This window comes from Litchfieldia sinesaloumensis, assembly GCF_900156865.1.
GTDB lineage: Bacteria > Bacillota > Bacilli > Bacillales > Bacillaceae_L > Ferdinandcohnia > Ferdinandcohnia sinesaloumensis.
The window spans coordinates 805742-863412 of the sequence record NZ_LT732529.1; the positions used below are offsets into that span (position 1 = coordinate 805742).

Sequence of the window (57671 nt, forward strand, 5' to 3'; positions counted from 1 at the left end):
TTGAAAGTTGAGATGTTGAATCCAGTTTTCCTTGTGCCTTTCTTGTGCTACAATCAATGGTATCATCATATGGTGGGGGAATAGTAGTGAATAAAAAAGAATTTGCGGTAATTGGACTTGGGCGTTTCGGAGGAAGTATCTGCCGCGCTTTAAGCGAAGAAGGCATGGAAGTAATGGCAATGGACCTTGATGAAGATAAAGTAAATGAATTCTCGACGATTGCTTCTCATGCAGTTGTGGGTGACTCTACAGATGAATCTGTACTCAAAAGCCTTGGTATACGTAACTTTGACCTTGTTATTGTTGCAATTGGGGACAACCTTAAGGCAAGTATACTAACCACTATCATTCTAAAGGAACTAGGAGTTAAACAGATATGGGTTAAAGCACAAAACGATTATCACGAAAAAATATTGAGCAAAATTGGAGCCGATCGTATTGTCCACCCGGAACGGGATATGGGTAAGCGTATTGCCCATAATATTATTTCAAATAATGTGTTAGATTATCTTGAATTATCAGATGAGCATAGTATTATTGAGATCGTTGCTGGTCAGAAGATTGATGGTAAATCATTGATTGATTTAGATGTTCGTGCAAAATACGGGGTAACAATTGTAGCAATGAAGCGTGGAAAAGATATTATGGTATCTCCACTAGCAACCGAGCAAATTCATAAAGGGGATATCCTCATAATTATCGGTGCTGATACTGATATAAGTCGTTTCGAAAAGAACTTAATTGAGGAATAAATTCAAAAACGTCCTAGTCTGGGCGTTTTTTCTGATTTAAAAACCCACTGAGTAGTCTCAGTGGGAATAAAATAAGATAAGGTTTAAAAAAATTTATACTTCCATAATGATCGGTAAAATCATTGGGCGGCGTTTTGTTTTCTCGTATAGGAATGGTGCTAGCGTATCTGTAATTTCATTTTTTATTTCAGACCATTGTGTAGTACGGCGCTCCATTACTTTGCTTAGATGCTTTGTAATAAGGCTTTGTGCATCATTGATTAAATCCCCCGACTCTCTCATATAGACAAATCCACGAGAAATAAGATCTGGGCCTGCTGCAATCTTAAAGTCTTTCATATTAATACTAACAACAACAATGACTAATCCTTCTTCAGAAAGAATCCGGCGGTCACGTAATACAATATTTCCAATATCACCTACACCGCTACCATCAATATAGACGTTTCCAGAAGGTATTTTTCCAGCAACAGATGCTTCATTATCGCTAAGAGCTAGCACTTCACCATTATCCATAATAAAACAATTTTCTTCAAACACTCCACAATCTACAGCTGATTTCGCATGCATCTTTTGCATACGGTATTCACCGTGAATTGGCATAAAATACTTTGGCTGCATGAGACGAAGCATTAATTTTTGCTCTTCCTGGCCACCGTGACCTGAAGTATGGATATCACTAAGCGGTCCATGGATTACATCAGCTCCTGCACGATAGAGCATATTGATTATTCGGCTAACGCTCAGCGTATTCCCTGGAATAGGAGATGATGAAAATACAACTGTATCTCCAGGAATAATTTGAATTTGTCGGTGTGTGCCATTTGCAATTCTTGAAAGGGCTGCCATAGGTTCACCTTGGCTACCTGTACAAAGAATAACGACTTTATTTGCTGGTAAACGATTAATTTGGTTCGCATCAACAAATGTATCTTTTGGACAACGAATATAACCTAAATCATAGCCAATGTTTATTGCTGATTCCATGCTTCTACCGAAGACAGCAATTTTACGATCGTTCTGTACGGCAGCCTCAACTACTTGCTGTAAACGATGAATATTGGATGCAAAAGTAGCGAAAATGATTCGTCCATCAACTGTTCGGAATATATCATTAATGCTTTCTCCAACTCGTCTTTCGGACATCGTGAAGTGTGGAATCTCAGCATTTGTACTATCAGATAGTAAACAAAGAACCCCTTCCTTACCGATTTCCGCCATCTTTTGGAGGTTTGCTGGTTCCCCAACAGGTGTGAAGTCAAACTTGAAATCCCCTGTATGTACAACTTGTCCAGGTGGTGTCTTTACAACAATTCCATAGGAATCTGGAATACTATGTGTTGTTCTGAAAAATGTAACTGATGTTTTACGGAATTTTATGATGTCTTCTTCTTTAATTTCAATTAGCTTTGCTTGACGTAGTAGTCCGTGCTCTTCTAATTTGTTACGAATTAATCCTAAGGCAAGCTTTCCGCCATAAATCGGTACATTAATTTCACGAAGTAAATAAGGTATACCCCCAATGTGATCTTCGTGACCGTGCGTAATAAATAAACCCTTAATCTTGTCCTCGTTTTTTACTAAATAGCTGTAATCAGGAATAACATAGTCAATTCCTAACAGCTCGTCCTCTGGGAACTTAATCCCAGCATCAATTAGGATGATTTCATCCTGAAACTGTACGCCATACGTGTTTTTACCAATTTCTCCGAGTCCACCTAAGGCGAAAACAGCTGTTTGATCATTCTTAACAAATTTCATAATTCATCAAATCTCCAATACTTTATAATCTTCATTTAAAATTTCATATTCAAGATAGGCGCCATCCACCTTTTGAATAAATTCAATGTTAATCTTCCGTTCCGATAATTTTTTGCGTACCTCAACTTGAGATTCTGCTTCAATATACATTGTTTTTGTATTTTCTCTTACTGGAACTTCATTAGCATTTTCTTGATAGTACACTTTAAAAATCATTGCCAAATCTCTCCTTAATTTCCGAAAGTTAGAGTAACTTTTTCTATTATATAAAAATATAACATGATTTTCATGTTTTTTCTTTCTTTTCCTAAATAAATCTTATCTAAAGATATGACTAATAGGTAAAAAAGAGGAGGTTGCTTAGGGGCAGAGTTCGTGACGTTTTAATAAACTATCTCATGGCTGGAGAGCGATAACCGTACACCTAAAGGTTAATTATACCATTAATGATTATGATAGTACATAGAGCCCTTAAAAGCTAAGGGCTCTAGTTTTCTTTTTATTATTAAGCAATCGATTTCCTTTTCAACAGATCCTGCCATTGTTTAGCTAACTTTTCACGTAACTTTTTTAGCATGACTATCATCTCCTTTATTCTGAAGGTTTAAACTTATACGTCTGTAAAATTTGTCCTTATTATGTGGAGAAATGCGGTTCTTTATCATGGCAAATAATTGGAAGTGTAGGAGGAGTAAAGATGATAAATTTTATAAAAAAATAAAAAAGTATCGACGTGGAAGACACATCGATACTTTATATAGCAAGTTATCAAAGTTATTTAACGTTCAATAGCTACCGCATTTGCTGGTTCTTCAAATGGATTCTCTTGATTAATATGGTCATAAAACATAATCCCATTCAAATGATCAATCTCATGTTGAAAACAGATAGCTGGTAAACCTTTAAGCTTGATAATTATTTCCTCTCCATCAAGTGTAGTACCTTTGACTTTAATTTTTGCATGACGAGGAACAATTCCTGGTACTGCCCGATCTACAGATAAACAGCCCTCTCCACTAGTTAAATAACTCTTCTTTACTGAATGGCTAATGATTTTAGGATTAAATAATGCATAACTATAAAGTTCATCATTTTCATCTCTAAGGTGCACAGCTATCATGCGTTTTGACACATTGATTTGTGGCGCAGCAAGCCCAATCCCTGGTCTTAGACCAAATTTTTCAGCAATTTCGGGGTTCTGACTGTTTTTAACGTACTCTAGTAGTTCTTCAAGTATTTTTCGATCTTCAGCAGAAGCTGGTAAGGGTATTTCTTCGGCAACTCTGCGTAAAGTTGGATGTCCTTCACGAATTATATCTTCCATTGTAATCATATTATTCACTTCCTGCTCTTGATGCTTTTGTAGCTTTATTTTAACAAGCTTTTGATACTTTGAAAACATTAAAAGAAGGAGTTATGGCGTGTTCTAAAGAATAAATGTATTCATATATTTATATCGTCTAACCAAAAATATAATATGAAAACATATTAATATATAGTATATTGGATGTAACTAAGGGGGAGCAGATGGTGAAAAAAAATATAACGGTTAAATTTGTATTTATTTTAATTTGTATTAGTTTTCTCTTAACGGGGTGTATGGGAGGTCCTTCACCAGAAGAACAAATATATGAGACTTTAGAAAAAGTAGTAACAATTGAGAAAGACTTTGAAGAACAACAAAGTCCATTAGTTGAACTCGAGAGAAAAGAAAAGGAACTTTACGATGAAATTCTAACCTTAGGTATGAAAGAATTTGATCAAATCGTTACGTTAGCTAATGATGCATTAGCAATTGTGGCCGATCGGGAGACAAGAATCAATAAGGAACAAGAGAGTATTAAAGCGTCTAATGAAGAATTTCAAAAGGTTGAGTCTTTCATTTCTGAAATAGAAGAAGGTAGCTTGAAAACTGAAGCGAATGATTTAGTGGCTACAATGAATCAACGGTACGATAGCTATGAAGAACTTTATACTTCATATAAAGAAGCCATCCAACATGATAAAAAATTGTATGAAATGTTTCAAAATAAGGAACTAACTTTAGAAGAACTCGAACAACAAATTAATCTTATTAATGAGACGTATGAGAAAGTAGTTACTGCAAACGACACTTTTAATAAGCTTACAGACGAATATAATAAAGCAAAGATTAAATTTTATGAAAATGCAGGGCTAGAAGTAGTCTTTAAAGAAGAATAATAAAACAGAATCTTGAAAAGGACTATCAAAATGGTGATAGTCCTTTTCTGTTGTGTTTTTAAAGTGAATAGAAAAAATGGACGAGTCTATTTTTGTACTAGGTTTTTATAGTACAGAAGGTAAATGTGTACTGATACAGTTTTGTAAAATGGGAGAAATATACAATATATTAGTATTTATGTGTAACTTAAAAAACAGTAAACAAACAATTTGACGTGTAGTTAACCTTGTTGTAAACTGGGTAATGGAAATAGGGCAGTTGTATTAATTGTTTTTCTGAAATAATTAATACAGATTCATTTAGGAACCTTAATCTCTTTTTCGTATGAAACGAAAATTTGATTCACCAATAGAAGATTTCTATATGGATAAAAAATGTCTTTGAAAAGATATATTTTTGGGTAACCTAATCCTGTATGTTTTGTATTAATTTTTTGACTTTATCCATTGGTTCTCTCACCATAATAAAGTTGCGTTTCTCGGTGATAGTCACCGTAGAAGCATTTATTACAGAAAATAGGGTAAGAAAGGAAGCGAGAAAAAGATGGCTGTAAAAGCAAATGTCTTTGATTTACAAGGGCAACTAGAAAAGGTTGCAGAAAACTTTCCTATGTTTCAGATCTTAAATGAAGAAGGAGAAGTAGTAAATAAAGCTGCAGTTCCTGATTTAAGTGATGATCAATTAAAAGAATTAATGAGAAGAATGGTCTATACAAGAATACTTGACCAACGTTCTATTTCTTTAAACCGTCAAGGGCGTTTAGGTTTCTATGCACCTACTGCAGGGCAAGAAGCATCTCAACTTGCGTCACAATTTGCATTAGAAAAAGAAGATTTCATTTTACCAGGTTATCGTGATGTACCTCAAATTGTTTGGCACGGTTTACCTTTATATCAAGCATTTTTATTCTCACGTGGACATTTTCAAGGCAACCAGGTCCCAGAGGGAGTTAATGTTATCTCACCACAAATTATCATTGGGGCACAATACATACAATGTGCTGGTGTCGCACTTGGTATGAAAAAACGTGGCAAGAAATCAATTGCTATTACTTATACTGGTGACGGTGGTACTTCTCAAGGTGATTTCTATGAAGGAATTAACTTTGCGGGAGCTTTCAAAGCACCGGCAGTATTTATCGTTCAAAACAACCGTTTTGCAATTTCTACACCTGTTGAAAAACAATCAGCAGCACACACACTAGCTCAAAAAGCTGTAGCAGCTGGTATTCCAGGTATCCAAGTTGATGGTATGGATCCACTTGCGGTATATGTAGCAGTTAAAGAAGCTCGCGAGCGTGCAGTAAATGGTGAAGGTCCAACGTTAATTGAAACGATGACTTACCGTTACGGCCCACATACAATGGCTGGAGATGATCCAACTAGGTATCGTACTTCTGAGTTAGATAATGAGTGGGAAAAGAAAGATCCACTTGTTCGTTTCCGAAAGTATCTTGAAGGAAAAGGTATCTGGAACGAGGAACTAGAAAATCAGGTAATTGAAGAAGCAAAAGAAGATATTAAGAATGCAATTAAGAAAGCAGACGAAGCACCAAAACAAAAGGTAACTGACCTTATTTCACATATGTACGAAGAGCTTCCTTATAATTTAGAGGAGCAAATGGAAATCTATAAAGCGAAGGAGTCGAAGTAAGCCATGGCGCAAATGACAATGATTCAAGCAATCACTGATGCGTTACGCACAGAATTAAAAAATGACCCAAATGTCTTAGTTTTTGGAGAAGACGTTGGTGTTAACGGTGGTGTGTTCCGTGCTACTGAAGGTCTACAGGCTGAATTCGGTGAAGATCGTGTTTTTGATACGCCGCTTGCTGAATCAGGTATTGGTGGACTTGCAGTTGGTTTAAGCTTAGAAGGCTATCGTCCAGTTCCAGAAATTCAGTTCTTTGGGTTTGTATATGAGGTTATTGATTCCATTAGTGGTCAATTAGCTCGTATGCGTTATCGTTCAGGTGGTACTTATAGTGCTCCAGTAACAATTCGTTCACCATTTGGTGGTGGTGTACATACACCAGAACTTCACGCTGATAGCTTAGAAGGACTAATGGCACAACAGCCGGGCCTTAAGGTTGTTATTCCTTCAACACCATATGATGCAAAAGGTTTGCTAATTTCGGCTATTCGTGACAATGATCCAGTTATTTTCCTAGAACATATGAAACTGTATCGTTCTTTCCGTCAAGAGGTACCTGAAGGAGAATATACAATTGAACTAGGAAAAGCAGAAGTGAAACGTGAAGGTACAGATCTTACTATGATATCTTATGGTGCGATGGTACATGAATGTTTGAAAGCTGCAACAGAACTCGAAAAAGAGGGTATTTCTGCTGAGGTTATTGACTTACGCACAGTTAGCCCATTAGATATCCCAACAATTATTGCTTCTGTTGAAAAAACAGGACGAGCTATCGTTGTTCAAGAGGCTCAAAAACAAGCAGGAATTGCTGCAAACGTTGTTGCGGAAATTAATGACCGTGCGATTTTAAGCCTAGATGCACCTGTATTACGTGTGGCAGCACCTGATACAGTATTCCCATTCTCACAAGCAGAATCAGTTTGGTTACCAAACTTCAAAGATGTATTAGAGACTGCTAAGAAAGTATTGAACTTTTAATTAATAAAGTTTTTTTCACTAATTGATAAATATTAGCCTTTGGCGTATGAGCGATTAACTAGAAAAACAACATTGTAGAGCCGTACGTCAGGGCATATTCGACATGAAACTAACAATTTAGGAGGCGAATACCGTGGCATTTGAATTTAAGTTGCCAGATATCGGTGAAGGTATCCACGAAGGTGAAATCGTAAAATGGTTTGTTAAACCAGGCGATGAAGTAAATGAGGACGATGTTCTATGTGAAGTACAAAATGATAAGGCTGTAGTTGAAATTCCTTCTCCAGTTAAGGGGAAAGTATTAGAAGTACTAGTAGAAGAAGGAACAGTTGCTATTGTTGGTGACACACTTATTAAGTTTGATGCTCCTGGTTATGAGGACATTCAGTTTAAAGGTGATGAATCACAAGAAGCTCCTAAGGCTGAAGAAAAGAAACAAGAATCAGAACAACCTGCTGCAGCTAGTGCAGAAACAACTGCAACTGAAGTGGATGAAAGTCGCCGTATAATTGCAATGCCATCTGTTCGTAAGTATGCACGTGAAAAAGGAATTGACATTAAAAAGGTTGCAGGTAGTGGCGATAATGGTAGAATAATGAAGTCGGATATTGATGCGTTTCTTTCTGGCGGTGCATCAGTGGCTCAAGAAGCGCCAACTAATGAAGCTACACAAGCAGCTAAACAAGAGGATGCAAAAGCTCCTGCAAAACAACCAATTCCTGCAGGTCAGTATCCTGAGACTCGTGAAAAGATGAGTGGAATTCGTAAAGCAATCGCGAAGGCTATGGTAAATTCAAAACATACTGCTCCGCACGTTACATTAATGGACGAGGTAGATGTAACAGAATTAGTTGCACACCGTAAGAAATTCAAAGCTGTTGCAGCGGATAAAGGTATTAAATTAACATACCTACCATATATAGTGAAGGCATTAACTGCTGCATTACGTGATTTCCCTGCATTAAATACATCTTTAGATGATGCAACAAACGAGATTGTTCATAAGCATTACTTCAATATTGGTATTGCTGCAGATACAGAAAAAGGTCTACTTGTTCCAGTCGTTAAAGATGCGGATCGTAAGTCTATTTTCTCTATCTCAAATGAAATCAATGAACTTGCAGGTAAGGCCCGTGACGGTAAGCTTGCTCCAGATGAAATGAAAGGTGCTTCATGCACAATTAGTAACATCGGTTCAGCTGGTGGACAATGGTTCACACCTGTAATTAATCATCCAGAGGTTGCTATCTTAGGAGTAGGACGTATTGCAGAAAAGCCAGTTGTTAAAAATGGTGAAATTGTTGTTGCTCCTGTTCTTGCTCTATCATTAAGCTTCGATCACCGAATGATTGATGGTGCTACTGCACAAAACGCACTCAACCAAATTAAACGTTTATTAAATGATCCACAATTATTATTAATGGAGGCGTAATTCAAAATGGTAGTAGGCGATTTTCCAATTGAAACAGATACTATAGTCATTGGCTCCGGCCCTGGTGGATATGTTGCAGCTATTCGTGCAGCACAACTTGGACAAAAGGTAACCATCGTTGAGAAAGCCACTGTTGGTGGTGTATGTCTTAACGTTGGGTGTATTCCTTCTAAGGCTCTTATTTCTGCAGGTCATCGTTACGAAACTGCGAAGAACTCTGAGTCAATGGGAATTAAAGCTGAGAATGTAACACTTGATTTTTCAAAAGTTCAAGCATTCAAAGATGGTGTTGTTAAGAAATTAACAGGTGGAGTAGCAGGACTATTAAAAGGAAACAAAGTTGATTACGTTCAAGGGGAAGCATATTTCGTTGATGCAAACTCATTACGTGTTATGAATGAAGATTCAGCACAAACGTATACTTTTAAAAATGCGATTATAGCTACTGGTTCTCGTCCAATTGAGATTCCATCATTTAAATATTCAAAACGTGTTCTTGATTCAACTGGTGCATTAGGGCTTCAGGAAGTACCTGAAAAGATCGTTGTCATCGGTGGCGGTGTTATCGGAATTGAACTTGGCGGTGCTTATGCAAACTTTGGAACTCAAGTAACAATTCTTGAAGGTGCAGATGACATTCTTCTTGGATTTGAAAAGCAAATGACTCAAATTGTTAAAAAGAACCTTAAGAAAAAAGGTGCTGAGATCATCACAAAAGCACTAGCGAAAGGCGTAGAAGAAACCGAAACTGGTGTAACTGTAAAATATGAAGTTAAAGGTGAAGAACAATCAATCGATGCAGATTATGTATTCGTTATGGTTGGTCGTCGTCCTAATACTGACGAACTTGGACTAGAGCTTGCAGGTGTTAAAATGAATGAAAGAGGCGTCATTGAAATTGACAAACAATGTCGTACAAGCGTAAGTAATATCTACGCAATTGGTGATATTGTTCCTGGACCTCAATTAGCACATAAAGCTTCATACGAAGGAAAAATTGCTGCAGAAGCGATTGCTGGACATTCTTCAGAAATCGATTATTTAGGTATTCCGGCTGTTGTTTTCTCTGAACCTGAACTTGCAACTGTTGGCTACACTGAGCAACAAGCAAAAGACGAAGGTATCGATTATATTGCAGCTAAATTCCCATATGCAGCAAATGGTCGTGCACTAGCTTTAGAAGCAACTGACGGTTTTGTAAAACTTATTACACGAAAAGAAGATGGACTTCTAATTGGTGCTCAGGTAGCAGGTGAAAGTGCATCTGATATTATCTCTGAACTTGGTCTTGCAGTTGAAGCTGGAATGACTGCTGAGGATGTTGCAATGACGATTCACGCACATCCAACTCTTGGTGAAATTACAATGGAAGCAGCAGAAGTTGCCTTAGGAACTCCAATCCACATTGTAAAATAATAAAAAAAATCGCTCCGATTGGGGCGATTTTTTTATTTCTTTGAACTTGTTGGCGTTGCTAAGACGTCCTCAAGTGGTGTAATAATTTCGTTTTTATCTACGTTTCCTTCGATTTTTTTAAGGACTTTATCATGTTGAACAATTAATAAGGAAGGATATTCCTCTACCTGATATTTCGTATATAGACGGCTTTCGTCGGAGGATACAACCTTCATGTTACCAATCTCAGTGGGATATTTATTTCTTAACTCCAGTAAGGCATCGTAGTAATTGCTTTCATTTCGTAGATTTTCCTCATCAGAAAAAAAAATAATCTGCTTTTCATCGGTTTCTGGCAGAACTGGTTGCTTGTCGTATGAAGAACACGAAGAAAGTATAAAAAAAGAAAGTATGATTAGAATGTAAGCTTTCATTTTTATAATCACTCTTCCATAAAATAGTCAAATGTATAGGTCTTTACTGCTATTAAAATAATACAAAACACCTATTTTTCATTTCCAATCTATTTTATCATGTATTCAAAACATTCTTTCCGATGTAATCGATTTGTTACAAAAATGAAAAATACTACCAAATTTAAGCGCATATAATTAATATCGTAAAAATATTTATATAAAAAGACAAGCATACTCAAAGCCTATTTGTAAAAGGAGAGCTTTGTAATGAAGATATATGTAATTGGATTAATTCAAATTTTAATATGGAGTGCATTTTCATTGGTTACATGGCTATCTCAATCGGACAGTATGTTTGCGAAGGTAATACTACTAATTATCTTTTGTTATGTAGCCTTTTTAATTGCCACTAAGATTGGTCTGACTAGGAAAGGATCCTTGCTCGTAACAGTCATTTCATTCTTATGTTTTTTCTCGTTTGAAAAAGTATTTTGGGCACTAACCTGATTTAAAAGACCTCGCTTTATTAGCAAGTCTTTAGTTTATGTCTAGGTGAATCATGGAATAGAAAAAAATAGCCTTGGCGGCTATTTTCGTTTGTAAAAGTGCATTATTCTTCCGTTGAATAGGTGTAATTCTGCTTCAAGCTTTTTAGCTAAAAACTTACTTAGTTCATTAGCCTTACCCTTGTCGCCTGCAGTTGAACTTTGGGGTAGGGTAATTTGGAGATATGGTTGTTCGGTCGTTTCGCCGTTTTCATCTGTAAGCAAATCATGGCCAACCCCAACAATGATTGCGTTATATTTTTGATGATCAGACTTTAAATAAAACCAATTATCTTGCTGGTTGCCCTCTTTAATTTGATATGGAAATGCAGCATTATCATAATCCCAATCAAGTTGTTTTCCAGTTTTACTTGTTATTTCTTTGTAATAAGTAAAAAGATTTTTAACATCATCAAGCGAAATGCTGTGTACATTTGATGCAGGAACAAGTTTTATGTATGCGTTTTCCAAACTCTTCACTCCTACTCCGATTGTATATCTATTATTCTAGCATTTTATGGGTGAGACTTACAACACTGATTAGCTGAAGGGACCTTGGTTTACATATTTACAATATGTGCAAAATTAAGAAAAAAAACTAATAATGTTATACAATTAACCATTGACTAACTTAATGTGACATACTACTATATAAGTAATATAACATAAAGCGTTTTCAAATCGAGTTTTGGATTATTATTATTTGGGAGGGGCTTGAATAATGGGAACTATCATCTGTCAAACTTGCAGCGAAACGATTGAGCACTTTGAATACGAGAAGGTAACAACACTTTATTCAACATGCGACCACTGTGATTGCCATCATGAAGAAAAGTGACTAATATTAACATATGAAAAAGCATGCAAATGAATTGCATGCTTCTTTTTTGTAGTTTAGGAAATTATAAAAATAAACCTTGTGGAAAAGTTTATATTTAGTTTGTCTACGTCTAGCTCCAGCGCCTAGCCCCTCTCTGGTCTAGCCAATCTGTCAAGAAGGTTAAAGGGCAACCTTCTCGCCATATCCTCTTATGCTTGTCGGACTTGCACAGGACAAGGAACGCTTCGACAGCATCATTATCGCACGAAGAAAATGCAAAGCATTTTCGAGGAAGTGCTGACATCGACGTTTGCCACAGGACGTGGCAGTTGTTAGTCGATGTTCAACCATCAAGGCGCTTGTGCTTTTGTTCTTTTATCTGATAGCTCGATGTTCTTTGATGACACGTAAAGATTTTAATTCGTAGTCTTCAGGACCTTGTACAGGTAAGCCTGCTTCAATATTCATTTGAATATAATTAAGGTTCTCCTCAGTGATAATTTCTCCAGGAATAAAAATAGGTATACCTGGTGGATATACCATTACAAATTCAGCAATTATTCGACCAGCTGATTCTGTAAATGGTACTACTTCTGTTTCAGAATAAAATGCATCCCGTGGTGTTAAAGCAAGTACAGGGATATCAGGTAAAAGTACTTTTGGAACAATTCTAGACTCTGAAAGATGTGACACTTCATTTGATAAATTAGCAAGGGCATTAATCAGTAAATCAGCCTCTTTTTGGGTATCACCTGGTGTAACAATACATAAAATGTTGTAAAGATCAGACATTTCAACTTCAATATTATACTTTTCCCGTAGCCACACTTCAGCATCTGAACCTGTAATCCCAAGATCTTTAACGGAAATAATCATTTTTGTAGGGTCAAAGTCGAATGTAGCTTTTGAACCTAAGATCTCTCGTCCAATACAATGAAGGTTTTCAATGGTATTGATTTTGTCCCGCATATAATTGGCCAATTGAATCGTTTTTTCAATCAGTTCAAAGCCTTCAGTAACTAAACGTTTCCTAGCAACGTCTAGTGATGCTAATAATAAATATGAAGTAGATGTAGTCGTAAGCATACTTAGGATAGATTGTACTCTGTTTGCTGACACTAGGCCTTCTCTTACGTTTAGAACAGAACTTTGCGTCATGGAACCTCCAAGCTTATGGACGCTCGTTGCTGCCATATCAGCACCCGCCTGCATGGCGGATAAAGGCAAACCGTCGTGGAAGTGAATATGAACACCATGCGCCTCATCAACTAGTACAGGAATGTCATAGGAATGGGCGATGTCAACAATTCTCTTAAGGTCCGCAGCAATTCCAAAGTAGGTTGGGTTAATGACTAGTAGTCCTTTTGCATCGGGATGCTGTTCGAGTGCTTTTTCGACAGAATCAGTCGTAATTCCGTGCGATATTCCTAAATCGCTATCAATTTCAGGATGAATAAAGATAGGAACGGCACCTGAGAAAACAACGGCAGACATTACAGACTTGTGTACGTTTCTTGGTACAATAATTTTGTCACCAGGTCCACAAACGGCCATAACCATTGTCATAATTGCTCCACTTGTACCTTGAACAGAAAAGAAAGTATGGTCGGCACCAAACGCTTCGGCAGCAAGGTCTTGGGCTTGCTTTATAATTCCTTTAGGTTGATGAAGGTCGTCTAAGGGACCAATGTTAATAAGATCGATTGATAAGGCGTTATCGCCAATAAAGTTTCGAAAATCAGGGTCAATTCCTGCACCTTTTTTATGTCCAGGAATATGAAATTGTGTTGGATTCTTCCTTGCATGTTCAATTAGACCAGTAAATAATGGTGTTTCATTTTGGGACAATTGATAACCACACCTCTTTATATGAATTTCAGATTTAATAATGTTATTTTTCTATATCGAGTTGCAATGTAAAGCCCCTCGGTTTTCCTAAATTTACACTTTCGTTACATAAAACAAATGAATTATAGCACTTATTAATTGGTTTGCATACAAAAAATATTTCTCTATTATAAATTGTCTCAACTTCGGATAATTAAACATCTTTCGGGCTGTTAAACTTTGCTGTAAACACCTACCTTTGAGACCAACTAGAATATGACTACATAAATTAGAGGATTTTCCAGTAGAGATATCGAAATGGATTTATTGAAAGGTGGGAGTTTAATGAATTGGGAAACAAGAGTTTCAACTTTATTAGGAATTAAGTATCCAATCATTCAAGGAGGGCTTGCGTATTTGGCCTACTCTGAACTTGCAGCTGCGGTTTCAAATGCAGGGGGTCTTGGTCAAATTACTGCTATGTCACTAGACACACCAGAAGAATTACGTAAAGAAATTAAAAAGGTAAAGCAACTTACAAATAAGCCGTATGGTGTAAACTATGCGATAGGGCAACACGGCAGACCATTTTCGGATATGCTCGAAGTGGCCATTGAGGAAGAAGCACCTGTAATCACGATGACAGGTGGAAATCCTGCTCCAATCTTTGAACAATTAAAGGGTGTAAATACAAAAAAACTTGTACTTGTTGCAGCAAGAAGACAAGCTGAAAAAGCGGAGGAGTTAGGTGCAGACGCTGTTATGGTGGTAGGACAAGAGGGGGGTGGGCACCTTGGTAGACAAGATATTGGAACAATGGTACTTATTCCGCAAGTTGTAGATGCTGTCTCTATTCCGGTTATTGCTTCTGGAGGTATTGGTGATGGACGAGGTTTAATGGCTGCGTTAAGTTTGGGTGCAGAAGGGATAGAAATGGGAACCCGATTTATTGCAACAAAAGAATGTGTTCATGCGCATCAAGGGTATAAAGATGCATTGATAAAAGGAACGGAAAATGATACAGTCGTGATTAAACGTACCATTGGCGCACCTGGACGCGCTATCTCAAATGAATGGACCTCAAAAATTCTCGAGCTGGAAGAAGCAAATAGTGGCTATCAAGGATTAAAAGAATATATTAGTGGTCAAGCTAATATGAGCTATATATATGATGGTAAACTAAATGGTGGATTTGCTTGGGCGGGTCAGGTGATGGGTTTAATAAAGGATGAACCTACCGTAGCTGAACTTTTTGAAAGGATCATTACAGAGGCAGAGCGAATTAGCAACAGATGGAGTAAATAGAGGTGAGTTTGTTGGATTATCAATATCCGATTTCATATGACTGGAATACAGATGAAGTCGTAGATGTGATTACCTTTTTTGAATGTGTTGAGAAAGCATATGAGAAGGGGATTTCAAGGGAAAAAATTATGCAGGCCTATAAACGTTTTAAAGAGATTGTGCCGAGCAAATCAGAGGAAAAACAGGTTTGCGGTGAATTCGAAGAAACAAGCGGATATTCTGCTTACCGTGTGATTCAAAAGGCAAAAAATAATACTGAAATCATCAAAATGTAGAGAAAGGATGTCTTAGGAGACATCCTTTTGGTGCATATTTAACATAACGATTATCAAAGTCTATTTTGAACTTTCTTGTGCCAACTGGTATAATGGAAGTAACTTTCTGAAAGTTTCATCAATTACTCGTACTAATTCTTCGGCTTCCATTTCTACCACTCTTTCTTGAGGAATGTTTATTCCGCAAAGTATTTCAGCCTTTTTGACAGACTGTAATCGTGTAAACATTGCTTCCAATTCTTGCTCGTTAAGTTCTTGGTGTGTAAGAGTGTCTGGTTTTGTGTGGTCAATTGACCATACAAAGTGGTTAGGGACACTTTCTCTTATGTTCTTTGAATGACCCAATAATGTTTTTCCGAATTCAGATTTAATTGGTGCCTCGTAAATGACAGCAAACCAAACAAAAAGATGTGTATTCCATAATCCAATTTGGAAATGAGGTAGCATTTTATATCCTCGTTTATTATTTGCAAAAGCTACCCACGTATCTTTAGGGGGATTGATTGTCCTTCTCGCATGCTTTGCCACATGAGCAAACATTTCATCACCTGTGAGGCTTGAAAGTGTAGGCGCAAAATGGTTACCTAGTTCCTCCAATTTAGGTCGTACATTAGTTATTAATGCATCCATCCGATTTTCAAGTCCATCTATTGTAAATACTGCAAAGTCTTCTTTGGTAAATCCAGTAAAAGCCATTAATGAATCCTCCTATTTATCTGTCTACTTGTATTTTACCAAAAAGACGGCGAAGCGAAAACTAGCCTGCTCAAGCTTCTCAATAGGGCATATCTAGGTATACGCACATATTTGTTACGAGCTCGGAGTTTTCTCATAATATAAAGTAACTAGCGGAAATGGTCATTTGGAGGAAGTGGAGAATGAAATAGTGAAAGGGGTGCGGAAATTGAAACAAGTGATGAATGATTTGAAGCGAATAGACGGCGAAAAGCGTATGGCTGTGTTACGTTTAGAAGTTGATTATGAGTTGGCAACCCTTTATGATGCGATGATAGACAATGACGAAGTGAAAAAAGCAGAGAGTAAAAAGAAACTTAAAAAATTGAGTCAAGAAATGAGTAAACTTGAAGCATAAACTTTATCAACTTACTTCAAACTCCAACAATTAATATGTGAAAACGTGAAGCGAACCAATATTGGTTCGCTTTTTCATATGGCTTGATTTACATAAAGTAGTACAGTAATCTTTAAAGAAGGATACTGAGAGTAAACTACTTTATTGTATAGAAGTGAGGTACATAAATATGGTTAATTGGGATGAAATAGAAAACTATGCAAAACACTGGATAAAAGAGGCAGGGGAGCGGATTCGTGATTCGTTTAAAATGGAACTTGTCATTGAAACTAAATCAAATCCTGATGATCTTGTAACCAATATGGACAAAGAAACAGAACAGTATTTTATTGAAAAAATTCATGAGACTTTTCCTACTCACAAGATTCTTGGGGAGGAAGGATTTGGGGATAAAATCCAGTCTTTAAGTGGGATTACATGGATTATTGATCCAATTGACGGTACCATGAACTTTATTCACCAACAACGGAATTTTGCTATATCAGTTGCAGTGTATGAGGATGGTGTGGGTCAAATAGGACTTATTTATGATGTAATACATGATGAACTTTATCATGCAAGAAAAGGAAAAGGGGCTTATTTTAATTCAACCAAAATCAAGCCTTTAGAAGATGTCCCACTTGAGAAAGCGATTGTTGCAATTAATGCAACATGGGTAACTGAAAATAAACGCATTGATCCTAAAATACTCATTCCAATTGTGAATGCTGTTCGAGGAACTCGTTCATATGGGTCGGCCGCATTAGAAATGGCATACTTAGTAACTGGGAGAATTGACGTGTATATTACAATGCGTTTGAGTCCTTGGGATTTTGCAGCTGGTGTTGTCCTTTTAAATGAAGTTGGCGGAGTCATTACCACTCTAGATGGCAAGCCCTTAAATTTATTAACAGAAAACAGTGTCTTCGTTGCAAGACCGAATTTACATCAAGAAATTTTTTCGAACTTCTTAAAAAGAAAATAAATCATTAAGAGCGTGGGAAGGCAAAAACAATGAGAGCCTCGGCGAATCAGCACCCAGATTTTTTTTCGAGCACTTAAAAATCTGAGGCATCGCCGGGGGTTAACTAACTTAACTCAGGTAAACTGAATTAAGTTAAAGTTTGCCATTCTCACGCATTTTTTTCTTTGTTGTAAATCCTAAACCTGTCACAATAATTACAGCAATAATAGACAGAATAATACCAAGGAGACTTCTTTCGCCAATCGCAACACCTATGAGCATAATACAAACCGCAGTTGCAATTGCAATGAGAAGCATTGGGATGTTTACATTTTTCATCTGGATGTGCCCCTTTCCATAATTATTTTACAGATAAATATGTATTATTTCTACTCTTTGGTATATAATGTTTGAGTCTTTCATTTTTCAACAGTAAAAAAATGTAAAAAGTAAGATGTGTCCTTAAATTGATAGTAGGAGATGTGAAATAGTGGAAATACGTAATGACTTACGAAATATAGCAATAATCGCTCACGTTGACCATGGTAAAACAACACTTGTTGATACAATGCTTCATCAATCAGGTACATTCCGTTCAAATGAACATGTAGAAGAACGTGCAATGGATTCCAATGATATTGAACGTGAACGCGGAATAACAATATTAGCAAAAAATACAGCCATTAATTACAAAGGTACTCGTATTAATATCATGGATACGCCAGGACATGCTGACTTTGGAGGCGAAGTTGAGCGTATCATGAAAATGGTAGACGGTGTATTACTAGTTGTAGATGCTTATGAAGGTTGTATGCCACAAACTCGTTTTGTTTTGAAAAAAGCTTTGGAACAAAATCTTACACCAATCGTTGTTGTAAATAAAATTGACCGTGATTTTGCACGTCCTGAAGAGGTTGTTGATGAGGTAATTGATTTATTCATCGAACTAGATGCTTCTGAGGAACAATTAGAATTTCCGGTTGTGTACGCTTCTGCCATTAATGGAACAGCTAGTACAGACCCAAGTAAACAAGACGAGAACATGGAATCACTGTTTGACTGTATTGTTGAGAACATTCCTGCTCCTGTTGATAACAGTGAAGAACCATTGCAATTCCAAGTTGCGCTTTTAGATTATAATGACTACGTTGGAAGAATAGGTATTGGTCGAGTTTTCAGAGGTACAATGCATGTTGGTCAACAGGTGGCCCTCATGAAACTAGATGGTAGTGTAAAACAATTCCGTGTGACGAAAATCTTTGGCTTCTCCGGGTTGAAACGGATTGAAGTTCAAGAAGCAAAAGCAGGAGATCTAGTAGCGGTGTCGGGGATGGAGGATATAAATGTTGGTGAAACGGTTTGTCCGGTTGAACACCAAGATGCTCTACCAATTCTTCATATCGACGAACCAACTTTACAAATGACGTTTTTAGTAAATAATAGCCCATTTGCTGGACGCGAAGGAAAATATATTACATCTCGTAAGATTGAAGAGCGCTTGCGTTCACAGCTTCAAACAGACGTAAGTTTGCGTGTAGATAACACGGATTCACCAGATGCATGGGTTGTATCCGGTCGCGGAGAACTACATTTATCAATATTAATCGAGAACATGCGCCGTGAAGGATATGAGCTTCAAGTTTCTAAGCCAGAGGTTATTGTAAAAGAAATCGATGGTGTTCGTTGTGAGCCAGTTGAGCGAGTACAAATCGATGTACCTGAAGAGCATACTGGTGCGATTATGGAATCACTTGGAGCTCGTAAAGGTGAGATGCTTGATATGATCAATAATGGGAATGGTCAAGTACGTCTAATTTTTATGGTACCTGCACGAGGTCTAATCGGATATACAACTGAATTTTTAACATTAACAAGAGGATTCGGTATATTAAACCATACATTTGATAGTTACAAACCAATGGCTTCAGGTAATGTAGGTGGAAGAAGACAAGGGGTTTTAGTATCAATGGAGTCTGGCAAAGCGTCTCAATATGGGATTATGGGTGTTGAGGACCGTGGTACGATTTTCGTTGAGCCAGGAACAGAGGTTTATGAGGGTATGATTGTTGGTGAACACACACGTGAGAATGACCTTACTGTTAATATAGTAAAAATGAAACAAATGACAAATATGCGTTCCGCAAACAAGGACCAAACAACAACAATGAAAAAGCCACGCATAATGTCACTAGAAGAATCGCTTGAGTATTTAAACGATGATGAATATTGTGAGGTAACACCCGAGTCAATTCGTTTACGTAAAAAGGTACTTGATAAAAATGAACGTGAAAAGGCAGCTAAGCGAAAAAAACTTGCTGAAGTTAATCAATAATGTTGTGAACCTTGTCCCTTTCTGATACTTTAACTTTATACAGCAAAAATGCATAAAACCTTATGTGGATTGTTATTGAAGTTTGCGCTTCACTCGGATTTCAAAACCTAGCTGTATAAAGTTAAGCCTTGGCAGATTACTCATTATTTTTCAAGGAATTCTTCGAGTAAACACGAAATGATTTGGGAGTAAATCACCAAGGCGCATTGGTTTTATGAGAAAGTGGAGAAGGAGGGGTATGATATTATGGATGTCTATGAACAGATGTGGCCAATTGCAAAAGTAATATATAGCTCAACATCACCTAATGTTGGTGCAAATATATTGTATTTTGTCTTGTTAATCCTATCAATCATCGTTTTTCGATTAGGGTTTGCGCAAAAACTGCCTCTGTTAAAAAATGTTTTAATCTATATTTTTCTTGCTATAGGCTGTACAATTTTAACCTTTTTGGGTGCATTTTTACCAATTGCAGAGGGATTAGCGATTACCGCTCTTATACTAATTATATATAAAATTCGACTTCATCAAAGAAAGAGAACAGAAGCGTAATAATATAAGGGGGTAATCTTATGAAATCATTACAGGATGCGATTTATAATTGGTTAACGATAAAAATTGTTGCCGAAGCAAGACCAGATGACAAAGCCGCATGGGAAACGTTTGAGCTGTTTGAGGATATTTTAATAAATGAGTTTAAACTCAAAGATATTGAAATTAAAAAAGACGAAGTCATGTACCTTGTTACTTATAATGTAGATAGTGAAGAGAAAAGGGTGAGATTCCCTACAGAGTTAATTGAAGTTATGCATGATCAAATTCAAGAACATCCTGAGAGATACGAGAATTACGAATGAAAAAAGCCGAGCATATTAGCTCGGCTTTTTTAATAATGTCGCGCTTTTTAGGAGCGAACGACATGTTAAGTTACCACCAATCATCATCGGTCTTCTTTTTGCGGTAAAGTTTAAATTTATTTGTTGCAATACGTTCGTTCGTTCTTTTTTCTATACGATCATGACATTCTTGGCACATATATGTATGTATAGGGCGATTTCTAAGTCTTTTTGCGAGGCTTGATTCGTCCTCGATTTCCTCAATTTTATCACAGATTACACATTTTACTTTCATTGTTTTGGACCCCTCAAATAATTGTCTATTATCTTTTTTTGGTGGCTAGTTCCAGACGCATTCGGCCTTTCATAAGGAAATCACTTCGGTAGGTAAAAGGACAACCTTCTTGAGAGCTTGTCTTATATTTGTCGCCGATATGCGGTCGCCATGCCCTTTTTTCTATTATACAACATTACATACTTTTCTGACAAAGTTTGTCTTTTCGGAGAATGAAAGTTAGCGTAAAAATGGGATTAAAAATCGTTTTACCACAAAAACAAATAAATAAGCAGTACGAGAAAAACTTCGTACTGCTTGTAGCACACTATTTATCCATATTTTTATTTGATTGATCCTGTTGTTCTTTATCGATTTTCTGTTCCTCTTTCTTGTTGAGTTGGCTGTCGTTTGATTTTGTTGGCTCTGTATTTTGATTATCAATTATATCATTCGGGATATCTGGGACTAATCTGCCAACAACCTGTGCTAATTCGTCTAAAATTCCTGTAACAGGTCGTCCGTCTTCAATTTCCTTCCTCATTTGTTTTAAACGCTCGAATGTATCAGGATCAGCAACTACGATTGCTTTTGCACCATATGGGTCATGCGCCAAACTCTCGGTAACGGAATATTTAATAGTTTGCACTCTTGAACGATCTAACTTAGCGTTAACATCGATTCCAACTACTGCAAATTTTCCAAGCACAACTGCAGTTGCATCATTAACATTTGGGACACTACTGGCTAACTCCACAAGGTGGCTAGCGATTTCTTGACCTGTTTTTCGGTCTACATGGTTATCAACTGTATCTTGAACCTTCACACGAGTATCTTTTTCATTTTCTCCCGCATTATTTGTTGCTCCACAACCAGAAACAATAAAAATTATACTTAAGAACAGAAGGATAAATATATTTCTCACCGTTTTGCCTCCTATCGTTCAATATGTTTTCTTCTATTATTGTTTAATTATTCTTCTATCTTTATTCATCCAGACATATATTTTTATCAAAGGTCGTCCTTACTCGAACAAAAAAAGGATTGACTAATATAATAAAATAGGATGATCAAAAAAATTCACACGATTGGATAACCTGTTTCACTCCTAAAACAAATATGAAACCGACCTGAGTAGGAGGCGTGATTTTGGGGAAAATTTATGTATTAGACACAAATGTATTACTGCAAGATCCTAGGGCAATATTTTCATTCGACGATAATGAGGTTGTAATACCAGCTGTAGTCTTAGAAGAGGTAGACTCAAAAAAACGTTATATGGATGAAATAGGTAGAAATGCGAGGCAAGTTTCAAAACTCATTGATAACCTAAGACAAACTGGGAAACTGCATGAGAAAATACAGCTAGAAACTGGTGGGAGTATCAGGATTGAATTGAATCATCGCTCATTTCATGAATTACAAGATATCTTCGTAGAAAAAACAAATGATAATCGAATCTTGGCGGTTGCCAAAAATCTCTCATTAGAAGAACAATCAAAAGAAGACGGGAAACAGGTAATATTAATTAGCAAGGATGCATTAGTTCGTGTGAAAGCTGATGCGTTAGGATTACAATCTGAAGATTTTCTAAATGATCGTGTTGTTGAGGTTGACCATATATATTCGGGGTACCTCGAGATTTATATAAACCGTAATCTTCTTGATCTCTTTTATGAAAAAGGTGAACTTCACGTAACAGAATTAGTGAACCACCCATTTTATCCAAATCAATTTATTTTATTGAAAGATGCCTTAGGTGGTTCCTCATCTGCAATTGGAATCGTCGATATGACAGGAAAAGTTGTAAGAAAGCTTCATTTCAAACAGGATCATATATGGGGAATTAAGCCGAGAAATGTTCAACAAACGATGGCTTTTGAATTATTATTACGTAATGATATTCCACTCGTTACGCTAATTGGTAAGGCTGGGACAGGAAAGACATTATTAGCTTTAGCAGCAGGACTCATGCAAACAGAGGATTTAGGGCAATATAAGAAACTATTAGTTGCACGCCCTATTGTCCCGGTCGGTAAAGATATCGGGTTCTTACCTGGAGAAAAACAGGAAAAGCTTAGACCTTGGATGCAGCCGATTTACGATAATCTCGAGTATTTATTTAATACAAAAAAACCCGGAGAACTAGATGCGATATTAGCTGGAATGGGGTCGATTGAAGTAGAGGCCCTAACTTATATTCGTGGCAGAAGCATCCCAGAGCAGTTTATCATAATCGACGAGGCACAAAATTTAACCAAGCATGAGGTAAAGACGATACTTACGAGAGTAGGGGAAAGAAGTAAAATCGTGTTTATGGGGGATACTGAACAAATCGACCATCCATACCTTGATGAATACAATAATGGATTAACATACGTTGTAGAGAAGTTTAAGGACCAAAAGATAGCTGGGCATATTCGATTAGTAAAGGGAGAAAGGTCTGGTCTTGCTCAATTAGCTGCAGACTTATTATAAATCTAGTAAAGCCTGTCACTTTTATCGAATTGAGGAAGGTGACAGGCTTTATTCTACTGACTGCGAAGGCATCCAACCCTTCGATGTTAATAGCACTAGTGTTATTTAAATTTATTCAATGATAAAACGGGTAATATTTTTTACAGGGTTATCGCGGTTGGAGCCATCGCCGAAATAAAAATGTACTGGACCATCTTCACGCAATGGCTTTCCTTTGATGGAGAAACCAAGAACAGCGTCATATGCTTTACTAAGTGGAACAACCGTTTGCCCATCCTGTTGTATGATTTTTAGACTAGTTGCTTCATCTGATGGTTCTGCATTATTAATAAAATCACGAAATGGAATCCCAAATGTTCCAGTTAATGCTTTTTCTTTTATAAACTTTTTCTCAGACTTCAATGTAGGAGGATAAATGGCACCTTCTCGGATTTCTCGATCCCAATGTTGAGAAACCGATTTTGTGTACTCAGTTAAATCTTCTGTTAGGGTTTGTTTTGAATCGAAATATGTAAGTAAATCTACCCTACGATCATCAAAAATCCACACACTTGGATCAAGTGTAATAGTATACTTTGTCATTCCTTCAATCATAATAATTGATTCCATCACTAAATCATTCCTTTCAACCATATTATAGATGTTTTGAAACGTAATAGAAAGTATAGGTTTTACTATAACTAATTTGAAGCCACAAGATATCGTGTCCTTTTGTCTATGCTTTGTAAGGAGTAACGCCAATCTTGTGTTACATTTATATCAAAGAATACTAGTCTTATCTATTTATTCTTGCAATTTTACTATATACAGGTTAATATTTATAGATAGGATTAGGTATCGCTTCTGAACGGAGGGGTTATGAATTGACTTCAGAGATTTCGGTGAATCATCGTGAAAAAGCATTGTCGCTATTACAAGCTGACGCTGAAAAAATATTAAAACTTATTAAGGTTCAAATGGATAATCTAACAATGCCTCAATGTCCTCTATATGAAGAAGTACTTGATACGCAAATGTTTGGATTATCACGGGAAATCGATTTTGCAGTAAGATTAGGATTAATAGAGGGGCTTGAAGGTAAAGAGCTTATCTCAAAACTTGAGCGTGAATTATCCGTTCTTCATGAAGCTTCGACCCGTAAATAGGTAATTAATAAATCCATCCAACTCAAATTAACCTTCATACAGGCTAATTTGAGTTTTTTTATAAACGTGGTTTACCCTTTATCCTCTATACAGTATTTTTATATAAAGGATTTGAACTTTACAAAACGTGTTTAAACTATTAGTAGGTTTAAAGAATTGAAGATTTGTTTCGACAAGAACCGAAAAAATATTGTACAATAAATAATTATACCTTGTAATTAGAGGAAGATGTCCAATGCTTAAGAAAATTATTAAATCATATGACTATACGTTAGTACTTGCAGTTTTTCTTTTATGTTCATTTGGACTTGTTATGGTCTATAGTGCAAGCATGGTCATTGCCTCAGCCCCTAAGTTTGGAGAAAATCCATCCTTCTTTTTTGACAGACAAAAAATGGCCTTACTCGTAGGTTCAGTTGCGCTATTTGTCACGATGATCATACCTTATAAAATCTATGCATCTAAAAAAATTCTACTGTTTATTGTTCTGGGTTCAGTAGCAATGCTTTTATTAGTTTTTGTTGTTGGTCACACAGCAAATAATGCGCAGAGTTGGATAATGGTTGGAGCCAGGGGTATACAGCCCTCTGAATTTACCAAGTTAAGTGTGATAATATACCTCGCGGCTGTTTATTCTAAGAAACAAGCATATATCAACCAGTTTGGAATAGCGGTGATGCCGCCTATTATCTTCACTCTTGTTATATGTATGACAGTCGCCATCCAACCGGACTATGGAACAGCCTTTATCATTGGATTAATCGCCTTATCAATCATTTTATGTTCTGGCATGGGGCTAAAAAGTATAGGGAAACTCATCCTACTTGGTCTTGTTACAGCTGTACTTTTATCACCAATCTTATATATATTATCTGATGGAATCATATCTGAGGGTAGAATGGGACGTTTTTTAGGGTATATGAATCCATTCGAAGATGAAAAAAATGGTTATCAGCTTGTAAATTCCTATATTGCCTTAGGAGCTGGAGGTTGGACAGGCCTTGGTTTGGGGCAAAGTATTCAAAAGTTTAACTACCTTCCAGAAGCCCATACGGATTTTATTATGGCAGTAATTGCTGAAGAATTAGGTTTATTTGGAGTCATGTTTGTATTATTATTATTAGCATATGTTGTTTTTCGAGGATTCCAAATTGCAAGAAAATGTACTGATCCATTTGGTAGTTTACTAGCAATAGGCATTTCTTCCATGATAGCGATTCAAACCTTTATTAACTTGGGAGGTTTGACAGGATTAATTCCAATCACTGGGGTTACATTGCCTTTTATTAGTTACGGTGGTTCATCACTACTGTTATTGATGGCATCTATGGGAATTCTAATCAATGTTTCCATGTTTACCAACTATCAATCAACATATCGTACTAAAGAAAAGAAACCGGTAAATCAACCGGCTCGCACGTATCCAAAAAACTATGTCTCTTATAGATAATCTTTTATCTATATGTTGATTATATAACTTTTCAAATGTTTATTTTATTAAAGGAGGATTTTTATGGAGAGACGCATCAAGAAAGTACTAGTTGCCAATCGAGGGGAAATCGCAATCCGTGTTTTTAGGGCTTGTACGGAGTTACATATTCGTACTGTTGCAATATATTCTAAAGAAGATGCAGGATCTTACCATCGTTATAAAGCGGATGAGGCTTATTTGGTTGGTGAGGGTAAAAAACCAATAGATGCATATTTAGATATTGAAGGAATTATTGAAATTGCAAAAGAAAATGAAGTAGATGCCATTCACCCAGGTTATGGATTTTTATCCGAAAATATTGATTTTGCTAGAAGATGTGAAGAAGAGAATATTATTTTCATTGGACCAAAATCTTCGCACCTAGATATGTTTGGAGATAAAGTAAAAGCGAGACACCAAGCAGTAAAAGCTGAGATACCTGTTATTCCAGGTAGTGATGGGCCTTTAAAAAGCTTAGAAGAGGCAGTTACTTTTGGTGAGAAACACGGTTATCCTGTGATTATTAAGGCTTCACTTGGTGGGGGCGGTCGTGGAATGCGTATTGTCCGCAGCAAGGCTGGTTTAAAAGAATCGTATGAACGAGCTAAATCAGAAGCTAAGGCTGCTTTTGGTAGTGATGAAGTTTATATTGAGAAATTAATTGAAAATCCAAAACATATAGAAGTACAAATTATCGGTGATAGTCATGGTAATACTGTTCATCTATATGAACGTGATTGTTCTGTTCAAAGACGTCATCAAAAGGTAGTTGAAGTTGCGCCGAGTGTTTCTTTATCTGAGCAATTGCGTCAGGACATTTGTGATGCTGCCGTAAAGTTAATGGAAAATGTAAACTATGTGAATGCAGGAACAGTTGAATTTCTAGTAGCAAATAATGAGTTCTACTTTATTGAGGTTAACCCACGGGTTCAAGTAGAACATACAATTACCGAAATGATTACCGGTATTGACATCGTGCAAACACAAATTCAGGTTGCTGAAGGACATTCATTACACAGTAATGAAATTGGTATTCCAGCACAGGAAGATATTATTACTCATGGGTTTGCTATTCAATCTCGGGTAACTACTGAAGATCCTTTGAATAATTTTATGCCTGATACAGGAAAAATCACTGTATATAGAAGTGGTGGTGGATTTGGTGTTCGTCTTGACGCAGGTAACGGATTCCAGGGTGCAGTCATTACACCATATTATGATTCACTATTAGTTAAGTTATCAACACATGCTTTAACCTTTGAACATGCTGCATCCAAAATGGTCAGAAACTTGAAGGAATTCAGAATCCGCGGAATTAAAACAAATATACCATTCTTAGAAAATGTAGTTAAACATGAGAATTTTCTATCAGGAGAATATGATACATCCTTTATTGATTCATCACCGGAACTGTTTATCTTTCCTAAACCAAAGGATCGCGGTACAAAAATGCTTTCCTATATTGGGACAGTAACAGTGAATGGTTTTCCTGGAGTCGAAAAGAAAAGAAAACCAGTTTTCGATAAACCGTATTTACCTAAAGTAAGACATGTTGAACCAGTCCCGGCAGGTACCAAACAAATTTTAGATCAACATGGTCCAGAAGGGGTTATGAATTGGGTAAAAGAACAAAAGCAAGTTCTCTTTACTGATACAACTTATCGTGATGCTCACCAATCACTTCTTGCAACGAGAATTAGGTCTACAGATATCACACATATCGCAGATCCAACTGCTAGATTATTACCAGAGTTGTTCTCGCTAGAAATGTGGGGTGGGGCTACATTTGACGTAGCATATCGATTCTTAAACGAAGACCCATGGGAGCGTCTTGCTACCTTACGTAAGCAGGCTCCAAATATTTTATTCCAAATGCTGCTACGTGCATCGAATGCAGTAGGGTATAAAAACTACCCGGACAATCTAATTCGTGAGTTTGTAAAAGAATCAGCGGACTCCGGAATTGATGTTTTCCGTATCTTTGACAGCTTAAACTGGGTAAAAGGAATGACTTTAGCGATTGACTCTGTACGTAATAGTGGAAAAATCGCTGAGGCTGCTATCTGTTATACAGGTGATATTAGTGATCCAACTCGTTCCAAGTATGATTTGCAGTATTACAAGGATTTAGCGAAAGAGCTTGAACAATCAGGAGCGCATATGCTAGGGATTAAAGACATGGCTGGATTACTTAAACCACAAGCAGCATATGAGTTAATTTCTTCACTAAAAGAAACAGTATCGATTCCAATTCACCTACACACACACGATACGAGTGGTAATGGTTTATACACATATGCAAGAGCAATTGAAGCGGGTGTGGATATTGTCGATGTAGCAGTTAGTTCGATGGCAGGCTTAACATCCCAACCAAGTGCAAACTCTTTATTATATGCACTAGAAGGTACCGATAGAAAACCTGATCTTTCTGTTACTGCGTATGAAGAAATTGCGCGTTACTGGGAAGGTATTCGTAAATATTATCAAGATTTCGAAAGTGGAATGACTTCACCACATACGGAAGTCTATCAGCATGAAATGCCTGGTGGACAATATAGTAACCTTCAACAACAGGCTAAGGGAGTTGGACTAGGTTCTAGATGGGAAGAAGTAAAAGAAATGTATCGGCGTGTAAATGAGATGTTTGGTGACATCGTTAAGGTAACACCTTCTTCTAAAGTTGTAGGAGACATGGCGCTTTACATGGTTCAAAATAATTTAACTGAAGATGACATCTATGAAAGAGGAGACAGTCTGGATTTCCCTGACTCTGTTGTTGAGTTATTTGAAGGCTACCTAGGCCAACCACATGGTGGATTCCCTAGAGAACTTCAACGCATCATTCTAAAGGGACGTGAACCTATTACAGTTCGCCCTGGCGAATTACTTGAATCTGTTAATTTCAGTGAGATTAAAGAGACGCTAGCCCATAGTTTAAATCGTGAAGTGACAAATAAGGAAATGGTTTCTTACGCATTGTATCCAAAAGTGTTCATGGATTATCAAAAAATGTTTGAGCAATTTGGGGATATTTCAGTATTAGATACACCAACCTTCCATTATGGCATGAGACTTGGTGAAGAAATCGAAGTAGAAATTGAGCAAGGAAAAACATTGATTGTTAAACTTGTATCAGTTGGTGAAGCACAGGCTGATGGCACACGAGTAGTTTACTTTGAACTAAATGGACAGCCTCGTGAAGTAATCGTTAAAGATGCCAATATCAAGTCTACTGTTGCCGCGAAATTAAAAGCAGACCGCGATAACGAAAACCATATTGGTGCAACAATGCCAGGTACTGTTATAAAAGTATTAATTGAAAAAGGTGATAAAGTGAACAAAGGGGACCATCTCATGATTACAGAAGCAATGAAGATGGAAACGACAGTTCAAGCACCTTTCACAGGCGTAGTAAAGGATATTCACGTGGCAAATGGTGAAGCTATCCAAACAGGCGACCTATTACTCGAATTAACTAAATAATGAACATAGCCCCAGGAATCGGCTTGGGGCTATTTTTTTTCATAAAAAAATCCGCGAGATTCCTCGCGGACTTTAGTCTTATTGTACAGTAATTGATGGTTTAGAATTAATCGTTTCTTCAGTGTCTGAATTCAAGGCTATTTCATTTTTCTTACTTCTAGAAGAGAGAAGAATAAAGTAACTAAAAACGCCAAACAGACATGCAATAAATAAAGCGTGTGCAAGTGAGATAAATAAATTTAGTCTCGTAAAGACAACTACTGCACCTGAAATCACTTGAAGTGTGGCTAGACAAAGTGCAATCAACCAGCCATGAAAGAGAACCTTTTGGTGTTTGTAATGTTTGATTATTAGTACAGCGATCCAAATGACCCAAATAACTAATAGTCCTGCTAGCATTCTGTGTCCCATTTGAACCCATTCGTGTATTTGAGTAGGAAAGCTGATGTTGTTATACGTACATACTGGCCAATCAGGGCAAGCAAGTGATGCACCTATATGTCGTACCAATGCCCCGGAATATACAACAACTAGACTATATGTTGTTAGTGCGTAAAAATGCTTTCGTAACTTTAAATCTATTACAAGGGAGTCCGCATCAAACTTTTTATCAACTTCAAAAATGAGTAAAGTCAACAACAATACAGAAGCAAAGGAGATAAGTGAAATACCAAAATGGAGAGCTAATACTACATCCGATTGTCCCCACATAACGGCCGCAGCACCAATCAGTCCTTGTAAAACTAAGAAAAAGAATGATATAAAAGCTAAGAACTTCGTTTCGCGAATATGGCCGATTGCTTTCCAGGCCCAAACAGATAACACTAGGACTAAAATTCCGACCACTCCGGAAACAACTCTATGGCTAAGTTCAATAACTAACTCAAACGTTATTTCTTCAGGAATTAATTGCCCATGACAAAGTGGCCAAGAATCTCCACAACCCTCACCTGATTCAGTTTTTGTTACTAATGCACCACCGATTAACACAAATAGCATACCGATCGTTGTTAAGACCGATAACCATTTTAATGAACGGCTCAAAAAATCACCTTCTTACTTTAATAAAACCAACATGGTTCTTACATTCTATTATTTAACTCTATTTCTACGTTATTCATCTTATCTAATTGACAGATAAAATTCAAAAGAATACTCTTATCGATATTACACAATTTACGAATTCTTTACAACCCACCAGAACTTGAAAAAAATTTTATTATTGTAGTAAAAAAGGTTGAATATTACGAGGGAGTTTGCTAGAAATAGATAGGAGGAATTATTAAATTTCGACAAGAACTAAAAAACTCTAAGTTTACACTATTATTATAGTGCAAATAGTAATTATAATGCGGGTTCATCGCCACACTAAGGTCACAAAAAAGTCATAAATTCTTAACGAAATGTTCACAAAAAAAGTAAAAAGTGTGATTTAATATACAGAAAGGGTATTTTTTAATATAATTTATAATATCCACAATATAATAATCTTGGATTTGTTTATTGCACGCATTTACATACTAGTTACTCGAAAACGCTTTATCTCTTTGAATTGCGTTTTTTATTACTGAATATAGTACAAGATGATTATATGAAAACAATTACAAGTAACGAGGCTGATTAGATTGCTGTAAGAAATACAATGCGAAATTTTGTAAGATCGTTAATTATATAAGGAGGCTTCACGATGACAACTACAAGGTCTGTACTTGGTACAGATGACAAAATTCAAAATGGAGAAATTCGTGACCAGGAATATAGAACCACTGCCTTTAAGGAATTTCTTTCCCTCATTAAAATTGGGATTGTGAACTCTAACCTAATTACTGCATTTACTGGTTTATGGCTCGCACTGTTTTTCACCGGTAAAAGCTTTATAGGTGAAATAGACATTGTCTTATATACGCTACTTGGTTCGGCGCTAGTTATTGCTGGTTCCTGTGCGATTAATAACTATTATGATAGGGATATTGATCATGTGATGGAACGCACTAAAGTGCGTCCAACTGTAACAGGTAGAATAAATCCAAATTATGTTTTAGGAATGGGCTTATTACTAATACTAATAGGAACTGGATTTCTACTTCTAACTACTGTAACTGCTGCAGTGATTGGTTTAATAGGTGTTTTCTCTTACATTTTTTTGTATACAATGTGGTCAAAACGCAGATATACCATCAATACAGTTATTGGGAGTATATCAGGAGCAGTACCGCCACTTATTGGATGGGCAGCAATTGACCCTAATCTACACATACTAGCGTGGCTTTTATTCCTAATTATGTTTATCTGGCAGCCACCACACTTTTTAGCACTTGCTATGAGGCGAGTAGAAGAGTATCGTGAGGCGGGAGTTCCGATGCTACCAGTTGTTCACGGTTTTGCAATGACAAAAAGACAAATCATGATTTGGATTATTTGTTTGCTACCACTTCCGTTTTATATGTTTTCATTAGGTGGCCTATTTGTTACAATCGCAACGCTCCTAAATATCGGATGGTTAGTCCTTGGAATTAGGGGATATAAAATGAAAGATGATATCAAATGGGCAAAACAAATGTTTGTTTACTCACTTAATTATTTAACGATTATGTTTGTATCCATGATAATCGTTACCTTACTATAAGTGAGTTTCAAAATATAAATAATTCTTCTTCCTTAAAGTAGAAGGATTTAATATCTTTATCAAAAAGATAGTACAAATTATATTGAAAGAGGGGTTTGATCAAGCTATGAAAAAATGGCTACCAAAAGTGCGCGTGTTCACATTATTTAGTTTCATGGCGCTACTGTTAGCAGGGTGTGGGGAACCATTTGTTTCGGCACTTCGCCCAGCAGGGGAAGTTGCTAAAATGCAATACGATTTAATGATTCTAGCAACATTAATCATGGTAATCGTTATTGCGGTCGTAACACTTATCTTTGTTATCGCCTTAGTCAAATTCAGACGTAAAAAAGGTGAAGAGAACAAGATTCCTAAACAAGTTGAGGGGAATCATACTTTAGAAATTATTTGGACTACTATTCCGATTCTATTGCTTTTGGTTTTAGCAATTCCAACTGTTTCTGCAACATTTAAATTAGCTGATGTGAAAGCAATGGAACAAGATGAAGATGCTCTTGTTGTCAATGTAACAGCTAATCTTTATTGGTGGGAATTTGAGTACCCAGGTCAGGGCATTGTAACTGCTCAGGAACTTGTAGTTCCTACAGATGAAAAAGTTTATTTTAACCTAATTGCTTCAGATGTAAAGCACTCTTTTTGGATACCAGCAGTTGGTGGGAAAATGGACACAAATACAGATAATGTCAACAAATTCTGGCTAGAGTTTAACTCTGAGAAAACAGAAGAAGCTGGTGGCTTATTTTACGGTAAATGTGCTGAGCTTTGTGGACCTTCACATGCTTTAATGGATTTCAAAGTTAAGCCATTACCACGTGCTGAATTTGATCAGTGGGTAGATAAAATGGTTGCTGCAAAAGATGTTGAGCATGTACCTGCTAATGATTTAGCAAGAGCGGGAGAAGAGTTATTCACTACAAATGGATGTATTGGTTGTCACGCAATTGATACAGGTGAAAAGCGTCCGACTGCACCTAGCTTAGCTAACTTTGGTGATCGTTCAAGCATCGCGGGTATTTTAGAATTTGATGAAGAGAATCTTAAAAAATGGTTGAAAGATCCAGAAACAATCAAGCCTGGAAACTTAATGACTAATACGTATGACCATAAAGGTTTATCTGATCAAGACTTAGATGCGTTAGCTGAATATCTAATGGGACTTAAAATAGAAGATTAAAGATGTGAAATTATAGTATAAGGAGGTCACATTGTGAGTACTGTAGCTCAGAAAAAAGGGTTTGGCGCTACTATATGGGATTATTTAACAACCGTTGACCATAAAAAAATCGCTAAACTTTATCTAATGGCAGGTGGATTTTTCTTCTTACTCGGGGGAATTGAAGCCATGATTATCCGGATTCAGCTTGCTGTTCCCGATAATAACTTTGTAAGTGCAGGCTTTTTTAACGAACTTTTAACAATGCATGGTACAACAATGATTTTCTTGGCGGCCATGCCGTTATTACTTGGATTTATGAACGCAGTCATGCCACTCCAAATTGGCGCGCGTGACGTTGCATTTCCGTTTGTAAATGCTTTAGGTTTCTGGTTATTCTTCTTTGGAGGAGTATTTTTAAACTTAAGTTGGTTTTTCGATGGTGCACCAGATGCGGGCTGGACTTCATATGCTTCACTTGCATTGCACTCAGAAGGTCATGGTATCGATTTCTATGTACTGGGTCTACAAATTTCAGGTATCGGTACGTTAATTGGAGGTATTAACTTCCTAGTAACGATTATTACAATGAGAGCACCTGGAATGACGTATATGCGTATGCCATTATTCACTTGGACTACGTTTGTAGCATCTGCATTAATCTTATTCGCATTCCCTCCATTAACTGTTGGGTTATTGCTAATGATGTTTGACCGTATATTTGGTACAGCTTTCTTCGTCCCATCAATGGGAGGAAACACAATTATTTGGGAGCACTTATTCTGGATCTTCGGTCACCCAGAGGTTTATATCTTAATTCTCCCTGCTTTCGGGATTTTCTCTGAGATTTTTGCTACATTCTCAAGAAAAAGACTTTTCGGATATTCATCCATGGTATTTGCGACTGTATTAATCGGTTTCTTAGGTTTCATGGTATGGGCTCACCATATGTTTACTACTGGTTTAGGACCAATTGCTAACGCAATTTTTGCGGTTGCTACAATGGCGATTGCGATACCAACGGGTATTAAAATCTTTAACTGGCTCTTTACAATGTGGGGCGGTTCAATGGTATTTCCAACTCCTATGTTATATGCAATTGCATTTATTCCATCCTTCATCATGGGTGGTGTAACTGGAGTTATGCTAGGTTCTGCACCTGCAGACTATCAGTATCATGATACTTATTTCGTTGTAGCTCACTTCCACTATGTTATTGTTGGTGGTGTTGTATTCGCTGTATTAGCGGGGACTCACTACTGGTGGCCAAAAATGTTTGGTAAAATGTTAAACGATACTCTTGGTAAAGTTACTTTTTGGTTATTCTTAATTGGTTTCCATTTAACATTCTTTATTCAACACTTCCTTGGTCTTATGGGGATGCCACGTCGTGTATTCACATTCTTACCAAACCATGGTTGGGAACTTGGAAACGTAATTAGTTCCATTGGTGCTGCATTCATGGCACTTGGTGTTCTGATAATGTTATATAACATTGTTATTACATCGATTAAGGGAGAAGTTGCTAAAGCTGATGCTTGGGGAGATGGTCGTACACTAGAGTGGGCGATTGCATCACCACCACCAGAATATAACTATAAACAATTACCTTTAGTACGTGGATTAGATCCACTATGGGTAGAAAAAATGCAAGGTAAGAAAGAAATGACTCCTGCTGAACCACTTGGAGACATTCATATGCCAAATAATTCATTCTTACCTTTCGTAATTTCTTTAGGATTGTTCGTTGCAGCATTTGGTTTCTTATTCCATCCAGATGGTGTGAGTTGGTCAGTTCCAGTTATGATTATCGGAGGAATTATCACTTTTGGTGCGATGTTCTTACGTTCAATTATTGATGATCACGGATACCACATTCATAAGGCAGACTTAATGGATGATGATGACAAGAAGGGGGTTGAGGCATAATGCATGTGGAAGAAAAATTAACAGCTGAAACGTTTCCTGCAGAGCCTGAAAGAGCGACCCTTGAAGGAAAAAATAAGTTTATCGGTTTTTGGCTCTTCCTTGGAGGCGAAACTGTACTGTTTGCTTCATTATTTGCAACATATTTAGCGTTAAATAAAAGTAATGGTTCAGGACCGGCTTCTCAGGATTTGTTTGAAATACCATTAGCTTTTACAATGACTATGATTCTTTTAACAAGTTCATTGACTAGTGTGTACGCTATGTACCACATGAAAAACTTTAATTTTAAAAAGATGCAACTTTGGTTAGGTCTAACTGTACTACTTGGTGCAGCATTCCTAGGATTGGAAATTTATGAGTTTAACCATTATGTACATTTAGGTCATACAATCACGGGTAGTGCTTTTGGTTCAGCATTCTATTTACTTGTTGGAACTCACGGCGCTCACGTATTATTCGGATTATGTTGGATATTGACAATCATGATTCGAAATGCAAACCGTGGACTAGATTTATATAATGCACCTAAGTTTTATGTGGCTAGTTTATACTGGCACTTTATTGACGTAGTTTGGGTGTTCATCTTTACTGTTGTATATCTTATGGGAATGGTGGGATAAACACATGACAAATAATTCGAATAACACTAATGTTGATTTAGCCTATCGTAGACGTAAGAGCGCAGAAGAAATGAAGCACCAAGTCATTACTTTTGCTCTCATGATATTTCTTACTATCATTGCATTTATTGCAGTAGGATATGGTGAATTTTCACCATATGTCGTAGTACCTTTAATTCTGTTACTGGCTGTGATACAGGTTATCTTACAATTGTATTACTTCATGCACATGAATCATAAAGGACATGAAGCACCAAAAATGTTCTTGTTTTCTGGAGTATTAATTGCTGCTATTACTGTCCTATGCTTTATGACAATTATTTGGTGGTAAGTGTCGGAGAAAGTCGGTTTTATAACCGGCTTTCTTTTTTATGGTTAATATCTTATGCTTATCCAGTTTAGACACTAAATGTTCAAAATGGTATGTTTGCATGGATATTTTCCTAGAGGTATAATTAATAGTATGTGTACATTGCTTATATTAATTAAAGGGGTGAGATGGAGATGTCTATAGATATCTTTGGTTTTCGGGCATTATGGAGTCCCTATTTTTTCGTATCGCTTTTAGTCATAACGATATTATATTTTATGATTGTTGGTCCGTGGAGACATCGATTTACTCATTCTGAACCTACTTCAATAAAAACAAAGGTTTTATTTGTGCTTGGGATGATCCTCCTTTATTTATGCAAAGGAAGTCCTATTGATTTGTTAGGTCATATGACGATGAGTGCTCATATGACTCAAATGGCAGTACTTTATTTAATAGTACCGACATTTTTTATATTGGGTGTACCTAATTGGTTATGGAGGGTTTTTATCAATCTCAAAGTTATAAAGCCGTTTTTTAAGTTTTTCACAAAGCCACTAATTGCTTTAGTTTTATTCAACGGATCATTTTCTTTATATCATATCCCACTGGTTTTTGACTTTGTCAAAACAAATGTGATTATCCATGCTGCTACAACGAGTGTAATATTTATTGCTGCCTTCTTTATGTGGTGGCCCTTAATTAACAAGTTAGAAGAGTGGAACACACTGAGTGGGCTCAAAAAAGTTGGTTATATTTTCGCTGATGGTATGTTATTAACACCTGCATGTGCATTAATTATTTTTGCAGATACAGCTATGTATTCAACATATACTGAGCTTGGAGCGTGGATGAATGCACTTGCACTTTGTGTACCAGCTTCTATGCTTGAAAGTATGAATCTTACAGGACCACAAATGTTTGGCTTTATGCCTCCGCTTGAAGATCAACGTACTGGCGGCGTCATCATGAAAATCATTCAAGAGTTCGTTTACGCCATTTTGCTAGCCAAAGTATTCTTTGAGTGGGTTCGAAAAGAGCGTGAGGATGAAAAGTTACTTGACGAGCAATTACTCAAGCCACAAACAAATTAAAATAGTTAAGAGAGAACGTTACGAGAGAGGTTTACTATGAATTTACCGTTACTACCTACATTGAGCACTACTTTTATTATATTAAGTGCAGTAACAGTTGCTATCGGTTGGTATTTAATTAAACAGAAAAAAATTGATGCTCATAAAAAAGCAATGACGACAGCTGCAATTTTTGCTTTAATTTTCTTCATTATTTACATGTCGAGAACAATTTTTGTTGGAAATACATCATTTGGCGGACCAGATGATATCAAGATATACTACACAATATTTCTAATCTTTCATATCTTCTTGGCAACAACTGGAGCCGTATTTGGAGTGGTGACCCTATATCTTGGTTATAAAAATAAAATTGCCAAGCATCGTAAGCTTGGTCCGATTACTAGCATCATTTGGTTTTTTACGGCCATAACTGGTGTTGCGGTTTATTTATTATTGTATGTTTTTTATAAAGGTGGGGAAACCACTTCGCTGTTAAAAGCAATTTTAGGTTTCTAAAGCAACGATATGTTAATGGGTGTAATATGTATAAGGTGTTCTAGAATAGAATATTCTAGAGCACCTTTTTTTTGTACTCTATTTCACATACACAATTTTATTTACTTTTATAATTTGGTAGAGGGGAGTGTTAGGGATGATTGAGATCTTTACAGAAAACTTATTATTGGTTCCATGTTCTTTAGATATTGCCAAGTCATTAGTTTTTCATCGCAAAGAACTTGAAAAACGATCACCTATAACGATTCCACAAAATTGGCCATCTCCATTAATTACTGGTATTCTTCCGTTTTATATAGAAAAGCTTGAGAAGGATGAAAACCATTATGGCTGGGGATTATGGCTAATCATTAATTATGCTGATAAACGAATTATCGGGGATATTTATCTTCAAGGTAAACCTGATAAAAAAGGGAATGTCCAATTGACTTATACGATGAATCGTGAGTATCAAAAAACAGGCTTAACTTACGAAGCTGTCGATGCTTTAATTGATTGGCTTGTTACACAAGCTGACGCCAAAAAAGTGTTAATGGAGTGTAGTGACAGTAATTATCAATCGATTCAGCTCTTTGAAAAATTGGGGATGAGATGTACAAAAAAGGACGGTAGGTTTCTAACATGGGAGCTTCGTAAGGTTATCTAACTCACGAAAAAAAGATTTTTCTAGACTAGTGCCCAATTCCTTTCTGCTTGCATATGGTAGGAGTAACCTTATAAGATTTATATTTAGAAGGATGAAGGAGTGTTGTATGGGATGGTTAGAAAATCGTTAGAAAATGGCTCTCTTTATATCAAAAATGATGTTTTAGCAATGATTGCTTCAATTTGTGTAGAAGATACGGAAGGAGTTTCTATTATTGCAGGATTTAAGGACGGAGTAACTGGAATTTTGAATCGAAATTTCCATAAAAACGGAATAACTGTTATTGAAGAAGAGGATAGTATTTCACTTGAAATTAAAATCGCTATTGAGTATGGGCTTGAGATTAAAAAGACTTGCGAAGTTTTGCAAGCTGCAATATTACATGAAATTGAAAGTATGACCGGAATTACTCTTTCTAACCTAACCATAAAAGTCGAAGGGCTTACAAACTCACATACACTAGTGACAACGTAAAAAAGGAACAGTACTGACTGTTCCTTTTTATGTGCGTATTTATGCGTTTACCACTGCATCAATTTGTTCTTTTACTTTTGCAAGGATGCGATTACATTGGTCTACTAGTGTTTTTGGAAAGACCTCATTTTCACCGTATTCAACTCCATGCGGGTAATAGTACTTACCGACAAATGGAGTTAGTAATTTGATTGTTGCATCAGTCGCATTCTCTTCAATAATTCCCTCGACTGCATAACCTTGAACACGAAGGTAGTAAATATCCCCCTTAATTTCAAACTTATAGTCATATGTAATTCTTTCATAATCCCACTGACCTGCAAGAACAAAACCTTCTGCTCTCATGATATCAGTTAATCTCGGTAACTCGATTGTTACGTTTTCAATCCCCGTATTTTCAAATTTCATTTAGTATCCCTCCAAAAACCGTCAACAAACGATTTATATGTTCTCAGTATAATAATAGTACGAAAAGATTCAAGTTGCAACGTTTGACATTAATATGTCACGAAAAATAAAAAATATTTTATGTGAAATTTATATTGTTTTGGTCAAACTAACAAAGAAAGGAGGGACAAGATGAAGAAATTTCTTTTCATACTCACGGCTGTCCTAGTTGTTTTAAGCAGTCCAGTGATTGCAAATGGACAAGGAACTACTACATATACTGTACAGCCTGGTGACTCTTTATGGAAAATTGCTGTACGATATCAAGTTGGTTTGTCTGAAATAATTCAAGCAAATCCTCAGTTTCGAAATCCAAATCTCATTTATCCAGGACAAAGGGTAACGATCCCAATCTTAGATACTGTAAAAAGTATTGAAAATCAAGTTATCTCTTTGACGAATCAAGAAAGAGCAAAACATGGTTTACCAGCACTAAAGACCGACTGGGAGCTTTCAAGAGTAGCACGTTATAAATCGGTGGATATGAGAGATCGAAATTATTTTGACCACACCTCGCCTACATATGGATCTCCATTTACAATGATGAGAAACTTTGGTATTTCTTATCGTTCTGCTGCGGAGAATATAGCAGCTGGACAGAGAACACCACAGGAGGTTGTAAATGCGTGGATGAACAGTCCTGGACATCGTGCAAATATCCTAAAGCGTGATGTTACCCATATTGGTGTAGGCTATGCAGAAGGCGGATCAAAAAGACATTACTGGACTCAAATGTTTATTGGAAAATAACACTAAAATTTAGGGAGGTTACAATGGAAACGGTTCGAGAAGTAATGAGTACTGATATTGAATATTGTACACCCCTAGACAATGTCTACGAAGTTGCAGTTAAGATGAAAGAATTAAATGTCGGCGCAATTCCAATTCTCGAAGATAATAATCTAATTGGTATGATTACTGACCGTGATCTAGTTGTTCGCGGATATGCAGAAAAGAGATCTGGCTCTAATCAAGTGACTAATGTGATGAGTGAGAATTTAATTACGTGTTCCCCGGATACATCTTTAAAAGAGGCCTCTGATTTGATGGCTAAACATCAAATCAGACGTTTACCAGTTGTAGAGAACAAGAAGCTCGTAGGGATAGTGTCATTAGGTGATTTAGCGACAAATGACATGTCTGACCAACAAGCTGGAGAAGCATTAAGTGATATCTCTGAACAAGATCAAATTCATTAATAGGCACTTTCATGAGCGGACGAGCGAGGTAAGCAACGATGTATGCGAGCGTTTGTCAGCAGTCTGAGGCAGGCACTAACGGTGCCTGCCTTTTTTTATTTTCCTCGACGAATCTCTGATTCACGCATAAATCTAGTGAAATATAAATATATATGAGAGAAATAACTATTATTTATCAAACGCAAATCATAATAAGGGTGTGTTTCCTTTGAAGATAGTGAAGATTATAGTTACTCTCCTACTTTTTGTTTCTAGCATTTATTATATTTCTAATAATCTTCGAAAAGTTGAGGTTACCAGTGTTGAAAATCATGTGTATCCTATGTCCAGTTCAACAAATGTAAATCTTCCCATTCATGAAGAAGTTCATCAATTTGATGGACTCTATTCCTTAATTGGAATGGATCACTCTCAAATAATTGAAAAATTAGGTAAACCGAATCGGGTTGATTGTTCATCCTATGATTATGATTGGTTGGTGTATAACTTAGATCTTAATAACTATATACAAGTTGGAGTTGAAAATGATAGGGTGGTTACTGTATTTGGAACAGGTAGTGATGTTCAAGTTAATCCTTTTAAAATTGGACAACCCCTATCAGAACTAGAATCAAAAGGATTAATTAAACCTGAAATCTCTTTAAATATCAATAAAAACCGTTACCGTTTTGAATTAACGAATGAGGAACAAAAATCAAGACCTTTAATTGCTCTGGGAAATGTATATGTTCAACTGTATATTGATACTTTTACAGGAAAAATATCAAGCATTCGTTTTTTAGATGGAAAGACATTAATAAAGCTTCGGCCATATGAGTTGGCCTATCGAGGAGTATTACTGTCTTCAGCAGAGATTTCAAAGGTGGATTGGAAGAAAGTTGAAAAAGGTAACTCATCTCAGATCCGTGATTTAACAAATGTCATTCGAATAAGACATGGAATTCCTCCACTACTAGAAGATGATAAATTAGCAAGTGTGGCATACTTGCACAGCAAAGATATGAGGATAAATGAATACTTTGATCATACTTCTCCTACAACGGGTGGTCTCGCTGATAGACTTGCTAAGGGCAAGGTAGGCTATCAATTGGCGGGAGAAAATATTGCAGCTAAATATGTGGATGGAATTGCGGCTGTGGAAGGGTGGCTCAATAGTAAAGGTCATCGTGAAACTCTTTTAAACCGAGATTACAATTATCTTGGTGTAGGGGTGTATGAAAAATACTACACTCAAAACTTTATCAGCAAAAATGAACTGCATTAAAAAGCAAGGGATACATATCTATGTATCGCTTGCTTTTCTTTGTTTCACTTCACAGGGCGATTAATGATGAAGAAACTTCCTGTAGCATGCGCGATTAATGTCTCGTCATCGCGGAAAACTCTACCTTCAATTACGCATATCTTTGATCCCTTGTGTATCATTTTTGCAACACAGCGGAATTCTTTTCCGATTCCAGGAGCCACATAATTAATCTTCATCTCGGTTGTAATGGCTGCCTTATTCTCTGGAAGTACATGGTGTACAACTGAGCCCATTGCAGAATCAAGCAATGTTGCCGTAATTCCTCCATGGACGATTTGGAGTGGGTTTTGAATAAGTGCTGTATTCGGAATAGTAATCTCATACGTTTGATCGTCAATGACTTGTCGTTTCGTTTGCAATAATCCTCCAATATATGACCCATTTTGTTTTGTTTGTTTTCGTATCACAGCATCAATTGCTTGTTCCATTGCTTGACGTTCTTCTTCATTTGCTTCAAGGAAAAATGACTGTAATTTTTGTAGTATGCGATCTTCCATCATCAATACCTCAAATCCATAATATTTTTACTATTCTTATTTTAACAATTGAATAGGAGATATTGCAATTTAAAATGGGCGAACCAAACAATTTTATAAAGATAAACTATAGTAGGCAATCGTATGAATTAGAGGTGATTGAAATGAAAAAAAAGGTTCATCCATCGATTCAAGAATTTAAATCCTTTGTGAAAAAACATCCTGTTTTGATTCAAGAAGTACGTAAAGGTGCCCTTAACTGGCAAGAAGTATATGAAGACTGGTATATACTTGGCGAGGATGATAAGAAATGGATAAAATATAAAGACAAGGACAGCAAAATGGAAGAAAGTAAGAAAGAGGATTTTATCGGCAAAATCTTTACATCTTTTAAAAATGCAGATATGAATAATTTACAGCAGCAAATCTCGAATGTAGGTGAAGCCATTTCTACAATTCAAGCTGTGATTCACCAGTTTCGAGGGGAAAATAAGTCTAATCAACAGACTTCCCAGACTTCTTCGCTTAAACAACATCATCCTTTTGCCTTTCGAAAAGATTAGGTGAGAGGAGAGAAACTAGATGCGGAAAGAAACATACGATTATATCAAACGTCAAAAAAAGTTGCGATCTTTTATCCGTGAAAACCCAATATGGTATCGAAAATTATCTCGTAATCCAGCTGAATATAACAGTTTGGAAAGTGAGGCAAAAATATATTTTAAGCAAACGGTCCCACATAAAGTGCAAAAACTTAACCAATCCTTAGAAATGGCTTCTTTCATGTTACAAATGTATCAAGGGATGCGACAGAGCGATTAATATAAGTAAAATTATAATAACTGTTAAGTCGGGGTTTAATGCCTCGACTTAATCTATTTTGAGGCGCAAAGATGCCATTAGGTAAAAATCATGGTATAGTGGAAAGTGGAGGTGTTTTATTTTGATAGCTACAATTGAACGAGTTGAAATACTTGAAGAAGCGGAAGCAATTTCATCTATGATTCTACAATCGGAACTGGCAGAGGAATACCGAAGCTGTTTATATACATTGCAAAAGGATAAAGAAGCACAGAAACTTATTGCTAACTTTCAAATTATGAAAGAAAAATATGAAGAAGTCCAACGCTTTGGGAAATACCATCCTGATTTTCGAACTGTTTCAAAAGAGACAAGAGAACTTAAAAGAAAACTTGACCTTCATGAAACAATTGCGGATTTTAAAAAAGCAGAGGATAATCTTCAGAAAGTGCTAGATGAGATAAGTGTACTATTAGGTAGAGCCGTATCAGAACATATCAAGGTACCTACTGGGAATCCTTATTTTGATTCTATTTCAAGCTGTGGTGGTGGATGTGGAAGCGGTGGTGGATGTGGTTGTAAATAATCCAACCGGAAAACGTCCTATTTTTCAGAAAAAATAAACCTTTTCCCTTAGTTCATATTGTAAAAATTTAACTTGATATGCTACACTATACAATAAGTTATTGAAATAAGGAGAAAACGCTATGATTGGACAACGCCAAGGAATTATTATTTGGCTTCACTCGTTAAAGCACTCAAAAATGTTGCGTAAATTTGGCAATATTCATTATGTATCCAAACGTTTAAAATATGTCGTTCTTTATAATGATTTGGAAAATACGGATTCAATTGTAGAAAAGTTAAATTCTCTTCCCTATGTAAAAAGGGTAGAACCTTCATATAAACCTTTTTTAAAGATTGAGTTTGAGAACAAAAAACCAGATCGAGCGAAAGAATACGATTATAAGATTGGATTATAAAAAGCGTATTAAAAGCAAACTGCTTTTGATACGCTTTTATTATGCTGTCGTTATGCATTTGCCATCTTTCATTATAGTGATGGGATAAAGTGGTTCATCCGTAAGATCCCGATTAAGTGTTGGTAATAGAGTTCTTTTTCTCCAAACATTGTTGATGGTTTTACATCAAGGCTGATTATCGGAAAGTCAAGTTCAGTTGCTACTTCACTAAACAGTAAATATCGTTTGTTTGGTTTTACTTCAGGATTAGGAATTCCCTCTCTACAGATATAAATAGCTTGGAAGTCACCTGGTTTTGTAGGATGAAAAGCTACAGCCAAAGAGGTCACAGGCCTGCCATTAATCGTCGAGTTAAATGCAAATAGTTTTGAGACTCTGTGTCTATTACCTCTAGCAAGTTCAATAAGCTCATAAATATCAGAATATCCTTCACCAATCTCTATAAAACGTTGTATCATCCAAATTCCCCTCAATTAATTATTTTCCATGTATACTGTACCATGAAAAGATTAGGAGGAACAATCGAATAAAAGAAAAAACCCCTGCAAGTCTACCTGCAGGGTCCTTCCATTCCACGTTTGTCGTTACCGTTCACATGGAAGAAGGCAAAGGGAGAGGAGAAACCGGAGGAAGAACTTATGGGGAAACGTAAGTCTTCTCCGCGGTTGGCAACAACATCCTCGAATGATGTTGTTAGTACTAATTATGACCAATTGGAAAATGTGTATACATGAAGTCCCTTATTTTATTTTTCAAAAGTAAATTTTTGTCGAATATAGGACTAGAATTTTTAGTTATACATTAACAAACGTTATTGTTTATGGTAGGATAATGTTATTCAATTTACATAGACAGTGGTGATAGTAATGAGAGTCGTATCCGGATTCAAGAAGGGTCTTCACTTGAAAGCGGTACCAGGAACGTCGACACGTCCGACTACGGACAAAGTGAAGGAAGCCATTTTTAATATCATTGGTCCATATTTTGAGGGTGGAAATGGACTTGATTTATTTGGAGGAAGCGGAGGACTTGGAATAGAAGCGCTTAGTCGCGGAGTTGATAAGGTTATCTTTGTTGACCGTGATCAAAAGGCGATACAAACGATAAAAGCAAATCTAGAAACATGTCATTATCAAAATCAAGCTGAAGTATATCGAAATGATGCTTTTAGAGCGTTAAAGGCTATTATTAAGCGGGATATCAAATTTGATCTGGTTTTTCTAGATCCACCGTATAAAGCGCAAAAACTTACGGAGCTTATTGAAGAAATAAGTAATCATCATCTTCTAACAAATGAGGGTTATATCATCGCAGAACATGGCTCAGAAGTAGTGCTAGACAAATCTATCGGTAACCTCACCATGGTTCGTCACGAATTATATGGAATCATAGGTGTTTCAATCTATAGACTCAATGAAGGATGGGAAGGGGAAACGAAATGACGAGTATTGCGGTATGCCCGGGAAGCTTTGATCCTGTTACAAATGGGCACCTTGATATTATTAAACGAGGGGCAAAAGTGTTTGATAAAATTTATGTGTGTGTGTTAAATAACTCTTCAAAACAACCTTTGTTCACTGTAGAAGAACGAATTAAACTTTTACAAGAAAGTACAGAGAATATACCTAATATTGAGGTGGAATCCTTTCAAGGTCTTTTAATGGATTACGCTAGTAAGAAAAATGCCAATACAATTTTAAGAGGACTTCGTGCAGTCTCAGATTTTGAATATGAAATGCAAATAACCTCAATGAACCGAATATTAAATGAAAAAATCGAAACATTTTTTATGATGACAAATAATCAATATTCATTCTTAAGTTCAAGCATAGTAAAGGAAGCAGCCAAATACCATGGTGAAATCTCTGAGCTCGTACCAAAGCCTGTTGAACTGGCGTTGAAAGAGAAATTTAAAAGCCCCGCAAATTAGATGCGTGGGCTTTTAAGTTTGCTAGCGTATACGATGATGTAGCTAAGCAATGATAATATTGTAATAAGTGGACCGTATGTCAACAAACCAGACCAAACGGCTTCTATCCAATATGGACCTTGCTCTGGTAGAAAAGGAGAGAAGACCCCGAATGTTTCTTGAGAACCCGCATTTTTTACATATAATGGATTCCATAATATATAGGAGATTACCCCGGCTATAAAACCATGCATTATACGAGCAACGAAAAATGGTTTAAATCTTATATCCGTCTCAGCTAAGATACTTGCAACTTGTGCTTGAACAGATAGTCCACAAAATCCAAGGATAAAACTGACTGCAATAACCTTTGGTAGTAATTCAATATGTTCTAATTCACTTGTCATCATGGAACCAGTGGTTATTTCAAAAATCCCCGAAATAAGTGGGATGCTAAGATCTGATGGTAGTTGAAAAAGTTTTAAAAATAGTGATAATCCGCCAGCAATTAGTGCAATAAAATTAATTAGAGATAGTAGCTTATTAAAAACAGAGAATAGGATTATAAATCCACCAATCATTAGCAATGTTTGTATAGAGGTAGAAACTGCATCTCCTAATAATTGCCCAAATGGTCTCTTTTCTTTAAGCCTTGTACGATGGAGTTCCTGTAGGGCTTTTACGAATATACTCTTTTTTTCTTCGTCTTTGGGGGTATGTTCATCATCTTTCTTACCGTGAAACCTCATAATTAATCCTACACAAAAATTCCCCACATAATGACTAACTGCCAGTAAGATTCCCAATTGAGGATTTTCGAAAAATCCTACAGAAATAGCAGCAAAAATAAACAGAGGATTTGAGGCATTAGCAAAGGAAACAAGCCTTTCTGCTTCAACTCGTGTAATTTGTTTCTCTTGTCTAAGTCTAGCCGTAAGTTTTGCCCCCGCGGGAAATCCAGAAGCCATTCCCATTGCCCATGCAAATCCACCGACACCTGGGACTCGGAATAATGGTCTCATTAAGGGTTCAAACAAGACTCCGATAAACTTAACAACACCAAAACCAATTAATAACTCGGAAATAATTAAGAACGGGAGTAAGGAAGGGAATACAATTTTCCACCACATTTCCAACCCCACCCGTGAAGCCTCTAGTGATTCTTTTGGAAAATAAATAAGAGCAATCGTAAGTAAAGATATTCCTGCTGCAATTGTTACGGTTTTAAATCTCGATCGTATCAATGGTACTCCTCCTACAGATGTCTTCTCTTCTATACAATAAATTCTAATTAGTGATAGAATAAGAGAGCCCACAATTTTCAGAAATCTTCAGTCTGGGTAAGTGACCAGGGTGAAACAAGTTTCAATACATATCTGGGATGGTTTGTACATCTATTTAAATATACGTGGATAGGTAGTGTGTTTAGACCAAAAGTTTGTACAAGTTTTCATTTCTTTTTTCATATACTGATATAAAATTAAGGTGAAATCATATGTGAAGGACTATGTTAGGGGATGATTCTTATGAAACCTGTAATTGGATTAGCACTGGGATCTGGTGGAGCAAGAGGCTTTGCCCATTTAGGAGTAATTAAAGTTCTATTGGAAGAAAAAATTCCAATCAATCTTATCGCAGGATCAAGCATGGGTGCCCTTGTTGCAAGCTTTTATGGAGCAGGCTTAGATATTAATCGCTTGTATAAACTTGCGCTTGCTTTTAAGCGTAAGTATTACTTAGATTTTACAGTTCCAAAGATGGGTTTTATTTCAGGTAGGAGAGTAAAGGAACTAATCCGTGTCTTTACACACGGTAAAAATATAGAGCAATTAGATATTCCAGTTGGAATTGTCGCAACCGATCTCTTAACAGGTGAAAAAGTCGTGTTTCGAAATGGCCCCGTTGCAGATGCAGTGCGGGCAAGTATAGCTATCCCTGGTATTTTTGTACCTGAAAAAGTAGATGGTCGTATTCTCGTTGATGGCGGTGTAATTGACCGAGTACCGATTTCTGTTGTTAAGGATATGGGAGCAGATATCGTTATTGCAGTTGATGTATCACATGTTAAAATAAATGAAGAGATTACTTCAATTTTTGATGTGATCCTACAGAGCATTGATATAATGCAAAAAGAACTAGTTAAGTATGGGGAATTTTCATCTGACATTATGATTCGACCGCATGTAGGACATTATAGTTCACGTGCTTTCACAAATATTGAGGACATTATCCGAATCGGGGAAGAAGAAACTAGACAACAACTCCCAATGATCAGAGAGGTAATCGGAAAGTGGAAGGAGTCCAGCTCGAATGAAGAAAAAGAAAAATAAAGCTTATCTAAATGCCCTATTAATTGGAATAGTACTTGCTATGCTTGGCACTTTTATACAGCTTCCATACTATGTAACAAAACCGGGAATGGCAACAGAACTTGAGCCCATTATTGATGTGGAGAACGGCTTTCAAGAAGAAGGAGAATTCCTATTAACAACAATACGTATGGGGAAAGCGAACGTATTTAGTTATGCATGGGCAAATATAGCTAAATATCATGAAATCCTTCCAATTAATCATGTACGAAGAGAAAATGAGAGTGATGAAGAATATTCAAATCGCCAAATGTATTATATGGAGGACTCCCAAGAGTCTGCAATTACTGTCGCTTATAGGTACGCTGATAAACCTGTAACGTTAAAAAACAATGGGATATACATAATGGGAATTGTTGAAGGAATGCCTGCAAAGAATGAACTAAAGCCTGGTGATCGTATTTTTGCGGTTGATGGGATACAAATTGATGAACATACACAATTCATGGACTATGTAGGCGATAAAAAAGAAGGTGAAGTAATAGAAATTTCTATTGTAAGAAACGGAGAAGAAAAGTCGGTTTCAGTGGCACTTGCCCCGTTTCCAACAAACCCTGATAAAATAGGGATAGGTATTGAATTAATTACGGACATTGAAGTTGTGACAGATCCAAGTATAAAAATTGATACAGAGAAAATTGGAGGTCCTTCTGCTGGACTCATGTTTACTCTTGAAATTTATAACCAGCTAACCGAAAAAGATTTTACACATGGCTTGCGTATTGCTGGTACTGGAACAATAAATCTTGAAGGGCAGGTAGGTCCAATAGGCGGAATTGGACAAAAAATAGTTGCAGCGGATAATTCTGATGTTGATATATTCTTTGCACCAAATGAAAATGGGGCAGCCAATTCAGACTACCAACAGGCGTTAGCAACAGCAAAGGATATAAAGAGCGACATGAAGATTGTCCCTGTGGATACTTTCGAAGATGCACTTAATTATCTAGCAAGTCTTGATAAATAAATTTAAAAACAGCCACTACCTAAACAGGAGTGGCTGTTACATTTAAGATGAGGGTAATCGAAATATAAGTTCACAACTACACATATTTCTGTTCTTTTTCATTATACCTTATCGGAGGAGTTGCGTATTCCTGCCGTAGAAGTGAAGAACGAAGTGGTTCAGGAAAGATAGCCAAGTAGGTTTGTGCGGCCTTCCAATCCAATGTAAAAAGTTCATCAGAAAAATGTGTACCCTTTGAGATAATTGGAAGCTCAACCTCCTTTTTAACTTGATTCAAATAGCTCTGTCCATTCTGTGACATTCCCAATAAACGTATATAAGTTGCAACTGGCTTCTCATTAATCGGTTTAAGCTGTTCTTTCGTTGTATTTGTTAAGATATGTACACATAATCTCTGTAGTCTAGTCCATGTATATCGCTTTGTTTTTATTTTCTCCATAAAATTTTGGAATGAGACTGATTCTGAAATATAGGTTAAGAGCCTGTTTTCGATACCCTCTTCTGCTTCATAGATATTTGCTAATTCAGAAGATGTTGATATAAGAAGTTTATATTTCAATAATGAAAAATACTCCTCCCACCGATGAAATAATTGATTCTTTTGGTAATAAGATAGTAGCCACTTTGAAGTGGAGATCGGGAGATAATTTTGGATTTCATCCATACTTTTCTCAGAAGAGAACAAGGTTTTGCGAATACTTGTTGCACTTGCAATTGATTCATGCGAAAATGCTTCATCATGGTATCCAGCAGAAGTCCTCATGATTGTTTTAGCTTTTAGTGAACTTTTTTGGTCATGTATAGCTTTAACGTAATGATAACCCAATATGTTATTTGGTTTTGACAAATCAACGTATGTATCTACATTTGAGAGTGTAGAATAAGCTAGAGATGCTGCTTTTGGATAGCTATACCCTTTTTTTATGTATTGCTGGGTGAAGTAATCATACGCTTCTTGGTTGTTTCTCATAAAACTAACGGTACTTTCAAAATCTTCAATTGTACCACTTTCACTGCCGAAACAGACTTCCTCACAACGCAGTGCACTTATTAGCGATATGGCCCCGTTCGCAAAATTTTCAGCTTTTTGGGTTGCGAATGCATAGGGCAATTCAATAACGATGTCAACGCCTGCTTCTAATGCCATTTTTGTCCTTGTCCATTTTGATACAAGGGCAGGTTCTCCGCGTTGTAGAAAGTTTCCACTCATGACAGCAATTATACAATCTGCATTCGTCTTCTTTTTTGTTTCATCAAGATGGAACTTGTGCCCATTATGAAATGGATTATATTCAACAATTACACCTACAGCTTTCATAATTTCACCCTTTATTTAAAAACTTAATTTGGCGCGAGTAGCTCCTATTGTATAGCAAATTCCTACCAGTAGATGTGTTTTTTAAAAGTATTATAATTAAGGTAATGAGCTAGCGCTATTTCAATTTAAAAACTTTATTTTTTAAATATCATTTTTTTGGAAAAGCTGATATAGTAGATAAGTATCTATACGTTAAGTATAGTGTAAAGAAAAAATATTGACAAATGTAATCCGCAAAGCTATAATTACCTTTGTTGCCTTGAGGTGATTTCACTTGAAATGGACAATTAATCAATTAAATCAGTTAGCTCAAAAAGGCTTAATGATTGATGAAATGGTTGATGTAAGAGATTTGATGGAGCTAGATAAATCGATTCGAGATATTTCGCCGGTACAAGTTACTGGTCGTGCTGATTTAAGCTCTACAAAAGCAAGCTTTCATTTAACAATTTCTGGATCTATGATTTTGCCTTGTTCTCGAACCTTGGTTGATGTAAAATTTCCATTCGAGATCAAAACAACTGAAACGTTTTTACTTAGACTGACGTCTGATTTTGACCTACAGTCAGAAGAGGATGTTCATCAAGTTAAAGGAGAAGTAATTGATTTACTTCCGCTAATCAAGGAAAATATTTTACTTGAAATACCAATTCAGATTTTTTGTGATGAAGATTCGAACTCTGAAGAAGCTGCGCCACAGTCAGGAAAAGATTGGGAAGTTATCAGCGAAGATGATAAAAAGAACAAGATTGACCCTAGATTGGCCGGTTTAGCAAAATTCTTTGAAGACGAATAAAATCCATCTTGATCTACTCTTTTTAAGGAGGTGGGAATAATGGCTGTACCTTTTAGAAGAACATCTAAAACAAGAAAAAGACTACGTCGTACACATTTCAAATTACAAGTGCCAGGTATGGTGGCATGCCCAAACTGTGGTGAAATGAAATTAGCACACCGCGTATGTAAAGAATGCGGTACCTACAAAGGAAAAGAAGTTGTTAACAAGTAATTTTTGTTAACAGACTTTGGAAAAGTAAAGCGTATTGATAACTCTGTTATCAATACGCTTTTTAATTTGTCTATAGTACAATAGGATAAAAAGGTATAAGGGTGTAATGTCATGTCTAAATACATAATAAGTCGAGATGATAAGGGAACAGTTTGGTTTACAATTAATCGACCGGAAAAATGGAACGCTATTGATTATGATGTTATGGATGGACTTGCTCAAGTGATAAATGAAGTAGAAGTGAATGATGACGACAGGGTACTAGTAATAACGGGAGCAGGCCAAAAGGCTTTTTGCTCTGGCGGTGACTTATCTGTGTTTCAACACTTAAAGACCAAAGAAGAAGCACATCGAATGCTTAGTCGCATGGGAATGATTCTGCATTCTCTCGCTACATTATCCAAGCCTACTATTGCTCTATTGAACGGACTAGCAATCGGGGGTGGATGCGAGCTTGCAACAGCCTGTGATTATAGACTAGCATCTCCTGGTAGTAGATTTGGTTTTGTTCAGGGAAAACAAGGGATTACAACTGGATGGGGTGGTGCGACTATCCTACTAGAAAGATTACCTATTGATCAAGCCTATCACCTTCTTTTGACAGGTGAAATCTATACTGCTAAGGAGGGGAAAGAGGTTGGTTTTATTCAACATGTCCTGTCTTTGGACAATACTATCAAGGGATGCGAAGAGTTTATATCTAAAGAAATCTTACATACATCTTTAGTAGTAAAAGCATATAAAAAGGTAGTAAATATGAAATGGGCACATACTGGACTGAAGGAGAGAATGCTGGAAGAAATTAAGGAATGCTCAGCCTTGTGGGTAACTCGTGAGCATCTTGAGGCAGTGAGTAAAATAATGCAAAAGGAATAATTATTTTCTTACTAGATTGTGTATAGTCTATCTTTTCTACCACATGCATATGTATAAGTAAAAAAGAAGTTTAGGAGGGAAAGATATGACTTCAACACGTCAAGATGCATGGACTCAAGATGAGGATTTATTGCTTGCAGAAGTGGTATTACGCCACATCCGTGAGGGAGGTACACAATTAGGTGCTTTTGAAGAAGTTGGTCGTACATTATCACGTACTGCTGCTGCCTGTGGTTTTAGGTGGAATTCCTATGTACGTAAACAATATAAATCTGGGATTGAGCTGGCCAAAAAACAAAGAAAAGAATTAAAAAAACAAAACAGTGGAGAAGAACCTGCGTCAATATCTGAAGCACAACAACCTGAAGAAACTGCTAATAGTAACCCAGTATTACGATTAAGGGATGTTATTCAATTTCTCGAAGAATATGAAAAAACAGAGAATAAATTACAGGATGTTGTAAATGAAAATAAAAACTTGATCGCTCAGATAAATAAACTCCAAGATCAAGTTAGCGCCTTAAAAGCAAAAAATAACACATTAGAGAATAATATTCAATTAATCGAGGAAGATTATAAGGCATTGATTGAAATCATGGAACGTGCCAGAAAAATGGTGGTTCTCCAAGAAGATGAAAGAAGTAAAAAGGTCAAATTTCAAATGGATCGTAACGGGAATTTAGAGAGAGTTGAAAAATAAACACAAAAACAGCTGACTAGTTTCAGCTGTTTTTCATGTCTTGACGCAGATCCTATTTACTCTAATTCATGGACACCTTCTGGGAACCAAAGAAGAGGGTTTTCTCCAAGGTCACGTTCCATATTGTATGCCGCCGGTGTAAAGCCCATTTTCTCCCAAAACTCAGAAGATTTTACACGAGGGTTTGTTTTGATCGGTAGTTTGTACGATTTTGCATAATCTACTAAAGCTTTTCCAAATCCTTTATTTTGGTAATTTGGAAGTACTTCAAGTTTCCAAAGTTCTAAGTAATCCTGTGCAGGTTCAAAATATTTATTGAACTTTTTATCCACGCGATAAAGGCTCATCCGGGCTACTAATTTATCACCAAAATAAATGCCGTAAAATGGTGATACACTATCATTTTCTATAATATTTGATTCAAGATCTTCAAGCATAGATAGCTCTTGGAGACCATATTCTTTAAAGGCTTTAAATTCTTCGAGTGTTTTATAGTTTACTAATAATTTCTCAACTTTTGCCGTATACATTTGATATCCCCCTTGCAATTCTACTAAGAGAAACTGAAAATTTTAATATTACAATTATTATACATCAAAGTGACGAAAAATTCTGTAGAAAAATATAGAAAGCGTTTACAAAAGTGTGCAGGAATATGTAGATTGGTGTAGAACTTATAATTTGTATCTTTTTTGCGAAAGGGGAATAGATCATGAAAAAGGTGCTAATTGCGAACAGGGGAGAAATTGCTACACGAATTATTAAAACGTGTCATGAGATGGGGATTGAGACGGTCGCTATCTATTCTGATGCAGATCAAGAATTACCTTTTGTAAAAAATGCAACCTTGTCATATCGCATAGGTGAACCCCCGGTTATGAAATCTTACCTTCAAATAGAAAAAATCATTGAAATTGCCGTTAAGGAAAAAGTAGATGCTATTCATCCGGGCTATGGGTTTTTATCCGAAAATGCAAACTTTGCGCGAGCAGTTGCAGACAAGGGGATTGTATTTATTGGTCCAACACCTGAGATTATTTCATTGATGGGGGACAAGGTGAAAGCAAGAAAAACGATGAGTGAAGCGGGTATACCTGTTGTTCCAGGTAGTGACAAAGGGGTTCAAACTCTTGAGGAAGCTCACCAACTGGCGTTAGAATATGGCTACCCTGTGATGTTAAAGGCAAGCGGTGGTGGGGGCGGAATTGGAATGGTCTGTTGTCATACTGAGGAAGAGTTACAAAAGGCTTTCCAAACAACTAAGACGAGAGCTAAATCATATTTTGGAAATGATGAAGTGTTTATCGAAAAATTTATCCCAAACGCAAGACATATCGAGGTTCAAATATTTGGCGACCATGAAGGAAATATTGTCCATCTTTTTGAGAGAGACTGTTCTATACAACGTCGAAACCAAAAGGTCATTGAAGAAACACCATCACCATTTTTATCAAAAAAAACACGAAAAAATATCTGTCATGCTGCTAAAAAGGCTGCAGATTATGTAGGTTATACCAATGCTGGAACAATCGAATTTATTGTTGATGAACAAGAAAACTTTTACTTTTTAGAGATGAATACAAGGCTTCAGGTGGAACATGCAATTACAGAAATGACGACAAATATTGATCTTGTAAAATGGCAATTGCTTGTTTCAATGGGAGAAAAACTACCTCTATTCCAAAACGAAATAATATCAACCGGTCATTCTATAGAGTTTCGAGTATATGCAGAAGACCCAGTAAAGTTTTTCCCTTCCCCAGGGAAAATTGAAAAATTTACGCTACCAATTAATAGTCCCAATGTACGAGTCGACAATGGGTATGAAGAACGAGCTACTGTTACGCCCTATTATGACCCGATGATTGCTAAAATTATAGTAAAAGGCAATAACCGTAATGAGGCAATACAAACGGCAAAACAATATTTGGAACAAATTGTAATAAGAGGAATTAAAACAAACATTCCATTATTTACACAAATTATAAGTGAAAAATCCTTTTTAAATGGAGAATATACAACAAACTATTTATCGCAGATGAATAAGGAGGAATTAAAATGAAGGAAATTACAGCAAGCATGGCTGGTACAGTTTTACAAGTGTTGGTTACAGTGGGTGATGAGGTTAGCGAGGGTCAAGTTGTTGTTATGCTTGAATCAATGAAAATGGAAATTCCTATCGAAAGTGAGCAAGCCGGAACGGTTACTACTGTAAATATAAATAGTGGTGATTTTGTGAATGAGGAAGATGTATTACTTGTACTAGAATAGGAGGGTAATGAAATGCTTCATACAAAAGATTTAGATCAATTAGTAATAGAGAAGAGAAAAGAAATTGAAGCAGGTGGACATGAAAAGTATCATCAAAAGCTTAAAGAACAAAATAAATTATTTGTACGTGACCGTCTTGCCCTTTTATTTGATAATGGGCTATATCAAGAAGATGGGAAATTTGCCAATAATTCAGCGGGAGATTTGCCTGCTGACGGTGTCGTCACCGCTATTGGTGAGGTTAATGGTCAAAAGGTATGTGTTATGGCAAACGACTCAACAGTAAAAGCGGGCTCTTGGGGAGCAAGAACTGTTGAAAAAATTATACGTATCCAAGAAACTGCTGAAAAGCTACGCGTGCCTCTTTTATACTTAGTAGATTCGGCCGGAGCACGTATTACAGATCAGTTAGATATGTTTCCAAATCGCCGGGGTGCAGGACGCATCTTTCATAATCAAGTAAGACTATCTGGGATGATTCCTCAAATTTGCCTTTTATTTGGTCCCTCAGCTGCGGGCGGAGCGTACATACCTGCATTTTGCGATATTGTGATTATGGTCGATAAGAATGCATCAATGTATTTAGGTTCGCCGAGGATGGCGGAGAAGGTAATTGGTGAGAAGGTCTCACTTGAAGAAATGGGTGGAGCGAGAATGCATTGTACAGTAAGTGGCTGTGGAGACGTACTTGCTGTAAATGAAGAGGAAGCGATTAAAAGTGCGCAGAATTATTTGCAGTTTTTTCCTGCCAATTTTCAAAACAAACCTTCCATTATAGAAGGTAAGTTGCCTAAGGAAGGTAAAGGTCTTCAAGAAATTATACCGGTCAATCAAAATGCGCCTTTTAATATGTATGAGGGAATCGATGCTCTTATTGATGAGGGAAGTTTCTATGAGATTAAGAAATTGTTTGCTCCAGAAATAATTACTGGTCTTGCTCGAATTGATGGTAGACCAGTTGGAATCATTGCTAACCAGCCAAAGGTTAAGGGGGGCGTCTTGTTTGTAGACTCTGCAGACAAGGCAGCAAAATTTATTACGTTATGTGATGCTTTCCACATCCCTTTAGTGTTCTTAGCTGATGTTCCTGGATTTATGATTGGTACGAAGGTTGAGCGAGCAGGAATTATAAGACACGGAGCTAAACTTATTGCAGCCATGAGTTCTGCAACTGTACCCAAAATTTCAGTAATTGTCCGAAAAGCGTATGGAGCGGGTTTATATGCAATGGCAGGCCCAGCTTTTGAACCTGATTACTGTGTAGCTTTACCTACTGCTCAAATCGCAGTAATGGGGCCGGAAGCAGCGGTAAATGCTGTTTACTCAAATAAAATTAATGAAATAGAAGATCCGAAAGAACGAATTACTTTTGTTCAGCAAAAACAACAGGAGTATAAGGAGGCGATTGACATATATAAGCTTGCCTCTGAGCTAATTATAGATGATATCGTACCTGCAGCTGAACTTCGCAATGTCCTCGTTGGCCGCTTGGCAGCCTATGAAACAAAAGAAGTGCATTATGGACAAAAGAAACACCCGGTCTACCCGGTGTAATAAAACTAAGACTCTAACCCCAAAGCTCTATCTTTGGGGTTTTTATTTTGCACTTATTATGCCCCTTTTTCCTGCCCTATACTAGTCATAATGTAGGACTTTTTGGTAATATGAAAGTAGCTTGAACTATGGAGATGGAACTATGAAAATTGGAATTATTGGTGGAGGCTCTATTGGTTTGCTTTTTGCGGGATATCTAGCAGCTCACCATCAAGTAACCGTATACACAAGAACAGACCATCAGGCCTATGAAATTAATCAAAATGGTGTGACGATTGTTAAACAAAATAAGTCTATCACATATTCAGTTACAGCTAAGACAAGTACAGCAAGTGTACACCAGGATGATTTACTATTTATAGCGGTAAAACAGTACATGTTAAATAGCCTTCTTACAGAAGTTCGAAATTTAGAAAACGTGCAGTCTATATGTTTTTTACAAAACGGTATGTCTCACATTGAATTAATTAAGAAACTAAAGAACAAAAATATCCTCCTGGGCGTTGTCGAACATGGTGCATTAAAGATAAATGACACCACTGTCATACACACAGGTATCGGCCGAACGAAGTTAGGTATTTTTGATGGAATTGAACCTGAATTAGGCACAAGAATGAATGATTTTCTAATTGAAGTTCATGAAAATTGGTACGAAATACTGACTACTAAGCTTATAGCCAATGCTGTGATTAATCCTCTAACCGCCCTCTACGGTG

65 protein-coding genes (1 of these 65 cut by a window edge) are annotated in these 57671 nt (G+C 36.6%); 47 read left to right on the top strand and 18 right to left on the bottom strand.

Annotated features, from left to right (window positions below; translation table 11 throughout):
* Window positions 1-56 precede the first annotated feature (56 nt).
* The gene (locus CZ490_RS03945; protein ID WP_077617663.1) at window positions 57-752 is read left to right on the top strand and encodes a potassium channel family protein; all 696 of its coding nucleotides are present in this window, start codon (window positions 57-59) and stop codon (window positions 750-752) included.
* 93 nt (window positions 753-845) lie between these two features.
* Here the strand turns inward: CZ490_RS03945 and rnjA are convergent, their stop codons facing one another.
* The 3 genes from rnjA to def all read right to left on the bottom strand — a co-directional run bounded on the left by rnjA (window position 846) and on the right by def (window position 3846).
* Window positions 846-2513, bottom strand: coding sequence for a ribonuclease J1 (rnjA, locus tag CZ490_RS03950; RefSeq protein WP_077617664.1), 1668 nt, complete (start codon window positions 2511-2513; stop codon window positions 846-848).
* Window positions 2514-2519: 6 nt separating this feature from the next.
* Window positions 2520-2729, bottom strand: a complete 210-nt coding sequence (locus CZ490_RS03955) for a DNA-dependent RNA polymerase subunit epsilon (RefSeq protein WP_077617665.1) — start codon at window positions 2727-2729, stop codon at window positions 2520-2522.
* 562 nt (window positions 2730-3291) lie between these two features.
* Window positions 3292-3846: a peptide deformylase gene (gene def / locus CZ490_RS03960; protein WP_077617666.1), complete on the bottom strand. Its 555-nt coding sequence runs from the start codon at window positions 3844-3846 to the stop codon at window positions 3292-3294.
* Between the two features lie 197 nt (window positions 3847-4043).
* Here def and CZ490_RS03965 point away from each other — a divergent pair, with 197 nt between their 5' ends.
* From CZ490_RS03965 to lpdA, 5 genes are all read left to right on the top strand, one after another.
* On the top strand, window positions 4044-4715 hold the full coding sequence (locus tag CZ490_RS03965; protein ID WP_234987170.1) for a YkyA family protein: 672 nt from the start codon (window positions 4044-4046) through the stop codon (window positions 4713-4715).
* Window positions 4716-5259: 544 nt separating this feature from the next.
* Window positions 5260-6369 carry a pyruvate dehydrogenase (acetyl-transferring) E1 component subunit alpha gene (gene pdhA, locus CZ490_RS03970; protein ID WP_077617668.1) on the top strand — a complete coding sequence of 370 codons (1110 nt, stop codon included), beginning with the start codon at window positions 5260-5262 and terminating at the stop codon, window positions 6367-6369.
* 3 nt (window positions 6370-6372) lie between these two features.
* Complete coding sequence (locus CZ490_RS03975) at window positions 6373-7350, top strand: alpha-ketoacid dehydrogenase subunit beta (RefSeq protein WP_077617669.1); 978 nt, start codon at window positions 6373-6375, stop codon at window positions 7348-7350.
* A gap of 133 nt (window positions 7351-7483) precedes the next feature.
* Complete coding sequence (locus tag CZ490_RS03980; protein ID WP_077617670.1) at window positions 7484-8782, top strand: dihydrolipoamide acetyltransferase family protein; 1299 nt, start codon at window positions 7484-7486, stop codon at window positions 8780-8782.
* 6 nt (window positions 8783-8788) lie between these two features.
* Complete coding sequence (lpdA, locus tag CZ490_RS03985; protein WP_077617671.1) at window positions 8789-10198, top strand: dihydrolipoyl dehydrogenase; 1410 nt, start codon at window positions 8789-8791, stop codon at window positions 10196-10198.
* A 32-nt stretch (window positions 10199-10230) separates the two neighbouring features.
* Here lpdA and CZ490_RS03990 read toward each other — a convergent pair whose 3' ends face one another.
* Window positions 10231-10611, bottom strand: a complete 381-nt coding sequence (locus CZ490_RS03990; protein WP_077617672.1) for an outer membrane protein assembly factor BamD — start codon at window positions 10609-10611, stop codon at window positions 10231-10233.
* A gap of 249 nt (window positions 10612-10860) precedes the next feature.
* Between CZ490_RS03990 and CZ490_RS03995 the strand changes: the two genes are divergently transcribed.
* Window positions 10861-11100: a hypothetical protein gene (locus CZ490_RS03995; protein WP_077617673.1), complete on the top strand. Its 240-nt coding sequence runs from the start codon at window positions 10861-10863 to the stop codon at window positions 11098-11100.
* A gap of 80 nt (window positions 11101-11180) precedes the next feature.
* Here CZ490_RS03995 and CZ490_RS04000 read toward each other — a convergent pair whose 3' ends face one another.
* A complete protein-coding gene (locus CZ490_RS04000; RefSeq protein WP_077617674.1) occupies window positions 11181-11609 on the bottom strand; it encodes a DUF1885 family protein in 429 nt (142 codons plus the stop codon).
* Between the two features lie 250 nt (window positions 11610-11859).
* Here CZ490_RS04000 and CZ490_RS04005 point away from each other — a divergent pair, with 250 nt between their 5' ends.
* A complete protein-coding gene (locus tag CZ490_RS04005; RefSeq protein ID WP_077617675.1) occupies window positions 11860-11976 on the top strand; it encodes a GapA-binding peptide SR1P in 117 nt (38 codons plus the stop codon).
* A 357-nt stretch (window positions 11977-12333) separates the two neighbouring features.
* On the opposite strand, the gene CZ490_RS04010 is transcribed toward CZ490_RS04005, so the two are convergent.
* Window positions 12334-13806, bottom strand: coding sequence for an aminotransferase class I/II-fold pyridoxal phosphate-dependent enzyme (locus tag CZ490_RS04010; protein ID WP_077617676.1), 1473 nt, complete (start codon window positions 13804-13806; stop codon window positions 12334-12336).
* A 324-nt stretch (window positions 13807-14130) separates the two neighbouring features.
* Here CZ490_RS04010 and CZ490_RS04015 point away from each other — a divergent pair, with 324 nt between their 5' ends.
* Together CZ490_RS04015 and CZ490_RS04020 are read left to right on the top strand one after the other, a co-directional pair.
* Window positions 14131-15090 carry an NAD(P)H-dependent flavin oxidoreductase gene (locus CZ490_RS04015; protein ID WP_077617677.1) on the top strand — a complete coding sequence of 320 codons (960 nt, stop codon included), beginning with the start codon at window positions 14131-14133 and terminating at the stop codon, window positions 15088-15090.
* Window positions 15091-15101: 11 nt separating this feature from the next.
* Window positions 15102-15365 (top strand): UPF0223 family protein, encoded by a 264-nt coding sequence (locus CZ490_RS04020; protein ID WP_077620937.1) that lies wholly within the window; start codon window positions 15102-15104, stop codon window positions 15363-15365.
* A 60-nt stretch (window positions 15366-15425) separates the two neighbouring features.
* Here CZ490_RS04020 and CZ490_RS04025 read toward each other — a convergent pair whose 3' ends face one another.
* On the bottom strand, window positions 15426-16061 hold the full coding sequence (locus CZ490_RS04025; RefSeq protein WP_077617678.1) for a YktB family protein: 636 nt from the start codon (window positions 16059-16061) through the stop codon (window positions 15426-15428).
* Window positions 16062-16269: 208 nt separating this feature from the next.
* On the opposite strand from CZ490_RS04025, the gene CZ490_RS04030 reads away from it, so the two are divergent.
* Both CZ490_RS04030 and CZ490_RS04035 read left to right on the top strand, forming a co-directional pair.
* Complete coding sequence (locus CZ490_RS04030) at window positions 16270-16458, top strand: hypothetical protein (RefSeq protein WP_077620938.1); 189 nt, start codon at window positions 16270-16272, stop codon at window positions 16456-16458.
* A gap of 169 nt (window positions 16459-16627) precedes the next feature.
* A complete protein-coding gene (locus tag CZ490_RS04035; RefSeq protein ID WP_077617679.1) occupies window positions 16628-17422 on the top strand; it encodes an inositol monophosphatase family protein in 795 nt (264 codons plus the stop codon).
* A gap of 132 nt (window positions 17423-17554) precedes the next feature.
* Here CZ490_RS04035 and CZ490_RS04040 read toward each other — a convergent pair whose 3' ends face one another.
* On the bottom strand, window positions 17555-17740 hold the full coding sequence (locus tag CZ490_RS04040) for a YlaF family protein (RefSeq protein WP_077617680.1): 186 nt from the start codon (window positions 17738-17740) through the stop codon (window positions 17555-17557).
* A 151-nt stretch (window positions 17741-17891) separates the two neighbouring features.
* Between CZ490_RS04040 and typA the strand changes: the two genes are divergently transcribed.
* The 3 genes from typA (at window position 17892) to CZ490_RS04055 (ending at window position 20590) form a co-directional block, all read left to right on the top strand.
* On the top strand, window positions 17892-19733 hold the full coding sequence (gene typA / locus CZ490_RS04045) for a translational GTPase TypA (RefSeq protein WP_077617681.1): 1842 nt from the start codon (window positions 17892-17894) through the stop codon (window positions 19731-19733).
* 246 nt (window positions 19734-19979) lie between these two features.
* Window positions 19980-20285, top strand: coding sequence for a YlaH-like family protein (locus CZ490_RS04050; protein WP_077617682.1), 306 nt, complete (start codon window positions 19980-19982; stop codon window positions 20283-20285).
* A gap of 20 nt (window positions 20286-20305) precedes the next feature.
* Window positions 20306-20590, top strand: coding sequence for a hypothetical protein (locus CZ490_RS04055; protein WP_077617683.1), 285 nt, complete (start codon window positions 20306-20308; stop codon window positions 20588-20590).
* 70 nt (window positions 20591-20660) lie between these two features.
* Here the strand turns inward: CZ490_RS04055 and CZ490_RS04060 are convergent, their stop codons facing one another.
* Window positions 20661-20864 carry a YlaI family protein gene (locus CZ490_RS04060; RefSeq protein ID WP_077617684.1) on the bottom strand — a complete coding sequence of 68 codons (204 nt, stop codon included), beginning with the start codon at window positions 20862-20864 and terminating at the stop codon, window positions 20661-20663.
* A gap of 307 nt (window positions 20865-21171) precedes the next feature.
* Window positions 21172-21768: a YhcN/YlaJ family sporulation lipoprotein gene (locus tag CZ490_RS04065; protein ID WP_077617685.1), complete on the bottom strand. Its 597-nt coding sequence runs from the start codon at window positions 21766-21768 to the stop codon at window positions 21172-21174.
* 224 nt (window positions 21769-21992) lie between these two features.
* Between CZ490_RS04065 and CZ490_RS04070 the strand changes: the two genes are divergently transcribed.
* Window positions 21993-23321, top strand: coding sequence for a PhoH family protein (locus CZ490_RS04070; RefSeq protein WP_077617686.1), 1329 nt, complete (start codon window positions 21993-21995; stop codon window positions 23319-23321).
* A 111-nt stretch (window positions 23322-23432) separates the two neighbouring features.
* Here CZ490_RS04070 and CZ490_RS04075 read toward each other — a convergent pair whose 3' ends face one another.
* The gene (locus CZ490_RS04075) at window positions 23433-23930 is read right to left on the bottom strand and encodes a molybdopterin-binding protein (RefSeq protein WP_077617687.1); all 498 of its coding nucleotides are present in this window, start codon (window positions 23928-23930) and stop codon (window positions 23433-23435) included.
* 254 nt (window positions 23931-24184) lie between these two features.
* Here CZ490_RS04075 and CZ490_RS04080 point away from each other — a divergent pair, with 254 nt between their 5' ends.
* The 3 genes from CZ490_RS04080 to pyc all read left to right on the top strand — a co-directional run bounded on the left by CZ490_RS04080 (window position 24185) and on the right by pyc (window position 29420).
* Complete coding sequence (locus CZ490_RS04080; RefSeq protein ID WP_057996783.1) at window positions 24185-24466, top strand: Fpa/YlaN family protein; 282 nt, start codon at window positions 24185-24187, stop codon at window positions 24464-24466.
* A 235-nt stretch (window positions 24467-24701) separates the two neighbouring features.
* On the top strand, window positions 24702-25916 hold the full coding sequence (gene ftsW, locus CZ490_RS04085; RefSeq protein WP_077617688.1) for a putative lipid II flippase FtsW: 1215 nt from the start codon (window positions 24702-24704) through the stop codon (window positions 25914-25916).
* Between the two features lie 63 nt (window positions 25917-25979).
* The gene (gene pyc / locus CZ490_RS04090; protein ID WP_077617689.1) at window positions 25980-29420 is read left to right on the top strand and encodes a pyruvate carboxylase; all 3441 of its coding nucleotides are present in this window, start codon (window positions 25980-25982) and stop codon (window positions 29418-29420) included.
* A gap of 78 nt (window positions 29421-29498) precedes the next feature.
* On the opposite strand, the gene CZ490_RS04095 is transcribed toward pyc, so the two are convergent.
* Window positions 29499-30464 (bottom strand): COX15/CtaA family protein, encoded by a 966-nt coding sequence (locus tag CZ490_RS04095; protein WP_077617690.1) that lies wholly within the window; start codon window positions 30462-30464, stop codon window positions 29499-29501.
* A 643-nt stretch (window positions 30465-31107) separates the two neighbouring features.
* On the opposite strand from CZ490_RS04095, the gene cyoE reads away from it, so the two are divergent.
* The 9 genes from cyoE (at window position 31108) to CZ490_RS04140 (ending at window position 38770) form a co-directional block, all read left to right on the top strand.
* A complete protein-coding gene (gene cyoE / locus CZ490_RS04100) occupies window positions 31108-32046 on the top strand; it encodes a heme o synthase (RefSeq protein WP_077617691.1) in 939 nt (312 codons plus the stop codon).
* Between the two features lie 106 nt (window positions 32047-32152).
* Complete coding sequence (coxB, locus tag CZ490_RS04105; RefSeq protein WP_077617692.1) at window positions 32153-33220, top strand: cytochrome c oxidase subunit II; 1068 nt, start codon at window positions 32153-32155, stop codon at window positions 33218-33220.
* 33 nt (window positions 33221-33253) lie between these two features.
* Window positions 33254-35128, top strand: coding sequence for a cytochrome c oxidase subunit I (gene ctaD, locus CZ490_RS04110; RefSeq protein WP_077617693.1), 1875 nt, complete (start codon window positions 33254-33256; stop codon window positions 35126-35128).
* On the top strand, window positions 35128-35748 hold the full coding sequence (locus CZ490_RS04115) for a cytochrome (ubi)quinol oxidase subunit III (protein WP_077617694.1): 621 nt from the start codon (window positions 35128-35130) through the stop codon (window positions 35746-35748). The genes ctaD and CZ490_RS04115 overlap by 1 nt, the downstream gene beginning before the upstream one ends.
* Before the next feature lie 4 nt (window positions 35749-35752).
* On the top strand, window positions 35753-36079 hold the full coding sequence (gene ctaF / locus CZ490_RS04120) for a cytochrome c oxidase subunit IVB (protein WP_077617695.1): 327 nt from the start codon (window positions 35753-35755) through the stop codon (window positions 36077-36079).
* Window positions 36080-36246: 167 nt separating this feature from the next.
* A complete protein-coding gene (gene ctaG / locus CZ490_RS04125) occupies window positions 36247-37152 on the top strand; it encodes a cytochrome c oxidase assembly factor CtaG (RefSeq protein ID WP_077617696.1) in 906 nt (301 codons plus the stop codon).
* Window positions 37153-37188: 36 nt separating this feature from the next.
* Complete coding sequence (locus tag CZ490_RS04130; protein ID WP_077617697.1) at window positions 37189-37650, top strand: DUF420 domain-containing protein; 462 nt, start codon at window positions 37189-37191, stop codon at window positions 37648-37650.
* Between the two features lie 136 nt (window positions 37651-37786).
* Window positions 37787-38296, top strand: coding sequence for a GNAT family N-acetyltransferase (locus CZ490_RS04135; RefSeq protein WP_077617698.1), 510 nt, complete (start codon window positions 37787-37789; stop codon window positions 38294-38296).
* 111 nt (window positions 38297-38407) lie between these two features.
* Complete coding sequence (locus tag CZ490_RS04140; protein WP_077617699.1) at window positions 38408-38770, top strand: Asp23/Gls24 family envelope stress response protein; 363 nt, start codon at window positions 38408-38410, stop codon at window positions 38768-38770.
* A 39-nt stretch (window positions 38771-38809) separates the two neighbouring features.
* On the opposite strand, the gene CZ490_RS04145 is transcribed toward CZ490_RS04140, so the two are convergent.
* Window positions 38810-39178 (bottom strand): YugN family protein, encoded by a 369-nt coding sequence (locus CZ490_RS04145; RefSeq protein ID WP_077617700.1) that lies wholly within the window; start codon window positions 39176-39178, stop codon window positions 38810-38812.
* Between the two features lie 171 nt (window positions 39179-39349).
* Here CZ490_RS04145 and safA point away from each other — a divergent pair, with 171 nt between their 5' ends.
* The 3 genes from safA (at window position 39350) to CZ490_RS04160 (ending at window position 41680) form a co-directional block, all read left to right on the top strand.
* Window positions 39350-39967 carry a SafA/ExsA family spore coat assembly protein gene (gene safA, locus CZ490_RS04150; protein ID WP_077617701.1) on the top strand — a complete coding sequence of 206 codons (618 nt, stop codon included), beginning with the start codon at window positions 39350-39352 and terminating at the stop codon, window positions 39965-39967.
* Window positions 39968-39990: 23 nt separating this feature from the next.
* Window positions 39991-40416 (top strand): CBS domain-containing protein, encoded by a 426-nt coding sequence (locus CZ490_RS04155; protein ID WP_077617702.1) that lies wholly within the window; start codon window positions 39991-39993, stop codon window positions 40414-40416.
* A gap of 217 nt (window positions 40417-40633) precedes the next feature.
* Window positions 40634-41680: a CAP domain-containing protein gene (locus CZ490_RS04160; protein ID WP_234987286.1), complete on the top strand. Its 1047-nt coding sequence runs from the start codon at window positions 40634-40636 to the stop codon at window positions 41678-41680.
* Between the two features lie 44 nt (window positions 41681-41724).
* Here CZ490_RS04160 and CZ490_RS04165 read toward each other — a convergent pair whose 3' ends face one another.
* The gene (locus CZ490_RS04165; RefSeq protein WP_077617703.1) at window positions 41725-42219 is read right to left on the bottom strand and encodes a PaaI family thioesterase; all 495 of its coding nucleotides are present in this window, start codon (window positions 42217-42219) and stop codon (window positions 41725-41727) included.
* Window positions 42220-42362: 143 nt separating this feature from the next.
* On the opposite strand from CZ490_RS04165, the gene ylbD reads away from it, so the two are divergent.
* The 4 genes from ylbD (at window position 42363) to CZ490_RS04185 (ending at window position 43982) form a co-directional block, all read left to right on the top strand.
* Window positions 42363-42761 carry a YlbD family protein gene (gene ylbD, locus CZ490_RS04170; RefSeq protein ID WP_159439907.1) on the top strand — a complete coding sequence of 133 codons (399 nt, stop codon included), beginning with the start codon at window positions 42363-42365 and terminating at the stop codon, window positions 42759-42761.
* A 19-nt stretch (window positions 42762-42780) separates the two neighbouring features.
* The gene (locus CZ490_RS04175; protein ID WP_077617705.1) at window positions 42781-43020 is read left to right on the top strand and encodes a YlbE-like family protein; all 240 of its coding nucleotides are present in this window, start codon (window positions 42781-42783) and stop codon (window positions 43018-43020) included.
* A 121-nt stretch (window positions 43021-43141) separates the two neighbouring features.
* Window positions 43142-43585 carry a YlbF/YmcA family competence regulator gene (locus tag CZ490_RS04180; protein ID WP_077617706.1) on the top strand — a complete coding sequence of 148 codons (444 nt, stop codon included), beginning with the start codon at window positions 43142-43144 and terminating at the stop codon, window positions 43583-43585.
* A 121-nt stretch (window positions 43586-43706) separates the two neighbouring features.
* Window positions 43707-43982, top strand: a complete 276-nt coding sequence (locus tag CZ490_RS04185; protein ID WP_077617707.1) for a YlbG family protein — start codon at window positions 43707-43709, stop codon at window positions 43980-43982.
* Window positions 43983-44053: 71 nt separating this feature from the next.
* Here the strand turns inward: CZ490_RS04185 and CZ490_RS04190 are convergent, their stop codons facing one another.
* Window positions 44054-44440 (bottom strand): DUF7147 family protein, encoded by a 387-nt coding sequence (locus CZ490_RS04190; protein ID WP_077617708.1) that lies wholly within the window; start codon window positions 44438-44440, stop codon window positions 44054-44056.
* A gap of 408 nt (window positions 44441-44848) precedes the next feature.
* Here CZ490_RS04190 and rsmD point away from each other — a divergent pair, with 408 nt between their 5' ends.
* Together rsmD and coaD are read left to right on the top strand one after the other, a co-directional pair.
* Window positions 44849-45424, top strand: coding sequence for a 16S rRNA (guanine(966)-N(2))-methyltransferase RsmD (gene rsmD / locus CZ490_RS04195; protein WP_077617709.1), 576 nt, complete (start codon window positions 44849-44851; stop codon window positions 45422-45424).
* A complete protein-coding gene (gene coaD / locus CZ490_RS04200) occupies window positions 45421-45912 on the top strand; it encodes a pantetheine-phosphate adenylyltransferase (RefSeq protein ID WP_077617710.1) in 492 nt (163 codons plus the stop codon). The genes rsmD and coaD overlap by 4 nt, the downstream gene beginning before the upstream one ends.
* Here coaD and ylbJ read toward each other — a convergent pair.
* Window positions 45909-47135, bottom strand: a complete 1227-nt coding sequence (ylbJ, locus tag CZ490_RS04205) for a sporulation integral membrane protein YlbJ (protein WP_077617711.1) — start codon at window positions 47133-47135, stop codon at window positions 45909-45911. The genes coaD and ylbJ overlap by 4 nt on opposite strands.
* Before the next feature lie 273 nt (window positions 47136-47408).
* Between ylbJ and CZ490_RS04210 the strand changes: the two genes are divergently transcribed.
* Both CZ490_RS04210 and CZ490_RS04215 read left to right on the top strand, forming a co-directional pair.
* Window positions 47409-48221, top strand: a complete 813-nt coding sequence (locus tag CZ490_RS04210) for a patatin-like phospholipase family protein (protein ID WP_077617712.1) — start codon at window positions 47409-47411, stop codon at window positions 48219-48221.
* Complete coding sequence (locus tag CZ490_RS04215) at window positions 48202-49227, top strand: SepM family pheromone-processing serine protease (RefSeq protein WP_077617713.1); 1026 nt, start codon at window positions 48202-48204, stop codon at window positions 49225-49227. Before CZ490_RS04210 ends, CZ490_RS04215 begins: the two co-directional genes overlap by 20 nt.
* Before the next feature lie 76 nt (window positions 49228-49303).
* Here CZ490_RS04215 and CZ490_RS04220 read toward each other — a convergent pair whose 3' ends face one another.
* Window positions 49304-50545, bottom strand: coding sequence for a nucleotidyltransferase (locus CZ490_RS04220; protein WP_077617714.1), 1242 nt, complete (start codon window positions 50543-50545; stop codon window positions 49304-49306).
* A 274-nt stretch (window positions 50546-50819) separates the two neighbouring features.
* Between CZ490_RS04220 and CZ490_RS04225 the strand changes: the two genes are divergently transcribed.
* The 4 genes from CZ490_RS04225 (at window position 50820) to gerR (ending at window position 53130) form a co-directional block, all read left to right on the top strand.
* Entirely contained in the window at window positions 50820-51341 is a 522-nt protein-coding gene (locus CZ490_RS04225) for a YceD family protein (protein WP_077617715.1), read from the top strand.
* 39 nt (window positions 51342-51380) lie between these two features.
* Entirely contained in the window at window positions 51381-51554 is a 174-nt protein-coding gene (rpmF, locus tag CZ490_RS04230; protein WP_077617716.1) for a 50S ribosomal protein L32, read from the top strand.
* Between the two features lie 111 nt (window positions 51555-51665).
* A complete protein-coding gene (locus CZ490_RS04235) occupies window positions 51666-52430 on the top strand; it encodes an enoyl-CoA hydratase/isomerase family protein (protein WP_077617717.1) in 765 nt (254 codons plus the stop codon).
* Between the two features lie 85 nt (window positions 52431-52515).
* A complete protein-coding gene (gene gerR, locus CZ490_RS04240; RefSeq protein ID WP_077617718.1) occupies window positions 52516-53130 on the top strand; it encodes a sporulation-specific transcriptional regulator GerR in 615 nt (204 codons plus the stop codon).
* 56 nt (window positions 53131-53186) lie between these two features.
* Here the strand turns inward: gerR and CZ490_RS04245 are convergent, their stop codons facing one another.
* Window positions 53187-53660: an N-acetyltransferase gene (locus CZ490_RS04245; protein WP_077617719.1), complete on the bottom strand. Its 474-nt coding sequence runs from the start codon at window positions 53658-53660 to the stop codon at window positions 53187-53189.
* A gap of 182 nt (window positions 53661-53842) precedes the next feature.
* Between CZ490_RS04245 and CZ490_RS04250 the strand changes: the two genes are divergently transcribed.
* The 4 genes from CZ490_RS04250 to CZ490_RS04265 form a co-directional block, all read left to right on the top strand.
* Entirely contained in the window at window positions 53843-55192 is a 1350-nt protein-coding gene (locus CZ490_RS04250) for an acetyl-CoA carboxylase biotin carboxylase subunit (RefSeq protein ID WP_077617720.1), read from the top strand.
* A complete protein-coding gene (locus CZ490_RS04255; RefSeq protein ID WP_077617721.1) occupies window positions 55189-55401 on the top strand; it encodes an acetyl-CoA carboxylase biotin carboxyl carrier protein subunit in 213 nt (70 codons plus the stop codon). Before CZ490_RS04250 ends, CZ490_RS04255 begins: the two co-directional genes overlap by 4 nt.
* 12 nt (window positions 55402-55413) lie before the next feature.
* Window positions 55414-56955, top strand: a complete 1542-nt coding sequence (locus CZ490_RS04260) for an acyl-CoA carboxylase subunit beta (RefSeq protein WP_077617722.1) — start codon at window positions 55414-55416, stop codon at window positions 56953-56955.
* A gap of 142 nt (window positions 56956-57097) precedes the next feature.
* On the top strand, window positions 57098-57671 hold the 5' portion of the coding sequence (locus CZ490_RS04265; RefSeq protein WP_077617723.1) for a 2-dehydropantoate 2-reductase. 305 nt of this gene lie beyond the right edge of the window; the window shows 574 of its 879 coding nt (coding positions 1-574); its start codon is at window positions 57098-57100; the stop codon falls past the right edge of the window.

Excerpts from the sequence above, each read along its gene's own strand:
- CZ490_RS03945 (WP_077617663.1), top strand. The coding sequence starts at position 57 with ATGGTATCATCATATGGTGGGGGAATAGTAGTGAATAAAAAAGAATTT.
- rnjA (WP_077617664.1), bottom strand. The coding sequence starts at position 2,513 with ATGAAATTTGTTAAGAATGATCAAACAGCTGTTTTCGCCTTAGGTGGA.
- CZ490_RS03955 (WP_077617665.1), bottom strand. The coding sequence starts at position 2,729 with ATGATTTTTAAAGTGTACTATCAAGAAAATGCTAATGAAGTTCCAGTA.
- def (WP_077617666.1), bottom strand. The coding sequence starts at position 3,846 with ATGATTACAATGGAAGATATAATTCGTGAAGGACATCCAACTTTACGC.
- pdhA (WP_077617668.1), top strand. The coding sequence starts at position 5,260 with ATGGCTGTAAAAGCAAATGTCTTTGATTTACAAGGGCAACTAGAAAAG.
- CZ490_RS03975 (WP_077617669.1), top strand. The coding sequence starts at position 6,373 with ATGGCGCAAATGACAATGATTCAAGCAATCACTGATGCGTTACGCACA.
- lpdA (WP_077617671.1), top strand. The coding sequence starts at position 8,789 with ATGGTAGTAGGCGATTTTCCAATTGAAACAGATACTATAGTCATTGGC.
- CZ490_RS03990 (WP_077617672.1), bottom strand. The coding sequence starts at position 10,611 with ATGAAAGCTTACATTCTAATCATACTTTCTTTTTTTATACTTTCTTCG.
- CZ490_RS03995 (WP_077617673.1), top strand. The coding sequence starts at position 10,861 with ATGAAGATATATGTAATTGGATTAATTCAAATTTTAATATGGAGTGCA.
- CZ490_RS04005 (WP_077617675.1), top strand. The coding sequence starts at position 11,860 with ATGGGAACTATCATCTGTCAAACTTGCAGCGAAACGATTGAGCACTTT.
- CZ490_RS04015 (WP_077617677.1), top strand. The coding sequence starts at position 14,131 with ATGAATTGGGAAACAAGAGTTTCAACTTTATTAGGAATTAAGTATCCA.
- CZ490_RS04025 (WP_077617678.1), bottom strand. The coding sequence starts at position 16,061 with ATGGCTTTTACTGGATTTACCAAAGAAGACTTTGCAGTATTTACAATA.
- CZ490_RS04035 (WP_077617679.1), top strand. The coding sequence starts at position 16,628 with ATGGTTAATTGGGATGAAATAGAAAACTATGCAAAACACTGGATAAAA.
- CZ490_RS04040 (WP_077617680.1), bottom strand. The coding sequence starts at position 17,740 with ATGAAAAATGTAAACATCCCAATGCTTCTCATTGCAATTGCAACTGCG.
- CZ490_RS04050 (WP_077617682.1), top strand. The coding sequence starts at position 19,980 with ATGGATGTCTATGAACAGATGTGGCCAATTGCAAAAGTAATATATAGC.
- CZ490_RS04055 (WP_077617683.1), top strand. The coding sequence starts at position 20,306 with ATGAAATCATTACAGGATGCGATTTATAATTGGTTAACGATAAAAATT.
- CZ490_RS04060 (WP_077617684.1), bottom strand. The coding sequence starts at position 20,864 with ATGAAAGTAAAATGTGTAATCTGTGATAAAATTGAGGAAATCGAGGAC.
- CZ490_RS04075 (WP_077617687.1), bottom strand. The coding sequence starts at position 23,930 with ATGGAATCAATTATTATGATTGAAGGAATGACAAAGTATACTATTACA.
- ftsW (WP_077617688.1), top strand. The coding sequence starts at position 24,702 with ATGCTTAAGAAAATTATTAAATCATATGACTATACGTTAGTACTTGCA.
- pyc (WP_077617689.1), top strand. The coding sequence starts at position 25,980 with ATGGAGAGACGCATCAAGAAAGTACTAGTTGCCAATCGAGGGGAAATC.
- cyoE (WP_077617691.1), top strand. The coding sequence starts at position 31,108 with ATGACAACTACAAGGTCTGTACTTGGTACAGATGACAAAATTCAAAAT.
- coxB (WP_077617692.1), top strand. The coding sequence starts at position 32,153 with ATGAAAAAATGGCTACCAAAAGTGCGCGTGTTCACATTATTTAGTTTC.
- CZ490_RS04115 (WP_077617694.1), top strand. The coding sequence starts at position 35,128 with ATGCATGTGGAAGAAAAATTAACAGCTGAAACGTTTCCTGCAGAGCCT.
- ctaF (WP_077617695.1), top strand. The coding sequence starts at position 35,753 with ATGACAAATAATTCGAATAACACTAATGTTGATTTAGCCTATCGTAGA.
- ctaG (WP_077617696.1), top strand. The coding sequence starts at position 36,247 with ATGGAGATGTCTATAGATATCTTTGGTTTTCGGGCATTATGGAGTCCC.
- CZ490_RS04130 (WP_077617697.1), top strand. The coding sequence starts at position 37,189 with ATGAATTTACCGTTACTACCTACATTGAGCACTACTTTTATTATATTA.
- CZ490_RS04135 (WP_077617698.1), top strand. The coding sequence starts at position 37,787 with ATGATTGAGATCTTTACAGAAAACTTATTATTGGTTCCATGTTCTTTA.
- CZ490_RS04140 (WP_077617699.1), top strand. The coding sequence starts at position 38,408 with ATGGTTAGAAAATCGTTAGAAAATGGCTCTCTTTATATCAAAAATGAT.
- CZ490_RS04145 (WP_077617700.1), bottom strand. The coding sequence starts at position 39,178 with ATGAAATTTGAAAATACGGGGATTGAAAACGTAACAATCGAGTTACCG.
- safA (WP_077617701.1), top strand. The coding sequence starts at position 39,350 with ATGAAGAAATTTCTTTTCATACTCACGGCTGTCCTAGTTGTTTTAAGC.
- CZ490_RS04155 (WP_077617702.1), top strand. The coding sequence starts at position 39,991 with ATGGAAACGGTTCGAGAAGTAATGAGTACTGATATTGAATATTGTACA.
- CZ490_RS04165 (WP_077617703.1), bottom strand. The coding sequence starts at position 42,219 with ATGGAAGATCGCATACTACAAAAATTACAGTCATTTTTCCTTGAAGCA.
- ylbD (WP_159439907.1), top strand. The coding sequence starts at position 42,363 with ATGAAAAAAAAGGTTCATCCATCGATTCAAGAATTTAAATCCTTTGTG.
- CZ490_RS04175 (WP_077617705.1), top strand. The coding sequence starts at position 42,781 with ATGCGGAAAGAAACATACGATTATATCAAACGTCAAAAAAAGTTGCGA.
- CZ490_RS04185 (WP_077617707.1), top strand. The coding sequence starts at position 43,707 with ATGATTGGACAACGCCAAGGAATTATTATTTGGCTTCACTCGTTAAAG.
- CZ490_RS04190 (WP_077617708.1), bottom strand. The coding sequence starts at position 44,440 with ATGATACAACGTTTTATAGAGATTGGTGAAGGATATTCTGATATTTAT.
- rsmD (WP_077617709.1), top strand. The coding sequence starts at position 44,849 with ATGAGAGTCGTATCCGGATTCAAGAAGGGTCTTCACTTGAAAGCGGTA.
- coaD (WP_077617710.1), top strand. The coding sequence starts at position 45,421 with ATGACGAGTATTGCGGTATGCCCGGGAAGCTTTGATCCTGTTACAAAT.
- CZ490_RS04210 (WP_077617712.1), top strand. The coding sequence starts at position 47,409 with ATGATTCTTATGAAACCTGTAATTGGATTAGCACTGGGATCTGGTGGA.
- CZ490_RS04215 (WP_077617713.1), top strand. The coding sequence starts at position 48,202 with ATGAAGAAAAAGAAAAATAAAGCTTATCTAAATGCCCTATTAATTGGA.
- CZ490_RS04220 (WP_077617714.1), bottom strand. The coding sequence starts at position 50,545 with ATGAAAGCTGTAGGTGTAATTGTTGAATATAATCCATTTCATAATGGG.
- rpmF (WP_077617716.1), top strand. The coding sequence starts at position 51,381 with ATGGCTGTACCTTTTAGAAGAACATCTAAAACAAGAAAAAGACTACGT.
- CZ490_RS04235 (WP_077617717.1), top strand. The coding sequence starts at position 51,666 with ATGTCTAAATACATAATAAGTCGAGATGATAAGGGAACAGTTTGGTTT.
- gerR (WP_077617718.1), top strand. The coding sequence starts at position 52,516 with ATGACTTCAACACGTCAAGATGCATGGACTCAAGATGAGGATTTATTG.
- CZ490_RS04245 (WP_077617719.1), bottom strand. The coding sequence starts at position 53,660 with ATGTATACGGCAAAAGTTGAGAAATTATTAGTAAACTATAAAACACTC.
- CZ490_RS04250 (WP_077617720.1), top strand. The coding sequence starts at position 53,843 with ATGAAAAAGGTGCTAATTGCGAACAGGGGAGAAATTGCTACACGAATT.
- CZ490_RS04255 (WP_077617721.1), top strand. The coding sequence starts at position 55,189 with ATGAAGGAAATTACAGCAAGCATGGCTGGTACAGTTTTACAAGTGTTG.
- CZ490_RS04260 (WP_077617722.1), top strand. The coding sequence starts at position 55,414 with ATGCTTCATACAAAAGATTTAGATCAATTAGTAATAGAGAAGAGAAAA.